Genomic DNA, 57671 nt, shown 5'->3' on the forward strand with positions numbered 1-57671 from the left:
CTCGTGTTCTTTCTTGTGTTGGTGGGTTGTCCTGTGTTGTTGGGGGGGGGGGGGGGGTGGGTGGGGGGGGGGGGGGGGGGGGGCCCGGGCCCCCCCCCCCCCCCACCCCCAGCCACGGTCAGCCGATGTCCGCGCCCAGGACCGACAGCGCCTCCGTCACCGGCTGGAAGAACGTCTCGCCGCCCGACGAGCAGTCCCCGCTGCCGCCCGACGTCAGGCCGATCGCCGTGTCGCCGGAGAAGAGGGAGCCGCCGCTGTCGCCCGGCTCGGCGCAGACGTTGGTCTGGATGAGGCCCTCGACGATGTCGCCGTTGCCGTAGTTGACCGTCGCGTCGAGTCCGGTCACCTCACCGTCGTGGACCTGGGTGGTGGAGCCGCTGCGCGTCACCTGCATGCCGACGGTCGCGTCGCCCGCCTGGGTGATCGCCTGCGTGCTGCCGTCGTAGAGGTTGACCTCGCTCGGGTGCTCCGCGGCGCCGTCGTACTTCACCAGCGCGAAGTCGTTGCCCGGGAACTGCGAGTCGACCATCGTGCCGATCGCCGCGCCGCCCGCCGAGTCGGACCACTCGCTGCCGGACTGACCGCAGTGCCCGGCGGTGATGAAGTGCGGCTCGCCGTCCTTGACCACGTTGAAGCCGAGCGAGCAGCGCCCGCCGCCGGAGTGGATGGCGTCGCCGCCGGCGGCGAAGGGCTTGAACTCGCCCGCGGTCTTCTTGAGCTCCGCCTTGGCGCCGAGGCTCTTGACGACCTCCCGCAGCGTGGCCAGCTCGGCGCCCTGGACCGTGCGGTCGGCGGTGACGACCACCTTGTTGGTGACCGGGTCGGTCGCCCAGGCGGTGCCCGGGATGGTCGCCCGGTCGGTGAGGGTCTGGCGGGCGCTCTTGAGCTCGACGAGGGTGTTCTCGACGATTCTGGCCTTGCCGCCCGCCTCGCGCACCGTCTGTGCGGCGTCCTCGCTGAGGACGTTCACGATCAGCGCCTTGGCCTTGGCGTCGTAGTAGGCGCCGGCCTCCGCCGCGCCCAGGTCCGCCCGGAGCGTGACGGCGAGGTCGCCGGCCGCCGGGGCGGTGAGGGCCTTCACGTCGAACTGCGCCGTGTTGTCACTGGCGTTCGCACTCTGGAACGTGAGGCCCGCCGCGATGACGGCGGCGACGGCGCCGCCGGCCACGGCCGCTTTCCTCTTGGGTATGCGTCGGTGCTTCAACTTCGACCTCCTGTGGGGGCCGCGCCCGGACAAGTGGGGTGTCCACGGCGCGGAGGATGAACCGCCCACTATTCCGAGGCGTCGCACTCGCACACAAGGTCGACTCTGGGACGGGCACACGACAACACGGGTGCGTTCACAGCCCCTTCACAGCGTCAGGGCGGACCGGGGCGGCAATCACGCAGCCGGTCCGTCTCCTGATGGGTAATCACCCGGGGGGCGGGGAAGCTCCTGATGTCTGCACGGGACATGTACGCCAAGCGGTACGCCACGACTACGTCAGGTACGTCAGCGGTCTCAGGCAGTACGTCAGGCAACACCACGCGGGTAGACGGGCGCCCATGGGCGGGTCCGGCGAAGGGGGGCGTTCGGGTGCGACGTCGGGTGCGCGTTTCGGACGGGCGGCATCTGATGGTGGAGCGACTGGGCGACCCACGCGGCAAACCGGTCTTCCTGCTGCACGGCACACCCGGCAGCAGACTCGGCCCCGCGCCGCGCGGCATGGTGCTGTACCAGCGCGGCACCCAGCTGATCGCCTACGACCGGCCGGGGTACGGCGGTTCCGACCGGCTCGCGGGCCGCAGCGTCGCCGATGTCACCCAGGACGTACGGGCGATCGCCGACGAGCTGGGGCTGGAGCGCTTCGCCGTCGTGGGCCGTTCCGGCGGCGCTCCGCACGCGCTGGCGTGCGCGGCGCTGATGCCGGAGCGGGTCACCCGGGCGGCCGCGCTGGTGACGCTCGCGCCCAGGGACGCGGACGGTCTCGACTGGTTCGAGGGCATGGCCGCGTCGAACGTCACCGAGTACACCAGCGCCTCGGCCGACCCGGCCGGTCTCGTGGAGCGGTTCACCCTGCGCTCCGCCGAGATCAGGCAGGACCCGGTGCGGCTGCTGAACGATCTGCGCCGGGAGCTCACCGAGTCCGACCGCATGGTGGTCTCCGACCTCGGCCTGCGGTCCATGCTGCTGCGCAACTACCAGGAGGCGCTGCGCACTTCGGCGTACGGATGGATCGACGACGCGCTCGCGTTCTGCAGCCCGTGGGGCTTCGACCCGGCGGAGATCCAAGGGCCGGTGATGCTGTGGCACGGGGAGAAGGACGTCTTCTCCCCGGTGGGCCACTCCCGCTGGCTCGCCCAGCGCATCCCGGGCGCGACGGCCGTCCTGGAGCCGGCCGCCGCGCACTTCGACGCCTTCCACGCGCTGCCCCGCATCCTCACCTGGCTGCTCGACGACGCCTGAACGGCCGCGCCGGACGGCCCCCCGCGGCTCACACCGCCAGCGGCTCCAGGTCGCGGTAGACCCGGCGTTCGTCCTTCGCGATCCGGGTCAGCGCGTGCTCCTCGCCCAGCAGCCGCTGCAGCTCCTCCACCGCCTCCGCCCGGGTCTGCGCCGCCTCGTCCTTGCGCCCGAGCAGGCCGAGCGTGACGGACATGTTGGAGGCGATGGCGAGCACCTCGGGGTGGTGCGCGCCCAGGGCGTCGCGCAGCCGGGCCACGGTCCGCCGCTCGATCGCCAGCGCCTCGTCGCAGATTCCCAGGTCGGCGAGGGCGTTGGCCAGGTTTATCGTGCCGTACAGGGCGTGCGGGTGGTTCTCTCCCAGCACCTCACGCATCGTCTCGACGACGTCCCGCAGCAGCCGCTCCGCGGACTCGGGCGTCCCGCAGCCCCACTCGTAGATCCCGAGGTTGTTGATCGCGGCCAGCGAGTACGGGTGCCGCTCGCCCGGCACCTGCCGGTACTGGTCGACGACCTCCTGGGCCAGGTCTCGGGCGGCCACCGGCTCCCCCGCGGCGTACAGGTCGGCCGCCAGGTTCAGGTCGCAGGCCAGTGAATCGGGGTTGGCGGAGGTGTACTTGGCGCGGTAGCGGTTGCGGGTCGCGGTCGTCAGCCGCCGGGCGTCCTCCAGCCGGCCGGCTCTGCGCAGCGACACCGCGAGGCTCTTGGCCGCGGCCAGGGTGCCGGGGAACGTCCGGCCGAGCTGCTCCTTGTAGAGGTCGTAGGTGCGGCTGAGCACGGCCACGGAGTCCTCGTACCGTCCGACCTCCCTGAGGTCGCGGGCGAGGTTCATCGCGGAGGAGAGGGTGTACGGGTGCTCCGGGCCGAGGACCTCCGTGCGCCGGTCGAAGACCTCCTGGTCGATCTCGCGGGCCCGGGCGTACTGCCCGACCATGCGCAGGTTCAGCGCCAGGTTGTTGGCGGCGGCGAGCGTACGCGGGTGGGACTCGTGGAAGATCTGGCTGAATCCCTCGTGCGCCTCGGTCGCCAGCTCCATCGCCTGGCCGTAGTCGCCGAGCGTGCCGAGGTCCATCGCGAGACCGCTGGTGGTCATGTAGGTGTGCGGATGGGTGGGACCGAGGACCGCGCGCTGCCGCTCGAGGGTCACCTCGTCGAGTTCCTTGGCCTCCACGTAACGGCCCTGGGAGCGCAGGATGTTGGAGAGGTGGAAGCGCAGGTACAGATACTGCCGGTCGTCGTTGCCGAGCATGTCCTTCCATGCTTCGCGCAGGTCGTTGCCGAGGGTGGAGGCGGTGTTCCAGTCGCCGCGCTTCCACAGGTAGCGCACCCGGTCGATCAGCAGTCTGCGGGTCTCCGGCTCCTTGCAGTAGCGGGCCTCGGAGGGCCCGAGGTGCGGCCAGATGGTGTTGAAGCGCGGCCAGGTCTCCGGGTTGTCGATCGGTTCGTCGTCGTCGGGCCTGGCGCCGGCGAGGATGCGGTGGACGGCGTGCCGCGCGTCCATCTGCTCCTCCTCGCTGAGCTGCGCCCGGATGACGGCCTGGACCAGCCGGTGCACCTGGATGGAGTTGGAGACCTGGTCGACCTTGGCGAGGGCGAACCTGCCGATCTCCCGGATGACCCGGCCGAGGACCAGCTTCTCCTCCAGTGAGGCGTCGTACGGCTTGAGGGCGTCGATCATCTCCTTGCTGTAGAGGAGGTTCGCCGAGATCGGCTCGGGGGCGAAGAAGGCGCAGAGCTGGAGCAGCCGTACGGCCGCGGGCGAGCGCTCCTTGAGCCGCTGGATGGACACGTTCCAGGTCGCGGCGACCGGCTCCGGGTAGCCGACGGGCTGGTTGAGCGCGAGGACGCTCGCGGCCTGTTCGCGCAGCTGTTCCAGATACGCGCCGACCGGTGTGGCGGTCTCCGCGATCCAGGCCGCGGCCTGTTCGACGGCCAGCGGCAGGTCTCCCACGGCGGTGGCGACCTGGTCGGCGTCCTCCGCGCTCAGGCCGCGGGCGCGCCGCTGGATGTGCTCGATGGACTCCGCGCGCAGGAAGACGTCGACGGGCAGCGCGTCGCCGTACTGCGACCAGGTCTGGTTCCGGGAGGTGACCAGCACGTGCCCGGGTCCGCCGGCGGGGAAGAACCGCTTGAGCTGCTCGGGGTCGTCCGCGTTGTCGAAGACCAGCAGCCAGCGTTTGGACGGCACGCCGCGCCGCAGCAGGTCCATGGCCTCCTGGGAGGCGGCGGCCATGTCCTCGCCGCCCTGTGCGCCGAGCCGGACGGCGAGTTCGGCGAGTCCGGCGACGACGTCGTCGGGCTGTTCGGCCGAGATCCACCAGACCAGGTCGTAGTCGGCCATGAAGCGGTGGACGTATTCGAGGGCGACCTGGGTCTTGCCGACGCCGCCGAGGCCGTAGAGGGTCTGCGGCTGCGGCAGCACCGCGGCCACGGACATGCCGCCGCCGAGTTGGTCCCGCATCCGCTCCAGTACGACGGAGCGGCCGGTGAAGCCGGGGTTGCGGGGCGGCGCGTTCCAGATCTTCGGCACCGTGCCGGGGAACCGCGGGCCGGGCGAGGACGGCTCCGGGAGCTGCACCGGGCGGTCGAGGGCGCGCAGCAGCGATCCGGTGGCGTGCATCTCGTCGAGCCGGAACAGGTCGACGGGGTTGCGGTCGATGTACGGGGTGGTCAGCCGGACGTCGCCGACCCGGATCGGCAGCAGATGCCGCCGGCCGCCGCTCGGGTCCTCGGCGGCGGCGCGCTGGAAGACCTCGACGGCCCGCGGGGACTTGAGGTACGCGCTGGACAGCAGCACCACGGTGCGGGCGGCGCTCGTAGCGGCGGCCGTGTCGAACTCGAGGGGGTCGTGCTCTGCGGACACGTCGCGCGGCACGACCCGGAAGCCGGCCCGGCTGAGCACGTACTCGACCCAGTCGGCCCACATCCGGTTCTCGGCGACGTAGCTGAGGAAGAGGTCGGCGGGCAGGGCGGGGCGGCGGCGGGTGAAGGCGTCCCTGATGCGCAGCCGGACGTCCTCGTTGACCTGCGGCATCGAGGTGATCTGCCCGTCGGTGACGACGGCGGCGAGCCGTTCGAAGGCGGAGAGCAGCGAGCTGGTGAGCCCGGCCTCGTCGCCGAAGGTCGCGAGCGTCTCCTCGTAGGCGTAGTACGGCCGGTACGGGATCTCCACCGCGCCCCAGTAGGCGGTGGCCTCCTCCGCGGTAAGGCCGCTGGGGAACCGGTCGAACTTGAGGCGTGCGAGGGCCCGTCCGGCGTCGGCCTTCTCCTTCTCGCCCTCGTCGATGCGCATCGGTACGGGGAGGATCTTGATGCCCCTCCCGCCGTACCGTTCGTCGATCTGCCGGGCGACCGAGGCGGCGCCGTCGATGGACTGGTCGCTGAGCGTGAAGCAGTCGACGAGGACGTCGGGCAGATGGACGGTGCAGATGTCGGCGATGTCGCTGAGTCCGGTGCGGCTGTCGATGAGGACGTAGTCGTAGTTGGCCTTCATGTCGTCGCGCAGCGCGTCGAAGAAGTGCCCGCCGCCGAGGCGGTCGTAGAAGTTGTCCCAGTCGAAGGTGGAGACGGTGGCCGAGTATTCGCGGTTCTGCCGGCCCGCGGAGACGAAGTCGAGCGTGCCGCGCTGGGGGAACTCCCAGCCGAGGCTCTCCGGGGTGAGGGAGACGGCGTGCGGCTGGATGCGGGCGTAGTCCCGGTGCCAGTCGGGGCGGCGCGGCTCGGGGTTGGTCGCGGCCCAGGCGAACTCGGTGATCAGGTCGATGACGCCGGTGGTCGCGCCGAGGGTGGAGGGGTCGAGAAAGGGGTGGAAGAAGCGGTGCAGTCCGGGCGCTTCCAGGTCCCAGTCGACCGCCAGGACCCGCTTGCCGTTCGCGGCGAGTATCCAGGCCACATTGGCCATGGCCATGGTGCGCCCGGTGCCTCCCTTGTACGAGTAGAAGGTGACGATGCGCCCGTCACGACTGGCTGTCATCCGTGTCCTCCGCATCAGGGGCGATGTCACGCGCGTTCGGGACGTACTGGGTGGTGCCGTACTCGGCCATCGGGCCGCGCAGCCGGGGCCGTTCGCTGTGGCTGCCGCCGCCGGGCGGGGCGGGCGGGAAGACCTCCGCGTGGCGCAGGTACTCCTGGGCGGCGGCCTCCGCCACCTGGGGCAGCAGCTGCCCGAAGGCCTCCATGGTGTAGACGCCCCTGGCGGCCGCCTGGCAGGCCGTACGGCCGTGGCCCATGTGGTGCGGCATGGTGTGTTCCAGTTTCTCGATCAGCGCGGCCTCCGCCGCCCGGCTGCTGTCGGGATCGTCGCGGTTCCAGGGGACGACGACGCTCACCCAGGGGCGCGGCTGTGCGTCGAAGGCGGCGAGCTTGCGCCGCCGTTCCTCGTTCTCCAGGGCCCAGCGGTCGACGAGCAGGATCTCGGGGCGGGTCGGCGGCCGGCCGGGGGCCGTCAGGGGTTCGTGGTCGAAGGAGGAGACGGTCGGCTGGTAGTTGAGGGAGCGCACCAGGTCCTGGGCGATGGATGCCAACGGCCGTGCGGAGTCCGGGTGGTACGGGTTCCAGTCCTGCGACTGCTTGCCGTAGAAGTCGGCCGACCGGCCGGGCGGCAGGTCGTGGCTGGTGGGCGCGGCGACGGTGATGTGCATGGGCCGCGGGCCGACGCTGGGCCGGCCGAAGGCGCTGGGCGCCTGGCGGAATTCGACGGGACTGCCGGGCGCGAGCCGGGTGGTGTCGGCGACGCTCACGATCCGTTTCGCGAGCTCGTAGACGGCGGCCTCGTACTCCTCGGCGAATATCCGGAGTTTGATCAGTCCGTAGAGGCCGTCGGTCACATAGCGGTCACCGAAGGCGCGGTGGTTGAACTGCAGCCGCTCCGCGGGGCCCGGTAACTGCTCGGGCGGCATGGGCACCCATAACGCCGGGACGATCGCCTCCGCGGGGCGGTTGCTCTTCGCGTGGTGGTAGATGGCCCGCTGGGCGAAGGCGTACCACTCCTTGCCGCACATCTCGCTGGCGAAGTAGCGGGGGGAGAAGAGCGGGACGAACACCCGGCAGCTGGCGAGCACTTCACCCAGCCGTTCCGACCAGCCCTCCCCCGAGCGTATCTCCCGGTCCATGAAGCCGGCCGGAGCGCCGGCCGGGAGATCGGTCATGGCCATCACATGGCCGACCAGGTCGCGGAACAGCCGCTCGACCCACATGTCCGGGTCCGGGCCTCCCGCCCCGTACCGCGGTGTGTGCGCGTAGCTCAAGAAGAAGTACGGCCGATGGTCCGCCGCCCGCTGCGCTGAATCCGACACACGACCCCCGTCCTGCGTGAACGCCCGGCCCGACACCCGGCATCAGTGAAAGACGCGAGCGAAGCAATCATTCCGGAGCGGGTCACGCTCCATCCCCCCGCCGTTCGGTCAATCATCACCGCTTTTCGGTCATCCAACCCTTCGCGTGGTCGACCGCTTTCCTGATCGAAAACAGTCTTGCGGTTCTTCCACCGAGTTGTCCGCTTCGTTCCACCCCCCAGGAAAAGGCGGCCCCGACCGCCTCGAAATCACTGTCGTCCAGCACCACGTCGGTGTACTCGACCCATTCGGATCCGCCGTCCGGCCCCTTCACCACACAACGGTAGGTCCGCAGCGCCGTCGTGACGCGGTATTCGGCAAGATGAAAGGCGGTGCATTTGGCGAATCCCACATTGATCATCAGCACCTGGGCGCCGGCCCGGTAGAGCGCACCGAGCGGTGAGCGTTCGCCGAGATGGCAGTCCAGCGGGTGGTCGGCGAGCAGTTCGGCCGCCCGCCGACCGAGCGCCGCGAACGACGTCTGCGGGTGCGCGCTGCGCCGGGCCCCCGCCGCGGTCCGTACGGACTCGGCCAGCCGGCCCATCCCCTGACTGGGTGTGGTGGCCGGGTCGAAGGCCGGCAAGTCCGCGCGGAAGGCGGCCGTCTGCTCGGGTGTCATGCCGCGCACCCGGGCCCGGTACGCGTGGGAGGTGTCGGAGTTCTCCTCGGTGAAGGCCGGCACCACCAGCGTGCCCTCGGGGCCGAGGACCTCCAGCAGCGCGTCGCGCACCGTCCGCGCGCCGAGGCCGGTGGCGTGCAGCGACGCGTGGACGAGCAGGGTCATGCCGCTGCGCACCCCCAGGGCCCGCAGCGCCAAGGCCGCTTCCCGGCCGGCCGGCCGGTCAGCCACCGGCCGCCTCCGCGTGCAGGGCGGCGATCAGACGCTTGCCGCTGACGGTCGGCTCGGGTGCGTCGCGCAACGTCTTGAGGGCGAGGAGGGCGTGGGCCGCGGCGGCCGGATCGAGGGGGGCGAGCGCGACGCGTTCGTACGCCCCGGCCAGCAGCCGGGAGGCGGGCAGCGGCTCGTCCTGCCACGGGGCGGGGTGCAGCCAGGCGCCGTCCTCCGCCAGCAGGTCCGTGACTTCACCGACGGCGCGGAGCTCGGCCCGGGCGAAGCCCCGCATCAGGGCGGCCGCCAGTCCGGCGGGCGGGCCGTGCAGTCCGAGGCCGAGCGCGCCGTACGCGTGCCGCCCGACAACGGGCCCGGCGCCTTCCAGCGGCGTCAGGGTGGTGAGGGAACCCGCCAGTTCGGCGGCCCGCCCCGGCGCGGTGTCGCGCAGCAGGTCCCAGGCGGCCGCGAGTGCCCCGGTGTCCCCAACGGGCCGCACCGGCTCGCCGAAGCAGTCCCGGTACGGGTCGAGGTCGTCGAGCACGAGCTGCGGCCAGCCGTCGAGTCCGGGCCGGTGCAGGGGCCGCCAGCCGTCCTCGGGCCTGTCCGGGCGCACGCGTGACGTCCCGCGCCCCGGGACACGGACGAGCAGTTCGTCCGGCGTGCCGCCGACCTCCGCCTCGCACGGCCCGCCGTCGGCGGACAGCCGCAGCTCGCCCAGGGTGGGCAGGAAGAGCGTGCCGGTGGGGCAGCCGACCCGTACGGGGACGCCGAGCCCGCTCCGTACGGCCGCGGCGGCCACATAGGACTCCAGGCGCAGGGCGAGTCCGACGGCGTCGGGGCGCCGTGCCCGCAGGGCTTCCAGGCAGGCGTGGAGCCAGGTGCGGGTGTACGGGTGCGCGTAGATCTCGTCCAGGCCGAGCGAGGTCTCGTCGATCGTGGACGCCAGCTCCCAGGCGGCGGACCACCGTTCGCCCCCGCGGCCGTCGAGCTCCTCGTTGAGGCCGGCGAGGGCGTAGCGGGTGAGGTCCTGCTGGAGGATGAGCAGCGCCTCCGGGTCGGTCACGGCCGGGGAGGCGGCGGTGTGCGCCGTGCGCCGTTCGATGCCGAGGATCAGCGCCTTGAGGTCGTCGCAGTACACCGAGGTATTGTCGAAGCCTGAGCCGCTCGCGTACCGGTGGGTGTAGAGCCCGCCGCCGCAGGACCGGACGACCGGGCACTGACGGCATGTCGCGCTCACGCCCTCAAGGCCGAGTTGCCGGGCCGTGACGCCGGGGTGGCGGGCCACCTCGTCGAAGGAGTGGCGTAAGACGTCGAAGCCGGTGGCGGCCGCGCCCTCGTAGGCGCTCTTCAGCGAGTCGACCTGCTCCAGGGTGCCGTCGGTCTCGACGACGACGAGGTCGGAGGGGGCGAGCCCGAGGGACTCGGTGAGGCTGGGGCCGCCGGCCAGGGTGGAGAACACGGAGTCGAAGAGCCGTACCGGCACGGGCCTGCCGCGGGCGTCCCAGCGGTCGAAGACGGCGAGGATCCAGTCGGCGTAGGCGGTGGGTGATCCGTCCGGCCGGGCCGGCGGGTCGTCCCAGGTGGCGTGCGGCAGCAGGAAGTCGATCCGCGGCGGTTCGAGCTCGGCGAGGGCGTCGTACACGGCGACCGGGTCGTTGGCCACGTCGATGGTGCACAGCAGGCCCAGATAGAGGTGGCGGTAGCGCTCCTGGCGCAGCAGGTCGACGGCCCGCAGGACGAGCGGATGGCTGGTGCGGCCGTCCGCGTAGCGGCGGTGGCGGTCGTTGGCGCTGCGGTCTCCGTCGAGGGAGATGCCGACCCGGACGTTGAATTCGTCGAACAGGTCGAGATAGCGGCGGCTCAGCTGAATTCCGTTGGTATGGATCCTCAGGTCCAGCGCGGCGACATTGTCGAGGGCCGCGGTGAGCTCCTCGCAGACGCGGCGCAGACGGGCGGGGCCCGCCAGCAGAGGCTCCCCTCCGTGCAGGATCACTGACACGGAGGGCAGGGCATGGCTCTTGGCATGCTCGGCCAGTCGCAGAGCTGTCCAGGAAATCGCTTCGTCAGAGATTGCCTTCGGGCGGGTTCGCCAGCTCTGATCAGCGTGTTCGTAGATGTAGCAGTGATCGCAGGCGAGATCGCACCTGCTGTGGACCTTCACAACGATCTGCTGGAAGGGGACCAGTCGGGGCCCTGTCATTCCACCAGTCTAGGCCCGTGGATACGGCCTCTGAAGCCCTGTCAGAGCGCCGAGTTGAACGTGGTCGCGCGCACGATGCGCTCTTCGGAGGCGGGCAGCACGCGGGCGAGCTTGCGTGCGGCGTCGTCACCGCGCACGTCGATCTGCGCCAGTGGAACGCGATTCTTCTTCGCAGCGGCGAATGAGGGGGAGGAGTGCAGAGTCATTGGGGGCCGTCCTTGATGTTGTGTCCAGCTCAATGCTGTACCAGCGGGGATACCACGCACCGTTGCGATGCCGGCGGCACGACTTTACCCTCATGGCCACTCGCAGCAACTCAGGCCGGGAACACGTTGTCAAAAGAGTTGCACCACATTCTCGCAGGGCAACGGGGAACAAGCGATTCCGCCTAATGAGCGATGACAAAACCGCAGACGGGGGTGTGCATGAGCGAGCTTTCCAGCCCTTTGCAGAGCATGGTTCTCCACAATGCCGATCTACCGGTTCTCTACCACCGCACGGACGCCGTCGCCGTGGCCCGCCAGCGCGAGGCCGTCGCCGGCACCCGGTACCGGCTCCTGCTGCTGGTCGCCGGAGCGGCCCTGGCGGCCCTGCCCACGTCACTGAGGCTCGGCGGCTCCTTCCAGATCGCCGCGTTCCTCAGTGTTCTGGCGTACGGGGGCGTACTGGTGCTGGGATACCGCGCCACCCGCCGCAGAGCAAAGTCGCATTGGCAACTGAACCGTTCCGCGGCCGAGTTCATCAAGTCGCTCTGCTGGCGCTACGCGGTCCACGGCGCGCCCTTCGACTCGCGCCTCACGGGGGCCGCGGCCGATGATTTGTTCACCGCCCGTCTGGAGGACGGTTTACGGGAGTTGGCCAAAGTCGGCTGGGAGGATCCCCGCACCACGGACGGGGACGCCGCGGCCGGTGACCCGATCACCGCCCCGATGCGCCGGCTGCGGGCCAAGCCCTTCAGCGTCCGCAAGGAGACCTATGTCAGGGACCGGCTGATCGAGCAGCGCAACTGGTACCACCGGCGTACGGAGGTGTCCCGGCGCGCGACCGCGCTCTGGTCCGCCTCGATCGCACTGCTCACGCTCCTCGCCCTGTTCTTCGCCACGCTGCGCACCTTCTCCGTGGCGGACTCAATCCAGGTGCAGGGCGTGCTGTCGGCCGCGGCCGCCGCATGTCTGGCGTGGAGCGAGATCCGCCGCCATCAGCCGCTGATAGCCGCCCACTCGCTGGTGGAGGAGGATCTGGCGGCCATGCACACCGCCATGGAGACGACGGTCACCGACGTCCAGTGGCCGTCCGCGGTCTACGAGACCGAGCGCATCGTCTCACCGCAGCACACGGACTGGCTGGTGCGGCACCGCAGTTGACGACCGGCCCGTCCGACCGCTCAGTCACGTTTCAGACCCTCCCGCCAGATGACCGTCACGGGCTTTCCGAGGCCGCGGGCGTAGCGCACGATGTCGCCGGTGCCGCCGTGGCCCCGGGCCGGGAGGCCGTCCCAGACGGCGAGCAGCCGGTCGCAGTGGTCGGCGATGTAGGCGCCGGCCGCGTAGTACGCCTCGTCGGTCGAGTACGGGAAGGACAGTCTCACCTCCCGGGTGGCCAGGCTCCGCAGCCGGCGGTAGTGGGCCAGCTCCTCGGGGGCCGTGAAGCCCAGCTCGTAGTCGCCGCTGGGGATGACGGCGGTCAGCTCCGCGCCGCAGTCCAGGGCGATGTCCGCGAACATCTGGTCGGCCCCCACGGCGAGGCTCGACAGCGCCTCCAGCGAGCCCCGATGCCCGCTGAGCACCGCACGCAGCCCGGCGCTGACATGGCCCAGGGCCTCCGGCGGGATGCCGCGGTGGCCGGTCACTCCGATGCGTTTCACGTCGCGCTGCAACCGTTCCTAGTCAGTGAGCAGGAGTGAGTCATGGACCCATTTCCTGCTCACTGCGGACATCCCGAACGGTTTTGGGTGGCCTGGTCGCCCGCGTTCGCGCCGTGTCCGGTGGCACGCATCGTGTGCGTGGTCCGGGGATGCGGGGGCGGGGTTCCTCACGCCCGAGGGTGCCCGAGTCGGCCTGGACGGTCCGATGCCCGCATCCATCGCTCTGGTGGGTGCGGGGCGGTGTCGTCCGTCGCCGGATCGGATGCCCCTGGGCGCGTCGTGCGATCGCGATGCTCGCCGCATCGTGACGGGTCGTCCTACGCGTCTTGCTGGTGAGAGGTTTCTGCCAGTGCTGCGCGCCCCACTTCGATGTGTAGGCGGGGTCGACGGCAATGATCGCGATGCCGGTGGCGTCGGCCATGGAGGCCAGCCGGGCACGCAGGCGCCCGGTGGGCATCCCGGAGATCAGCTGCCGGAAGCGGCGCTTACGCCCGTGCTTCTCCCTGGTTTTCTCGGCCTGGAAGGCGAGGTCCTCGACCGCGATGGCCTTCACCCCGCAGGATCGGGCCCAGTGCAGGAGTCGGGTGAGGGCGTGCCGTACTTGGGCGTCGCGGTGGGGGGCGGTGCCGGTCAGGGTGTAGAAGAAGCGGCGGGGTTCACCGCACGGGTTGCCGTGGACATCCAGGCGCCAGGCGGCGAGGTGGTCGGCGTTGGTGTCCACCCCGATCACACCCTGGGCGAGGGCGGCTTCGAGCGGCACGGCCGGGGCGGCCGGGATCTGCCAGGACGCGGTCACGTACCAGCGGTCGCGGTCCACGTCGTGGTGGATGCGGTAGGCCACGGCCCGGTGCGCTGCCACCCGGTCCGCCCACTCGGCGCCCCGGTGCGCGAAGGAGACCTGCGCGGCGAGGACGTACCGGCCGTGCGCAGCGTTCGCCAGATACGCCAACGGTACCGGGAGTTTGATCGACACTTCGCCGTCGGGCGTGATGCGAATCGTCTCGTTGCCGAACCTCTTGCCCGACTCACCATCCGCCGTCAGGAACCAGCGCCCGGCCTCCCACCGCTGCCGCCACTGGGCCTCGGTCAACCCTGCCTCGGCGAGGTGATGACGGGTGCGGGCCAGGTGTCTGCCGCCCCGCACCACACGCACGACAGCGGCTTCCCGGTCGGCCCGCACCCTCTCCAGCCGGTCCTCCAGCATGTGCAGGCGGCGGGTTTTGGCATGCCACTCCCGCCGGGAACGGTAACCACCAGGCGCCCGCTTCGAGCCCCTCGCCCCGACCGGCAGCGACAACCGGTGCCGCACCGTCCTCACACCGGCTTCGAGAGACTTCACGTACGCGGCCTGCCCGCGCCGGGCCAGCGCCCACTGATCGTGCGTGGCCTTCGTGACCGACCCCGCCCACCGCGACGACGACACACCGGTCAACTCCCGCTTACGGGCCGCCCACGACTCTGCAGAGTGCCCCAACCCGTCCACGCAGCGCACTTTGAGGTCCTTCGAGGCGAGCGAGCCCAGATGCGCACCCACCAGCCGCAGCACCTTCTCGTCCTCCGGAGTGAGGCCCTTCAGCCGGTCACGTACCGCCACACCCGAAGGGCCGGAAACGACGAACGGCGCCGCCACCTCCCGCAGACCACCCACAGCAAACACCCCCTCCACGCCGGACCACACACACCCGCCACCACCCCCAACGACCCACCACCCGCAAAGGTCACCCATTCGACAGACGAACCCCCGTCCACCACACCGAACCCCACACACAACAGCACACGACAACTCACCCGTACACGCCAGAACTCACACATACGAAGTCACACCACAGCAGTCCACAACCCCCGTCACTGCGGCCGCCCCCGGCCGTCCTGACATCCTCCGAAAAACGGGGCGGCACGTCGAGCCCCCGTCCTGGTGAAGGACGGGGGCCGCCGGGCGTCGGTTGCCGACTTACCAGGGCGTCAGTAGACGCTCACTCCGTACCGGTTGAGGGCTTCCACCACCGGCTGGAAGAACGTCGTTCCGCCGGTGCGGCAGTTTCCGCTGCCACCGGAGGTCAGGCCGATGGCCCGGCTGCCGGAGTAGAGCGGGCCGCCGCTGTCGCCGGGCTCCGCGCACACGTTGGTGCGGATCAGACCGCGCACGATGTCGCCGCCGCCGTAGTTGACGGTGGCGTCGAGGCCGGTGACGGTGCCGCTGTGGGTGCCAGTCGTGGAGCCGCTGCGGGTCACGGACATGCCGATGGTGGCGTTGGCCGCGCCGGTGATGTCCCGGTTGCCGACGGTGCCGGGGTGGGACAGCGAGGTGTTGGAGTAGCGGACGATGCCGTAGTCGTTGCCCGGGAAGCTGGACCCGGCGGTGGGTCCGATGGGTGTGGAGCGGGAGGAGTTGGTGTACCAGGTGCCCGCACCGTCGGTGCAGTGACCGGCGGTCAGGAAGTAGTAGGTGCTGCCGCTGCGGACGTTGAAGCCCAGGGAGCAGCGCCAGCCGGCGGACGCGTAGATCGCGTCGCCGCCGGAGATGAGCTTGGAGAAGGTGCCGGGGGTGCGTTCGATGCGCAGGGCGCCGGCGTTGGCTCCGGCCTCGCGCCTGATCTCGGCCAGCTCGGCCTTCGAGACGGTGCTGTCGGCCGTGACGACGAGCCGGCCGGTGTCCTGGTCGACGTGCCAGGCGGTGCCCGCCACGTCCGCTTCGAGGACGGCCTCGCCCGCCGCGGCGAGCTGCTGGGTGCTGAAGGTGCGTACCTCGTCGGCGTCGGCGGTGGGGACGGCCAGAGCTGCGGCTGCTGTGAGGCCGGTGGCGACCGCGAGCAGACGGGTACGTCTGGCGGTGCCGGAGTGGGTGCGGGGGTTGGTGCGCCTGATCCTCACTTGTCATTCCTCCCGAGGAGTGGACGGCCCGTCCGTGGGGGTCTGGGCCTGTGAGGCGCGGCCATGAGCACGTCCGGCATCCGGATCGCCCCGGATATCGGACAGGCCGTACTCCTGGCGAGCGCTGTTCGGGAGTATTCGCGGCGTCAACCAACCCCGCAAGGGTGCCTTTCGGCCGTGGTGCACCTGCACGCCGGACGGCCCCGGCGGCCGCTGCCCGCCGGGGCTGTGCCGGGCCCGTCCGGGGCCCGTTCGTCGCGTCTTGGACGTGTCAGGCCGTCAGGAGGTTCCGCTCGCCTGCCGGAACGGGGAACGGCAGGGTGTTGCCGGGCGGCGGGAAGGGGCAGATGAAGTGGTCGGCGAACGCGCACGGCGGCAGCTGGGCGCGGTTGAGGTCCACGCTCACCGCCCCGTCGGCGGCGGGCGCCTTCGGCCGCAGGAACCTGAAGGGGTAACTCCCGTCTCCGCTGGTCGCGTCGGCGAAGACGGCCCACAGCGAGCCGTCGGCCTGCACCGCGACGCGCAGGGTGTGCTCCTGTCCGTCGACGGCGAAGACGATCTCCCCGCCGAGGCCGAGCCCGCGCTCGCGCCCGTCCGCGTTCTCCACCCGGACGGCGTGGTCCGCCTCGTACGGCACGAAGCGGCCGGGGACCACCCACCGCGGGTCGTACGGCATGGTCTCGATGCCCCGGAACTCCCGGCGCGCCGGGGCGTCCGGGTCGAAGTCGCGCACCGCCCAGAGCCCCTCGCGGCGCAGCACGACGATCCGGCGTTCGCCGTGCGAGACCCGTGACTCGGGGATCGGGCCGTGGTCGGCGGTGAGGCGGACCTGGCCGGTGAAGGGCTTGTCGTCGAGGCTGAGCCGGTCCTCGTCGGTGGCGTCGAGGACGACTTCGTCGCCGTCCGCCGCCCACTGACCGGGGACGGCCGGAATTCGCCCCTCCGGGTAGTCGGAGAGCCAGTGCGTCCCGGTGAGGGACAGCGGCCCGTACGGCCCTGAGATGGTGGCGAGCCGCTGATCCTGCCAGCGCTGCCATTTCTGCTCCGCCGTCATCATGCCCGCAACCCTCGCACACCCCGCGCGCACGGCCCCCCACCGCGCCCGGTCGGGGCGTAACGCCGCCGGCGGCCGTGGCTGGGCGCGCGTGCGGCGGTGGCCGGCGCGCGCCGCCTCGTGACGGTGCCGGTGGGCGTGCGCGCGTCTGGGCGGCGCCCCTCGGGCACGCGGCCGGGCCCGGAGCCGGGCGAGGGGCCGGGCCGGCCGCCGCCGCGTGGACCCGCCCCAGGCGGGCGCACCCGCCGAGCCGCCGCGCACCGGGCGCTGACGACGCGTCAGCAGTCGCAGCAGCTGCAGCCGCAGTCCGGGCAGCCGCAGTCGCAGTCGCGGCAGCAGCCCTCGCGCTTCTTGCGGGACCACGGGCCCTCGTACTCCTTGGCGCAGCACAGCCGGCAGGTGCAGCACAGCCCCACGAAGACCGCGCAGCCCGCCCAGAATCCGCGGCGGGGCGGGCGCTGTGGGCCCGGGTGGCCTCCCAGGGGCGGGGGCGTTCCGCCGGGGCCGCCGCCGCTGTACGGGCCGTGTGCGTACGGGCCCTGGGGGCCGCCCTGGTACGGGTTGCCGGGCGGGGGCGGCTGCGCCGCGTCCCCGTATCCCCGGTGGGCGCACGTCGTCGTGCCGAAGGCGCGTTCCACCGAGGTGCGCAGTTCGTGTGCGAGGAGCACGTGCACCAGCCGGTCGTCGGTGAAGTGCGCGTCGCGCAGCGCCAGGCGGATGCCGTGGAGCGCGTCGTCGGCGAGGCGGCGGGCCTCGGCGAGCGGGGTGCCGGTGGCGGTGAGGGGGTTCCAGGCGCCCGACGCCGCGTCGGCCCACTGGTCCTCCACGGCGTCCAGCAGATGCGCCAGCCTGCCGAAAAGGCGGCCCGCCTCGGCGAGCGGCGCCGCGTTCTCCGGCCGGCCGGCGAGCACGGCGGTGTGGGCGAACGCGGCGGCCGTGGCGGTCTCGGTCGGTTCCGTGACGGTCAGGACGGAGCTGCCCGGTCCGGCCAGCGCCTCGATGCCGGCCTGCCGGTCGACCGCGTCGAGCAGCACCGCGGTGTCGAAGCCGAGCGCGGCTCCGGCGCGTGCGCCCGCCCGGTCCCAGCCGGCGGACACGCGGCGGGCCGCGGCGGCCACCGGCCTGCGGGCCAACAGACCGTCGCCGTCGGTGACGTGGTCCCGCACCTTGGCCGACGCCAGGACCAGGGAGACCGCGGCGGCCAGCCGCGCGCCCTCGCCGCGGGCGACGGGCGCGGTCCGCATGGCGCGCAGGGGGCACGGCCCGGCGGTGCGCCGCTGCGCGGGGGTGCGCTCGCCCTGAGCCTCCGTCAGAACCGAGACGATCAGGCCGTCGTAGTTGGTGACGACGCGGGCGAACTGCCCGTGGTCCGCTCGAAGTGCCAGACAGAGTCCGCAGAGATGGGCCATCCACTCGGTCTTCAGCCCGTCGGTGAGCCGGTGCGAACATGGTCTGACGATTCCGAACACGACGGGCCCCCGCGAGTCGCTGAGATGTGTGGCGGGCATCGTATCGATCAGGTCGTTCACCCGTACGTGCCGAAGGTCACCCGTCCGGCCCGACTTTTATATTTCCATCCCTTCACGCCCCCTACTGCGGCCGGACCTTGACGAATCGCCACATCTTCTGCACCAGTACCGTCACGAATCCCCTGCGCGGCGACTATCCACTTGGCGCCCGATCCGCATCATGGACGACGATAGGGGATATGCGGAACCACAAGTGACCGCGATGAAAGGAGGCGTCCATGGGATCGGTGCGTAAGGCGAGCGCCTGGCTCGGACTCGTCGAGGACGACGGGCGTTACTACGACGACGACTACGCCGAGGGTGCTGAGCCGGGTGACGCGTGGGTCACCGACCCCCGTGTGAAGGTCGCCTCCGAGTCCGCGCAGCAGGAGGGCCGCCGCATCGCGACGGTGTCCCCGGACGGTTTCCGGGACGCCCGCGGGATCGGCGAGCTGTTCCGTTCGGGCGTCCCGGTCATCGTGAACCTCACGTCGATGGAGCCGGGCGACGCCAAGCGGGTCGTGGACTTCGCCGCGGGTCTCGCCTTCGGACTGCGCGGTTCGATCGAGCGCGTCGCGACACGGGTGTTCCTGCTGACCCCCGCCGACACCGAGATCGTCAGCGGGGACCCGGCGGGCCGTTCCCAGGACGGTTTCTTCAACCAGAGCTGAGCACGGCGCCGCCGCCTCCCCACGGCTGCCGCAAGAGCCCGCCGGCCGCCACGGCGGGGCCTCGCCGGCCTACCGGAACGCGTCGAGGCCGGTGAGCGCCTTGCCCAGCACCAGCTGATGCATCTCGACGGTGCCCTCGTAGGTGAGGACCGACTCGAGGTTGGTCGCGTGCCGCATCACGGGGTACTCGAGCGAGATCCCGTTCGCGCCGAGAATGGTGCGTGACGTGCGGCAGATCTCGATCGCCTCGCGCACGTTGTTGAGCTTTCCGAAGCTGACCTGCTCCGGCCGCAGCTTCCCCGCGTCCATCCGCCTCCCGAGGTGGTGGGCGAGCAGGATCCCCTTGTGCAGTTCGACGGCCATGTCCGCGAGCTTGGCCTGGGTGAGCTGGAAGCCGCCGATCGGCCGGCCGAACTGCTCGCGCGTCTTCGCGTACGAGACGGCCGCCTCGAAGCTGGAGCGCGCGGCGCCCATCGAGCCCCAGACGATCCCGTACCGGGCGTGACTCAGGCAGCTGAGCGGGCCGCGCAGGCCGGTGACGTCCGGGAGGACCGCGTCGGCGGGCAGCCGCACCTCGTCCATGACGAGTTCGCTGGTGACCGACGCCCGCAGCGACCACTTGTGCTTGATCTCGGGGGCGGAGAAGCCGGGGGCGTCGGTGGGCACGACGAAACCGCGGATACCGTCGTCGGTCTGCGCCCAGACCACGGCGACGCCCGCCACGGAGCCGTTGGTGATCCACATCTTGCGGCCGGTGAGGACCCAGTCACCGCCGTCGCGCTTGGCGTAGGTCCGCATACCGGCCGGGTCGGAACCGTGGTCTGGCTCGGTCAGGCCGAAGCAGCCGATGATCTCGCCGGCGGCCATGCCGGGCAGCCACCGCTGCTTCTGCTCCTCGGAGCCGAAGCGGTGGATCGCGTACATGGCGAGGGAGCCCTGGACGGAGACCAGCGAGCGGATGCCGGAGTCGGCGGCCTCCAGTTCGAGGCAGGCCAGCCCGTACTGGACCGCGGTGGCGCCGGCGCAGCCGTAGCCGTCGAGCGACATGCCGAGCGCGCCGATGGAGCCGAGTTCGCGGGCCAGGCCGCGGATGCCGGGGAGCTCGCCGCTCTCGTACCAGTCGGCGATGTGCGGCAGGACGCGGTCGGCGGCCCAGGTGCGGACGGTGTCGCGGATCGCGAGGTCCTCGGGGCCGAGGAGGTCGTCGATCCCGAGCGGGTCGCCGGGATCGAAGGACGGAAGCTTCGAGGCTCTGGACATGACGTGACCTCCGGCGGCTCTCACACTGGGCACTCCCGCGGCCGTCGGGCCGCGAGGAGGGGTACGGACGGCTCGGCCCCAGAAACTAGCACTGCTAGTCAGCGGCCTCGCCAGACGTTACGGCTCAGTGTGCCGTGCGTCCAGACCCCGCCACCTCTGCGGCCGCGGGTGTGCGGCCGGCCGGCACGGCGGCCCGGTGACGCTGCTCCGCGCCGCCGGAGCGCCGGACGCCGGAGGCGTCGCTCTCCTGCTCCTCGCTCTCCCGGCTCGCCGGGATCGCCGCCGGATCGGCCGGTCCCTGCTTCTGGCAGATGTCCACCGTGCCGCACTCCATGGTCCGGGGCAGCCGCAGCGCCGCGGCCGCGCCGAGGAGCAGCAGCCCCGCGCTGACCAGCAGCGTGACGTGGAGACCGTGCACGAAGGCGTTGCGGGCGGTGGAGCGCAGCACCTCACCTGCCGGACCGCCGAGCCGCTCGGCGACCTGGTAGGCCTCCCCCAGCGAATGGGCGGCGGCCGCGCTCGCGGACTGCGGAACGCCGCTCACGGACGACAGCGCGGGGGCGTACGCGGCGTTCATCACGCTGCCGAGCAGGGCGATGCCCATGCCGGCGCCGAGCTGGTACGAGGTCTCGCCGATCGCGGCGGCCCCGCCCGCCTGCTCGGCGGGGGCCTCGCTGAGCATCGACTCGTACGCGCCGAACAGCGTCGTCTGCAGCCCGAAGCCGAGCAGGACGAACGCGGCGGTCAGCAGCCAGGGGCGGTCCTGCTGGCCCATCACGGTCAGCAGCAGCACGGCGGCGGCGGTGAGCACGAATCCCCAGCCGACCATCCGGCGCGGGCCGAGGCGGTTCAGGGTGTGCGAGCCGGTGGCCCCGGCGGCCATGGCGGCGAAGGTCAGGGGCAGCAGCCGCAGACCGGTCTCCAGCGGGGTGAGCCCGAGGACGAGCTGGAGGTACTGGACGGCGATCAGCTCGAGGCCGACCAGCGCCAGCATGGCGAGGACGATGCAGCCGACGGAGGTGGAGAAGGCGGCCCTGGCGAACATCCGCATGTCGATGAGCGGATACGGGCGGCGTTTCTGCCGCCCCACGAACAGCACCAGCAGCACCACGCCGAGGAGCAGCGGGCCGGCCACGCCCGGGTGGAGCGGGCCGGAGCCGACGCCCAGCCGCTTCACCCCGAGGACCACGCCCAGCACACCGCCCGCGGCCATCAGCGCGCCGAGGACGTCCCACGGGCCGTTCCCCGTGCCCCGGGACTCGGGCAGCAGCCAGCGGCCGGCGGGAACGATCAGTGCCATCAGCGGGATGTTGATCAGGAAGACGGAGCCCCACCAGAAGTTCTCGACGAGGAAGCCGCCGACCACGGGTCCGGTGGCGGCGCCCACGGCGGCCACGGCCGTCCATATGCCGATCGCCGTGGCCCGCTCACGCCGGTCGGGGAAGACGGCGCGCAGGATCGAGAGCGTCGCGGGCATGATCATCGCACCGCCGACCCCGAGCAGGGCGCGAGCGCCGATCAGGACGTCCGGAGTGGGCGCGAAGGCGGCCACCGCGGAGGCGGCGCCGAAGATGCCGTAGCCCAGCAGCAGCACCCGGCGTCTGCCGACCCGGTCGCCGAGGGTGCCGAAGAGGATCAGCAGCGCGGCGCAGACCAGCGGGTAGGAGTCCACGATCCACAGGAGCTCGACACCGCTTGGGCGCAGGTCCTCGGTGACGGCGGGGACCGCGACGTGCAGCACGGTCGCGTCGAGCGCGACGAGCAGCAGGCTCACGCACAGGACGAAGAGGACGACCCAGCGGTTGGCCCCGCCGCCGACGGAGCGCAGGCGTGCGCCGGCCGTGGGCGTCACGGACATGTACGTACCTCCCGGTGAGTCCCTCGCGCGCGGCGGACCGGCCTGGACGGTGGTGCGGGGTTGTCCCGACCGGGCGGCCCGGCATCGACGGGCGAGTGAGTCGACAGCGTACGCGAGTTCGCGCGCGGTGCACGTGGTCGATCTCTCACCCGATCGGACCCCCGGGTGTGGCGTACGCCACTCGGCGCCCCGGCCGTAGTCGATCTTGATGGGGCTGAACGCCCCGGAAATTCCACACGGGTTTCCGGTGAACCATTCACCGTCCGCAGAAGGATGCCTTCCGTGATGACCGTCCGACAAATGCGGGACGAAGGCCACCGGCTTTTCCTGACGGTCCGTGAATGAAACTGGACCTGAGACAAACTCCACATCACATAGGCATCACGAAGAGAGTGGATCGACCTGACCACACACTCACTCGCTGTAACGTCGATTAGGTGCGTACCGACTTCTTTGCCCGGCTGGACCGGGAGCCGGAACCGCCGAAGATAGAGATCCCGCGGATGAGCCGCACACGTCTCGCCCTCTTCGGCGGGACGTCGGCGTTCTATCTGGCCATCGTCGTCGCCGTGCTGGCGTCGACGTGGCTCGTGGCCCTCGACTGGAAGCTGATGCTCTTCCGGCCCTACGAGCAGTGGCCGGAGCAGCACGCCTCTCTCGACTACTTCGTGGTGCTCGGCCAGCGCGGACCGACGGCCGTCATGGTCGCGGCGTGGCTGGGCTGGCGCTCCTGGCGCCAGCACACCCTGCGCCCCCTGCTGGCGCTCGGCGCGGCTCTGCTGCTGCTGAACGTCACCGTGGGCGCGGTCAAGATCGGACTCGGCCGGCTCGGCCCCCACTACGCGACGCAGATCGGCTCCGCCGAGCTCTTCGCGGGCGGCGATATATTTCCGTCCGGGCACACCGCCAACGCGGTCGTGACCTGGGGAATCCTGGCCTATCTGGCCACCACCCCGAGGGCGAGGCGCTATCTGTCGGCGCTCTCCGCCGTGGTCTCGCTGGGGGTCGGCCTGACGACCGTGTACCTCGGTACGCACTGGCTGAGCGATGTGCTGCTCGGCTGGGCGGCGGGCCTGCTGATCCTCCTCGGGCTGCCCTGGTGCGAGCCGCTGATCGGCCGCGCGGAGGCCTGGATCCTCGGGATCCGCGAGCAGTGGCGGGCACGCCGCGCCCCGGCTCGCTCGCTGCCCGTCGCGGCGGGCGGACCGCGTCCCGCGACGGCGATGGTCCCGCAGCGCGGAACCGACGAGGCGGACGACCAGGCACGCGAGCCCGTGGCCGCCGCCGGCGTCACAACCGCCCGGCCGCCGGCGGGTTCCGCGAGCGGCCCTGCGGCGACCACCAGGACGACCACGCACGGGCCGCGGGCGCACGCACGCTCGGAGCGGAGCCCGGTGACCCCGTCGGGCAGCAGACGCCCTCCCCATTCGCGGCCGCTGACGGGCGGCTGAGCGGCGCGAGCGGTCTGCCCGCGCGGGGAGAGACGGACCGCATGAAGGCCCCGGTACTCGTCGAGTACCGGGGCCTTCATGCGGTCCAGGGCGTCTCCGGCGGACTCAGCCCTTCCAGCAGCGGATGACGGAGCCGTCCTTCACCTCGAAGTTCAGCCGGCCCGCGACGTACTCCATCGTGATGATCGAGCCGGGCGGCAGCGCCCTGACGGTCGACCAGCCCCGCTCACGGGCCTGCTGCTCGGCTTCGAGGGCGTCGAGACCGACGTACGACTCCGGGGAGTCGTCGGGCTGTGCGGGAGGGCTCGGTATGGGTGCCATGCATCCCACCGTAGGCGGCAGCGGACGGTGACGGAAGCGGAGCGGGCGCCGCTCCCAGCAGTCCCGCATACCCCACCGGTCACGCTTCTGTCACAGGACGTCGACACTTGTTCCGTTCGAACTCGTTCACCCGATCGGGCTCTCCTGCGGCGTTCGTACACCATTCGGAGCACCGCCGCCGATCATGGTGAATTGCATTTCGTATCCCTTTCGAATTAATGACCGGAGCCGGCTCGCGGAACAATTCACACAAGCCGAGGAGTTCACTGGTCTTTCACAGAATCCACCCGACTCACGGGCTTTCCGGAGTCAGGGCGCGGGACAGCCGGTCGCGCAGCACCCGGATGTGCTCGGCGAGCTCCGGCGGCTCGACGACGTCGAAGTCGACGCCCATCAGCACCACGTGGATCACCAGCACGTCCAGGTTCGCCGCCCCGGTCCGCAGCAGGCACCGGCCGTCGTCGACGGCCTCCAGCACCCCGTCGGACGGGCCGACGAACTCGGCCGCGCGCTCGGCGGAAGTGTGCAGCCTGACGACTGCGCGGGCCGGATACGCACCGGTCGAGACGCCCCGGGAGACATAGGCCGCCAGATCGTCGGCGGGTGGGGTGCGCGGCGCGAAACGGGGGCCGTGCGGGGGCTTGGGGACGATCCGGTCGGCACGGAAGGTGCGCCAGTCGTCGCGCTCGACGTCCCAGGCGACGAGGTACCAGCGGCGCTCCGTGCACACCAGCCGGTGCGGCTCGACGGTCCGGCGGGTGGCCGCGCCGCCGTGGTCGCGGTACTCGAACCGCAGCCGTTCGCTGTCCCGGCAGGCGTTCGCCAGCTCGGTCAGCACGGCGGCGTCCACCGTCGGACCCCGCTGTCCGCGCAGCATGGGAACGGTGAAGGCGTTGAGCGCGCCCACCCGCCGCCGCAGCCGGTCCGGCAGTACCTGCTCCAGCTTGGCCAGGGCGCGTACGGACGTCTCGCCGATGCCCTCGATGCCCTGGCCGGCCGCCGTGCGCAGACCGACGGCCACCGCCACGGCCTCCTCGTCGTCCAGGAGCAGCGGCGGCAGCTCGGCGCCCGCGCCGAGCTGGTATCCACCGCCGGTGCCGGGGCTGGCGTTGACCGGGTAGCCGAGCTCACGCAGCCGGTCCACGTCCCTGCGGACGGTGCGCGGGGTGACTCCGAGCCGGTCGGCCAGCTCGGCGCCGGACCAGTCGCGGTGCGCCTGCAGCAGGGAGAGCAGACGCAGCAGTCGTGCGGAGGTTTCCAACATGGGACGGAGTCTGCCAGCGGTCGAGGACAGCTGCTGTCCGCAACGGTACGCAGTCAGCCGGGCGGGACCGATCAGCCTCCGCCTGCGGGTCGGCCGGCCGGTGTCCGTCGACTCGGCGGCACGGGTCAGCCTGCCGGCCCGTCCGTCGCCCGCCAACCCGTGCCGGGCTGCCGCAGGTGCGCGGCGGGACCGGGCGCGGGCGGGCTACTTTCCGCCGGTCCTCCTCGCGCCCCGGACCGCGTCCGCGGCGGCGTCACGCAGCACGTACGCCGCGTCGTACAGCGCGCTGCGCCCGCGGTGCAGCGCCTCGCTCAGCGCACCGCGCGAGCGCCCGCCCCCGTCGCGCGCCAGGAGCTCGGTGAACAGCGCCTCGTGGCGCGCCGCGATCGGGGCCGGGTCGAACCGGGCCGACGCGGCCAGGGCCGCGCGGCCGGTGCGCCGGCGCAGTTCGTCGTCGCCGATCAGCTCCAGCAGCGCGTCGGCGATCGCGTCCACGTCCCCGACCGGGACCAGCCGGCCGTCGACGCCGTCCTCGATGATCTCGCGAGGACCGTGCGGGCAGTCCGTGGAGACGACCGGCAGTCCGCAGCGCATCGCCTCGACGATGGTCATGCCGAAGGACTCGGCGCTGGAGGTGACGGCCCCGATCGAGCCCTTGACCCACTCCGCCTCCAGCGGGTTGGCGGGCCCCATGAGGAAGACGTGGTCGCGGAGGCCGCGTTCGTCGATCAGCGCGCTCAGCGCCTGCTTCTCGTTGCCCGTCGCGTCCCCGCTGCCGTAGATCCGCAGCCGCCAGTCGGGGCGGGCCGCGACCACCTTGGAGAAGGCCTCGACGAGCAGGTCGTACCGCTTGACGCGGGTGAGGCGGCCGGCGGCGACGACCCACTTGGCCGTGGAGTCCGCGGGCGGAACGGCGGGCGCCGGCACGCTGTTGGGCACCGCCGCTATGCGTACGCCGGGCAGCTTCATCCGCTCGCGGTAGGCGCGGGCGTCCGCCTCTGTGACGGTGGTGATCGCGTCGAGCACGGTGTAGCGGTGGGCGATCTCGCGGCGCAGCCGGTACCCGTGGCTGTCGAGCGTCAGATGCTCCTGGCCGACGCGTACCACGCCCCGCCGGGTCTGGCGGGCGATGTGGACGTTGAGGCCGGGGCGGGTGCCGATGACCATGTCCGCGTCGAGGGACGCGAGATGGGCGCCGATCCGGGCGTCGGTGAGCCGGCTGTACTGCTTGTGCCGGCCGTCGCCGCGCGGGAAGACCTTCGCCGGCCGGCCGGCCAGCGGGTCGTCGCCGTCGTAGCCGGGGCTCTTCTTCCGCAGGTCCACCAGGTGCTTCAGGGTGACGCCGGCCGGGGCGCCCATGACCGGCTCGTCGCGGTGGCGGAAGACGGAGACGATCTCGACGTCGTGCCGCTCCGCGAGCGTGCGGGCGAGGGTGAACGTCGTTCTGATCGTTCCACCGATGCCATAGGCGTTGTGGAGCAGAAATGAAATGCGCATGCGGTACCGCGCCCCCGTGGTCCTGCGGATCCTCCTGGTCGGGAGGTCTACGCCACGACTCTACTTGCCTGTTGGGAGCGGTACGGATCAGCTGATGCCCCACCGGGTGTGGTTCATCTCACCGTCCGGGCGCCCCGTCCGCGGCCGGGGCGCCGGGCCCCGGGTCCGGTCGGCGGGGGGCGCGGGGCGGCGCCGTCCGCTCCGATTCGTTGCCGCCGCGGGCGTGACCCCCGCGACGGATCGCCCGTTGAACCTTCGAGCCGGGACCCGCCCGGCCCACCTGATCAAGTCCGAGGAGCCACCCGTGCCGCGCATGCTCGACGTCAGCGAGGACGTACGCGCCGAGATCGGCGACGAAGAAGCCGACCGGCTGCTCGCCGGCCTGAACGCCCCGGGCAGCTACGACTGCACCTCCTGCCGCACCCCGGGCGACTCCGAGCAGGAGCGGACCAGCACCGTGCTGTTCGTCGGCGACGAGACCGCCGTGCTCGCCTTCGCCCACGCCACCTGCATCCCCTCCCAGGTCGTGCAGGTCACGGAGGACCAGCTCCAGGGCGCCGTCCGCTCCATCACCGGCGAGGAGCCGCCGGTCCCGGGCGCCGCCCCCCAGCAGGCCGTGCTCGGGGTCACCAGCGGTCTCATCCTCATCGACGGCGACGTGTACCCGGCCCTCGTCGTGGAGCCGACCGCGCCGATCGCCCGCCCGGGCACGGACGGCAGCGGCGGCGACGACTTCCTGCCCCTCCTGATCGAGCAGGGTTTCCTGCCCGTCACCGATGTGAACCAGCGCCCCGCCCCGCTGCCCGGCTGGTCGGTGCTGCTCGCCATGGGCCGGCTGCACGCGGTCCTCCAGCCCGGCACGGGCGGCGGCAACGCGGTCGCCTGGTGGCAGGCGCACCAGCCGCTCCAGGTCACCGAGGGCTGGCGGACGGCCGTCAACAAGACGCAGACGGTCCTGGTGTACGCCGCCCCGGTGGGCTCGATCGGCCAGCAGGCGCGCGAGGACCTGCTGCGCGACGCGCTGGAGAAGGCGGCGGCCGGCGGCCTCCTCGTCGCCGCCGCGATGCCCCTCGCGGGCACCTGAGCCACCCCGGACCACGGGGGTGCCCGCCGACCGGCCCGGCGGGCACGGGGCGTACCCCGGGGCCGCTCTCCTGTCCCGGCGTACGTCCCCGCGCGCCTTGCCCCTGCGCGGTTCCCGCGCGCCCGCGGTGCGCTCGCGCGCTTCCCGTGCCGTCCCCCGGAAGAATGCAGCTCGCCGCAGCCCGCATCCGCGACGGGGCGGCGTCGTTGCAGGTACGTGCACTCATACGACCCCTCCCCCCAGCCGTTCCAGAGTCAGATCCCTTCCATGCGCCCCTCCCGCGACGGATCGCCCGGCCCCTCGGAGACGCCGATCTACGACGCGCTGTACTCCGAGTACCTCAGGGGGTTCCGCACGCTGCCGGGTGACCGCAGCGGGGAGGAGGACCTGGATTTCAAGGGGTTCGGGACGGGGATGCGCGGCGGCCGCGGCGGCTTCTTCAGCTACGGGGGCCACACGGGGCAGACCGGCGGTCAGGCGAACTCCGGCGGCCAGCAGCGCGATTGGCATCCGCACCAGACCGGCCGGCACGCCGCCCACCAGCCCGCGGCGCTGCCGCCGGCCCCCCGTAAGGGGCTCTGACCCGCACGGCGCGACACCGCTGCCCCCGGACCGTGTGCGCGGTCCGGGGGCAGCGGTGTCGACAGTCCCAGGCGCCTACTTCTTGCGGCCGCGCTTCTCCCGCACCCGGACCGAGATGTGGATCGGGGTGCCCTCGAAGCCGAACTCCTCGCGCAGCCGGCGCTCGACGAAGCGGCGGTAGCCGTGCTCGAGGAAGCCGGACGCGAACAGGACGAACCGCGGCGGCTTGGTACCGGCCTGCGTGCCGAACAGGATCCGCGGCTGCTTGCCGCCCCGGATCGGGTGCGGGTGCGCGGCGACGATCTCGCCGAGGAACGCGTTCAGCCGGCCGGTCGGGATGCGGGTCTCCCAGCCCTCGATGGCCGTCTCGATCGCCGGGACCAGCCGCTCCATGTGGCGGCCGGTGGTAGCGGAGACATTGACCCGGGGCGCCCAGGCGACCTGCTGCATCTCGGTCTCGATCTCGCGCTCGAGGTAGTAGCGGCGCTCCTCGTCGAGGGTGTCCCACTTGTTGTAGGCGACGACGATCGCGCGGCCGGCCTCGACGGCCATCGTGACGATGCGCTGGTCCTGGACGCTGATGCTCTCGCTCGCGTCGATCAGGATGACCGCGACCTCCGCCTTCTCGACGGCGGCGGCCGTGCGCAGCGAGGCGTAGTAGTCGGCGCCCTGCTGGAGGTGGACGCGCTTGCGGATACCGGCGGTGTCGACGAACTTCCAGGTCACGCCGCCCAGTTGGATCAGCTCGTCGACCGGGTCACGGGTGGTGCCCGCGAGCTCGTTGACGACGACGCGGTCCTCGCGGGCGACCTTGTTGAGCAGCGAGGACTTGCCGACGTTCGGGCGGCCGATCAGCGCGATGCGGCGAGGGCCGCCGACCGCGGTGCCGAAGGTCTGCGCGGGCGCCTCCGGCAGGGCCTCCAGGACGGCGTCGAGCATGTCGCCCGTGCCGCGGCCGTGCAGCGAGGAGACCGGGTGCGGCTGGCCGAGGCCGAGCGACCACAGGGCCGTCGCGTCGGCCTCGCCGCTCGGTCCGTCGACCTTGTTGGCGCAGAGCACGACGGGCTTGCCCGCCCGGCGCAGCAGCTTGACGACGGCCTCGTCGGTGTCGGTCGCGCCGACCGTGGAGTCGACGACGAAGACCACCGCGTCGGCGGCCTCGATGGCGTACTCGGCCTGGGCGGCGACGGACGCGTCGATGCCGAGGACGTCCTGCTCCCAGCCGCCGGTGTCGACGAGCTTGAAGCGGCGGCCGGCCCACTCCGCCTCGTAGGTGACACGGTCGCGGGTGACGCCCGGCTTGTCCTCCACGACCGCCTCGCGGCGGCCGATGATGCGGTTCACCAGGGTCGACTTGCCGACGTTCGGGCGGCCGACGACGGCGAGGACGGGCAGCGGTCCGTGCCCGGCCTCCTCGATCGCGCCTTCGACGTCCTCGACGTCGAAGCCCTCTTCCGCGGCGAGCTCCATGAACTCCGCGTACTCGGCGTCGCCGAGTGCTCCGTGGTCGTGCTGGTCGTTCATGAAGTCCGTTCCTCGTTCGTCACTGGGCCGCGTCGGCGGCCCATTACTCAAGTCTGGCTCAGCGCCCGGTCAGGCGCTTCGCGTTCTCCAGGTGGGCGGTCAGCCGCTCCTGGATGCGCACGGTCGCCTCGTCGAGCGCCTTGCGCGTACGGCGCCCGCTGCGGTCGCCGGCTTCGAAGGCTTCACCGAAGACCACGTCGACGCGGCTGCGCAGCGGCGGCAGTGCCTTGATCAGCCGGCCGCGCCGCTCGGTGCCGCCCAGCACCGCGACCGGGACGATCGGGGCGCCGCCGCGCACCGCGAAGTACGCCAGTCCGGCGCGCAGCGACGCGAAGTCGCCCTCGCCCCGGGTGCCCTCGGGGAAGATCCCGAGGACTCCGCCGTTCTCCAGCACACCGAGCGCGTCCGTGATGGCGGTGCGGTCGACGGTCGTACGGTCCACCTTGACCTGTCCGATCCCGGTCAGGAACGGGTCGAGGGGGCCGACGAACGCCTCCTTCTTGATCAGGAAGTGCACGGGCCGGGGCGCTGTACCCATCAGCATCGGCCCGTCGATGTTGTGCGCGTGGTTCACCGCGAGGATGACCGGACCCGCGGCCGGGACCCGCCACGCGCCGAGGACGCGCGGCCTCCACAGCCCGTACATCAGCCCGATCCCGATGCCCCGCCCGACGGCCGCGCCCTTTTTCGAGGGTACGGTCACCGGGCGCTCCGCTTCTCCTCCACCAGGGTCACGACGCATTCGATGACCTGCTGGAGCGTGAGGTCCGTGGTGTCGACCTCGACCGCGTCGGCCGCCTTGGCGAGCGGGGACGTCTTACGGCTGGAGTCGGCCGCGTCCCGCCTGATCAGTGCCTCGCGGGTGGCGGTGACGTCGGCGCCCTTGAGCTCGCCGCTGCGGCGGGCGGCCCTGGCCTCGGGCGACGCGGTGAGGAAGATCTTCAGGTCGGCGTCGGGCAGCACGGTCGTGCCGATGTCCCGGCCCTCGACGACGATGCCCTTCTCGGCCGCCCTGGCGATGGAGCGCTGCAGCTCGGTGATGCGGGTGCGGACCTCCGGGACGGCGCTGACCGCGCTGACCTTGGAGGTGACGTCCTGCTCACGGATCGGGCCGGAGGCGTCGAGGCCGTCGACCGTGATCGCCGGCGCCGACGGGTCGGTGCCGGACTCGATCACCGGCTTGCCGGCGGCGCTCGCGATCGCGTCCGGGTCCGACACGTCGATGCCGTTGGTGATCATCCACCAGGTGATCGCGCGGTACTGCGCGCCGGTGTCGAGATAGCTCAGCCCCAGCGCGGAGGCGACGGCCTTGGAGGTGCTCGACTTGCCCGTGCCGGAGGGGCCATCGATGGCGACGATCACGGAGTCCACGGTGTCGGACACCTTCCTGGTTCGCGGGATAAGGGCATGGCAGGGTGCCGGGTCGCCCACCACAAGGTTACCGAGTGCCGGGACCACTTCTGCACCCGTGCTCCCCGGCCCCCGCCCGCCTCGTCCGGCGGCGCCCTACTGCCGGATCGACCAGCCCCGTTCCCGCAGCGCCGCCGTGAGGAGCGGCGCCGCCGCGGGCTGGACCATCAGCTGCACCAGACCGGCCTGCTGGCCCGTGGCGTGCTCGATACGGACGTCCTCGATGTTGACGCCGGCGCGGCCGGTGTCGGCGAAGATCCGGGCCAGCTCGCCCGGCTCGTCGCTGATCAACACCGCGACGACCTCGTAGACGGTGGGCGCGGTGCCGTGCTTGCCCGGCACCCGTACCCGGCCGGCGTTGCCGCGGCGCAGGACGTCCTCGATGCCCTCGGCGCCGCCCTGGCGCTTGGACTCGTCGGAGGACTGCAGGGCGCGCAGCGCGCGGACCGTCTCGTCCAGGTCCGCCGCCACCCCGGCGAGCACGTCGGCCACCGGGCCGGGGTTCGCGGAGAGGATCTCCACCCACATCCGGGGGTCGGAGGCCGCGATACGGGTCACGTCGCGCACGCCCTGGCCGCAGAGCCGCACGGTGGTGTCGTCGGCGTCCTCCAGCCGCGCCGCGACCATGGAGGAGATCAGCTGCGGCGTGTGGGAGACGAGAGCGACGGCCTTGTCGTGGGCGTCCGCGTCCATCACGACGGGAACGGCCTTGCAGAGGGCGACCAGCTCCAGGGCGAGGTTGAGGACCTCGGTGTCGGTGTCCCGGGTGGGGGTCAGCACCCAGGGGCGGCCCTCGAAGAGGTCCGCGGTGCCCGCGAGGGGGCCGGAGCGCTCCTTGCCGGCCATCGGGTGCGTGCCGATGTAGGCGCTCATGTCGATACCGAGCGCTTCGATCTCGCGGCGCGGGCCGCCCTTGACACTGGCCACGTCGAGGTAGCCGCGGGCGACGCCGTCGCGCATGGCGCCGGCGAGCGTGGTGGCGACGTGCGCCGGGGGCACGGCGACGACGGCGAGGTCGACGCGGCCCTCCGGCCGCTCGTCGGTGCCCGCGCCGAGCGCGGCGGCGGTGCGGGCCCGTTCGGCGTCGTGGTCGGCCAGGTACACGGTCACCCCGCGTCCGGCGAGGGCCAGCGCGGCCGACGTGCCGATCAGCCCGGTTCCGATGACGAGCGCGGTTCTCACTGGGCGATGTCCTTGCGGAGGGCGGCCGCGGCGCCGAGGTAGACGTGGCAGATCTCCGCCTTGGAGAGATCTGACTCGACGTGCGCGAGTATCCGCACGACGCGCGGCATGGCGCCGGCGATGTCGAGTTCCTGCGCGCAGATGAGGGGGACGTCCACGATGCCGAGCTTGCGCACCGCGGCGGCCGGGAAGTCGCTGTGCAGGTCCGGGGTGGCCGTGAACCAGATACTGATCAGATCGTCGGCGACAAGGGCGTTGCGCTCCAGGACGGCGGTGAGCAGCGCGCTGACCTGCTCGTCCATGTGTGCGGCATCGTCCCGTTCCAGCTGGACGGCTCCGCGGACCGCTCGTACCGCCACGTCGTGCTCCTTCGTGTGTGCCTGCGCGAGTGCTTGTGTTTCAGCGTAGTCAGCGCAGGGCGCGACAGCGGTGGCGACCGCTCTGCGAGACGGCCGGGGCCGCTCGGTGCGCTACGACTGGGCACATGATCTTCCACGTCGTGCCCGCCGCCGAGTGGACGGCCGCCGCCGGGCGGGAGTACGCGCCGGCCTCCCTCGCCGCCGAGGGGTTCGTCCACTGCTCGGCCGACAAGCCGGCCGCCCTCGCCGTCGTCGACGCCCGCTTCCGGGAGGCGCCGGACGTGCTGGTGCTGGTGATCGACGAGGCGCGGCTCGGCGCCGAGGTCCGCTGGGAGGGCCCCGGCGGGGCGTTCCCGCATGTGTACGGGCCGGTCGAGCGTACGGCGGTGGAGGCCGTGCTGGCGGTCCACCGGGACGCCGACGGCCGTCCGCGGCAGCTCACCCCCTGGGGCTGACCGGCGGACATGCCGTGCCCGGTTCCTTCGTCTCCGCCCGTTCAGGGGCCACGATGCAGGGGCCCCGAGCGGGTCGGGGGTCACGAGCCTAGGAGAGTGCCATGGACACGGGTCGACGGACGGTCCTGGCCGCGGGTGCGGCCGGAGCGGCCGCTCTGGTGGCGGGCTGCGGGGACAGAGGCGGGGACGGTCCGGCGACGCCGCCGCCGACCGGGACCGGGACCGGGGAGGACGGTGCCAGCCCTTCCCCGGACGGCGAGGAGCTCGCGAGGACCGGGGACATCCCGGTCGGCGGCGGCAAGGTGTTCAAGGACCGGAAGATCGTGGTGACGCAGCCGGAGGCCGGGGACTTCAAGGCGTTCTCCGCGGTCTGCACGCATCAGGGCTGCACGGTCGCGAACGTCTCCGACGGGACGATCAACTGCCTCTGCCACGGCAGCAGGTTCCGGATCGCGGACGCCTCTGTGGAGAGCGGTCCGGCGACGAAGCCGCTGCCGGCGGAACCGATCACGGTCTCCGGGGACTCCATCCGCACCGGCTGACGCCGCAAGGCCCTCACGTAGCCTCTCGCGCATGATCCCCGAGAGACTCGTCCGCGACCACACGGTCTACTCCTGCGTCATGGGGTCGCGGGCCTTCGGGCTGGCAACCGACGGCAGCGACACCGACCGGCGCGGGGTGTTCCTCGCGCCGACGCCGCTGTTCTGGGGTTTCGAGAAGCCGCCCACGCATGTCGAGGGGCCCGCGCCGGAGCAGTTCTCCTGGGAGCTGGAACGCTTCCTGGAGCTGGCCCTGCGGGCCAACCCGAACGTCCTGGAGTGCCTGCACTCCCCCATCGTCGAGCACGTCGACGACACCGGCCGCGAACTCCTCGCCCTGCGCGACGCGTTCCTCTCCCGCCGGGCACACGAGACGTTCGTGCGGTACGCGACCGGCCAGCGCCGGAAGCTGGAGGCGGACGTGCGGCAGCACGGGGCGCCGCGCTGGAAGCACGCCATGCACCTGCTGAGGCTGCTGGGCAGCTGCCGTGACCTGCTGCGCACGGGCGAGCTGGTGATCGACGTGGGCGCGGACCGCGAACGGCTGCTGGCGGTCAAGCGGGGCGAGGTGCCGTGGGAGCGGGTGGAGTCCTGGATGACCCGCCTCGCCACCGAGTCCGACGCGGCGGCGTCCACCTCTCCCCTCCCACCCGCCCCCGACCACGCCCGCGTGGAGGACTTCTTGATCCGCACCCGCCGGTCATCGGCGGGCTGAGACCCGGCGCGCCGCTGGATCAAGCGTCCCAGAGCGCTCCCAGTGTCACGAGCTCCCCGCGGTACTCGATCCGGTCCGCCCAGGCGCGGGGCCAGGCCTTCGAGCCCAGGTGGGCGCCCGCGAAGGCGCCGGCCAGGCAGGCGATCGAGTCGGAGTCGCCCTTGGTGCATGCGGCCCGGCGCAGGGCGGTCAGGGGCTCCTCGGGGAACATCAGGAAGCACAGCAGGCCGGTGGCGAGGGCCTCCTCCGCGATCCAGCCCTCGCCGGTGGCCAGGCACGGGTCGAGCTCCGGCTCCGGCGAGCGCAGGGCCGCGGCGAGGCGTTCGAGGATCTGGAGGCACTCGTCCCAGCCGCGCGCGATGAACGCCTCGGGCGTCGCGTCGTGCGAGTAGGTCCAGAGGTCGCCGAGCCAGCGGTGCAGATAGCGGCCGCGGTTCTCGTACGCGTACGAACGCAGCTGGCCCACCAGCCCGGTCGGCTCCGCGCCCTGTGCGAGCAGGTACACGGCGCGGGCCGTGAGGTCGCTCGCCGCGAGGGCGGTCGGGTGGCCGTGTGTGAGGGCGGCCTGCAACTGGGCCGCGCCGGAGCGCTGTTCCTCGCTCAGGCCGGGCACGAGCCCGACGGGCGCGACGCGCATGTTGGCCCCGCAGCCCTTGGAGTCGATCTGGCTGGCCTGCTGCCAGGGCCGGTCGCTGTCGAGCTTCTCGCAGGCGACCAGGCAGGTGCGGCCGGGGGCCCTGTTGTTCTCCGGTGAGTGGTACCAGGCGACGAACTCCTCGCGCACCGGCCGGACCAGGCCGGCGGCGGCGAGCAGGCCGCGGGACATCGCGGTGCGGATGCCGCGCGCCAGCGCGAGCGTCATCTGGGTGTCGTCGGTGACGATCGCCGGCGTGGGCAGTTCCATCCGCCGCCACGGCCCGCACTTGGCGAGGATGGCCGGCACGTCGTTGAACTCGGTGGGGAGGCCGAGGGCGTCGCCCAGCGCGAGCCCGGTCAGCGCCCCGGTGGCGGCCTGCTTGGTGATGGTCCCGGTGCTCCTTGTGATGGTCATTTCTGCTGCCGTCCCTCCGGTCGCAGGAGTGGTGGGTGCAGGACGGAGGCGGCTCCGGCCCGGTAGAGCGCGGCCGGTTTGCCACGGCCGCCGGTACGGCGCGGTTCGCCCTCGACGGCCTCGACGAAGCCGGGGGTGGCGAGGACCTTGCGCCGGAAGTTGGGGCGGTCGAGTTCGACGCCCCAGACGGTCTCGTACACCTGCTGCAGCTCCCCGAGCGTGAACCGGGGCGGGCAGAAGGCGGTGGCGAGACAGGTGTACTCGAGTTTGGCGCCGATGCGCATCTGCGCGTCGGCGAGGATCAGCTCGTGGTCGAAGGCGAGCGGCGCGGCCGAGGTGAGCGGCGTCCAGCGGGCGTGCGCCGCGTCCCCGCCGCCGCGCGGCTCCGGCAGGTCCGGTACGAGCGCGGTGTACGCGACGGAGACGACGCGCATCCTCGGGTCGCGGTCCGGTGCGCTGTACGTCCGCAGCTGTTCCAGGTGGAGGTCGGCCGCGGTCCGCTCCGACAGTCCGGTCTCCTCCGCCAACTCGCGCCGGGCGGCCGTCTCCGCGGACTCCTTGGGCAGCAGGAATCCGCCGGGCAGCGCCCACGCGCCGCGGTAGGGCTCCTGCCCGCGTTCGACGAGCAGGACGTGCAGCCGGCTCTCCCTGATCGTGAAGACGGCCAGGTCGACGGTGACGGCGAACGGTTCGAAGGCGTACGGGTCGTAGCCCTCGGGGCGGGTGTCGCTCATCGTTTCTCCGGAAGTGGGGGCGCGAGGTCCCAGCCCTCGCCGATCAGTGCGTCCACGGCCGCCACGGCGGTGGCGAGCCGCTGTTCGTGCGGTCCGGTGAGCTCGACGGTGCGGCGGCCGGTGCGGGCCAGCTCCTGGCGGAAGCGTCCGGTCATCCAGGGCCGCAAATGCTCGCCGTCGCGCAGGCCGTCGTCCTCGAAGGCGACGCCCTCGTGGTCGGTCAGCAGCCACAGGTGCTGCCGGCGCGGCTCGGGGGCCGCCGGGTAGGGGCCGCCGAGGTAACGCTCGTGCCAGACGGTGGTGGCGAAGGCGTCGGTGTCGCAGAAGACGACCGGCGATCCCGCTCGCGCGGCCTGCTCCTCGAGCTCCGCCTGGCGGCGGGCGATCAGCGGGAACTCGTCGGACGTGAACGCGACCTCGTCCCAGCCGGCGCCGGGCCGCAGCCGCCGCAGTGCGGCCAGCTTGAGTTCGCTGAACTCCCGCCCGTACTCGGGCACGCAGCGGGTGCGCGCCCACACGCCGCCGCGCCGCCGGTAGTGCTCGGCGAGCGCCCACGCCATCGTGGTGGTGCCGGTGGACTCGGCGCCGAGGACGACCACCCGGCGGGCGAGCGCGGCCCGCACCGGCGGCTCCAGGAAGTCCCAGCAGCCGACGGGGTCCTTGCGCACGGCCGTCCCGGAGACCGGGAAGACCACCCGGTCGGGGTCGACGCAGACGGACTCGGCGCCGAAGCGGCGGCCGAGCTCCTCCCCGTACGCCTCCGAGGTGAAGACGGCGTCCACCCGCTCCGGGACGGCGGCGCGGAAGACGGCCATGTGCGCGTCCCACACACCGGGGTCGTTCACGTCCACCGCGATGTCGTCCATGGCGCCCACCACCCGTACGCCGGGGTGCACTTCGCGCATCCAGGCCACCCGGTCGGCGAGCGGGACCGACTCGACGGCCGCGGCGCACACGAGGACGGTGAGCCGCTCGCAGCGGTCGGCGGCGGTCCGTACGAGATGGTGGTGGCCGGCGTGCGGCGGATAGAACTTGCCGAGGACCAGGCCGTGTCCGTAGCGCCTCATACGGGCACCGCCTCGCGGCGGGCCGCCAGGTCGCGCGACCAGTTCAGCAGGCCGGCGACGCACAGCGCCATGAAGCCGATGTAGAGCAGGGACGTGAGATACAGCTCCTTGTGCGCGTACAGCGGTACGTAGACCACGTCGGCGGCGATCCACAGCCACCACGACTCCAGGCGCTTGCGGCACTGCCCGTATGTCGCCATCAGCGACAGGGCGGTCGTCAGCGCGTCCCAGAAGGGGACGGTGGAGTCGGTGGCGCGGTCGAGGAGGAGGGTGAGCGCGAGGGTCGCCACCACCCCCGCCGCGAGCAGCCAGGTCCATTCGGTGCGGGTGGTGCGTCGCACCGGCAGGACGGAAGAGCCTGGTCCACCCCCGTGGGTCCAGGTCCACCAGCCGTACGCGGCGAGGGTGATGAAGACGACCTGCAGGCCGGCGTCGGCGTACAGGCCCGCCTGGGTGAAGAGCAGGACGAAGAGGACGTTGTTGGCGATGCCGATCGGCCAGTTGGCGATGTGCTGGCGGGCGACGAGCCACACACAGAGCGCGCCGCTGCCGAAGCCGAGAAATTCGGTCCAGCTCACCGGGGTGTCGAGCACGGTGAACAACGGCTGCTGCAGCGGCCCGAGGATGTCGGTGAGACTCACGCCTGCTCCTTAATAGTCATAGTGACTATAAATCGTCAGCAGCGGTCACCACAAGGCGGTAGGACGACACAAGGGCCCGCGACCTGAGCAGGTCGCGGGCCCTCACTGTGCGTCTGTGCGGGTTTCTGCTGTTACGGGCTCTTACAGGCCGACTTCCTTCATCAGCATGCCGACCTCGGTGTTGGTCAGCCGGCGCAGCCAGCCGGACTTCTGGTCGCCGAGCGTGATCGGACCGAAGGCGGTCCGCACCAGCTTGTCGACCGGGAAGCCCGCCTCGGAGAGCATCCGGCGCACGATGTGCTTGCGGCCCTCGTGGAGGGTGACCTCGACGAGGTAGTTCTTGCCGGTGTTCTCCACGACACGGAAGTGGTCCGCGCGGGCGTAGCCGTCCTCGAGCTGGATGCCGTCCTTGAGGCGCTTGCCGAGTTCACGCGGCAGGGGGCCCTGGATGGCGGCCAGGTAGGTCTTCTTCACCCCGTACTTGGGGTGCGTGAGGCGGTGGGCCAGCTCACCGTGGTTGGTGAGCAGGATGATGCCCTCGGTCTCCGTGTCGAGCCGGCCGACGTGGAAGAGCCGGGTCTCACGGTTGTTGACGTAGTCACCGAGGCACTGGCGCCCGTCGGGGTCCTCCATGGTGGAGACGACGCCCGCGGGCTTGTTCAGCGCGAAGAAGAGGTGCGACTGGGTCGCGACGGTCAGACCGTCGACCTTGATCTCGTCCTTCTCCGGGTCGACGCGGAGGCCCTGCTCGATCACGACCTTGCCGTTGACCTCGACCCGGCCCGCGTCGATCAGCTCCTCGCAGGCCCGGCGCGAACCCATGCCGGCCCGGGCCAGCACCTTCTGGAGCCGCTCGCCCTCCTGGTCGCCGAAGGTCTTCGGGGTCTTGATCAGCGGCTTGTCCGCGTAACGCTCCCGGTTGCGCTCCTCGGAGCGCGCGTCGTACTCGCGCGAACGCGCGGGTGCGGTGCGACCGCCGCCGCGCTGCGGCGACTGCCTGGGGCCGCCCTTGGCGCCGCCGCGGGCCGCGCCGCCGCGTCCCTTCTTCGGCGCCTCCGGGGAGCCGGCCACATCGTAGCGGCGCTCCTCGGGACGCGGCTTGCCCGCGCGCTTCTGCTGGTCGTCGCGGCTGTTGCCGGCGCCGCGGTAGTTGCCGCGCCCGCCGCCACCGCTGCTGCCGCGGCCGCCGCTGTTGCCACCACGGCTCCCGCCGTTGTTTCCGCTGCTGTTCCTGCCGCTGCTGCTTCGCATCAAATTTCCGTCTTGTCGTCTGCGTCGTCACCATCCGGTGCATCCGGATCGAACGACGGAACCCCTTCCAGCGTCTCCGCCTCGATCGCGTCCGCCTCCGGTAGGAAGGGCGCGAGCTCCGGAAGCTCGTCCAGGCCACGCAGGCCCGTCCGCTCCAGGAAGTAGTTCGTCGTCCTGTACAGGATCGCACCTGTTTCAGGTTCCGTGCCCGCCTCCTCCACGAGACCCCGCTGGAGGAGCGTGCGCATCACGCCGTCGCAGTTCACTCCGCGCACCGCCGAGACCCGTGACCGGCTCACCGGCTGCCGGTACGCGACCACCGCGAGGGTCTCCAGCGCGGCCTGAGTGAGCCGCGCGTGCTGCCCGTCGAGCACGAAGCGCTCGACGACGGAGGCGTGCTCCGGGCGGCTGTAGAACCGCCAGCCGCCGGCCACGAGCCGCAGCTCGAAGCCGCGGCCCTGCACGGAGTACTCGTCCGCGAGCTCGCGCAGCGCGTCCGCGACGGCCCTGCGGGGCCGCTCCAGCACCTTGGCGAGATGCTCCTCGGTCGCGGGCTCGTCCACGATCATGAGCACTGCTTCGAGGGCGGGCTTGAGATCGCTCACGGCTTCTCCTCCACCACTTGATCGAACTCGTCCGTCACGGTCACCTCGGCCGCCTCCGCGGCCCAGACCACCGTCAGCTCCCCCAGGGCGTCCTCCTGGTCGAGCGCCACGGCCTTCTCCCGGTACAGCTCCAGCAGGGCGAGGAAACGGGCGACGACGGTCAGGGTGTCCGGGGCGCCCTCGGTCAGCTCCCGGAACGAGGCCCTGCCGCGCGCCTTGAGCATGGCGACGACCACCTCCGCCTGCTCGCGGACGCTCACCAGCGGCGCGTGGATGTGGTCCACGTACACCTGCGGCTTCGGGCGGGGCTGCATCGCCTTCACCGCGAGCTTGGCGAAGCCCTCCGCGCCGATGCCGATGACGACCTCCGGCAGCAGCTCGGCGAGGTGCGGCTCCAGCCCGACGGTACGGGGGAACCGCCGGGCCTCGTCGTCCAGCCTCCGGTCGAAGATCTCGGCGATCTGCTTGTACGCGCGGTACTGCAGCAGCCGCGCGAAGAGCAGGTCCCGCGCTTCGAGCAGCGCGAGATCCGCCTCGTCCTCCACCTCGGCTGCGGGCAGCAGCCGCGCGGCCTTGAGATCGAGCAGCGTCGCGGCGACGACGAGGAACTCGGTGGTCTGATCAAGATCCCAGTCGGGCCCCATGGCCCGGATATGGGCCATGAACTCGTCGGTGACCTTGGAGAGGGCGACCTCGGTGACGTCGAGCTTGTGCTTGGAGATGAGCTGCAGAAGCAGGTCGAACGGCCCCTCGAAGTTGACGAGCCTGACCCTGAAGCCGCCGTCGGCGGCACCCGCGTCCGCGCGGGGGGCGCGGGGGGCGCCGGGGGTGCCCGCGTTGTCGGGCGGCTCGGCGCCGGCCGGCGCGTGGGCCTCGGGCGCCGGGGCGCCGGGCGGCGCGGGGTCCGGAGCTCCGCCCTCGGCCGCGCCCGAGGCGTGCGTCTCCGGAACCGGGGCCGGGGCCCCACCGGGGCCGCTCCCGTCGTCGGACAGGGTGTCCGTCCCGGGGCCCCGGGGCTCGCCCCCGGCTTCGCGAAGGAGCGGGTTCGGGGAATCCGGGGCACCCGCCCCGACCGGCCCCCGGCCGCGCCCGTCGCCGTGCGAAGTCACCTCGGCCGACCCCGGCGCATTCGCGCCGCCACGCGGTGCGTGAGTCACCGACTCCGGGTCACCGGGCGGCGTGTGCCTCCCGAGCCCCGGGGCCTCGGCCCCACCGGGGCCGCGCCCGTCTTCGGGCAGCGCATGGGTGTCCCGCTCCGGGCCACCGGGCGGCGCGTGCGTCTCCGGAACCGGGGCCGGGGCCCCACCGGGGCCGCTCCCGTCGTCGGACAGGGTGTCCGTCCCGAGGCCCCGGGGCTCGCCCCCGGCTTCGCGAAGGGGCGGGATCGGGGAATCCCCCTCCGGCCCAGCCACCTCGACCGGCCCCAGCGCGCCCGCGTCGACGCCCGCCGCGGGCTCCGGGGCCTCACCCCCGGTTTCGGGAAGGGGCGGGACGGGGGGAACCGGCGGACGCGGGGTGCCCGGGCCCCGGCCCAAGGCGCGGCGGCGGGACCGGGGCGGCGGATCGGCGTTCGCGGGCATGTGGGTCCAGGAAGCGGGAGGAACGGGGCGCGCCCGCAGGCTACCCGGTCAGCGACCCCGCAGGCGTCTCACCAGGATGCTCGCGTCGCCGCGCTGTTCGAGGTCCGCGAGGACCACCGCCACCGCCTCGCGGACGATCCGGCCGCGGTCCACGGCCAGGCCGTGCTCGCCGCGCAGCACCAGCCGGGCATGTTCGAGGTCCATCAGCTCCTCGGCGGAGACGTAGACCGTGATCTTCTCGTCGTGGCGTTCCCGCCCGCTGGGCCGGCGGTTCGCGCCGCGCCCGCGACGCCGCGGCGGGGCGCCGGCGGACTCCGGCGCGGGGCGGGCCTTGGCCGACGGGCCGCCGGCGTCCGAGCCCCGGCTGCGCCCCTCCTCGGAGGTCTCCGCGTCCGCAGCGGAGTGCTCCTCGGAGGAGGCGGACGCCTCGCCCGGCTGCTCCCCCTGCGCCGGCACCCGCGGCTCACCGCCGCCGGCATTCGCGTTCGCGTTCGCCTGCTTGCGCGGGGACGACGCCTGCAGCGCCATGCCCCCGGTCGTACGGAACAGCTCGTCGGCCCCGGGCAGACTCACTCGGCGTGACACCGGGCGAGCACCTCCCTGGCGAGCTGGCGGTACGCGGCGGCGCCCACGGAGTTCGACGCGTACGTCGTGATGGGCTCACCGGCGACGGTGGTCTCCGGGAAGCGGACGGTGCGCCCGATGACCGTGTGGTAGACGTGGTCGTCGAACGCCTCCACGACCCGCGCCAGCACCTCGCGGCTGTGCACGGTCCGCGAGTCGTACATCGTCGCGAGGATGCCGTCGAGTTCCAGGTCGGGGTTGAGCCGCTCCTGGACCTTCTCGATCGTCTCGGTCAGCAGTGCGACGCCGCGGAGCGCGAAGAACTCGCACTCGAGCGGCACTATCACCTTGTGCGCCGCGGTCAGCGCGTTGACCGTGAGCAGGCCGAGCGAGGGCTGACAGTCGATCACGATGTAGTCGTAGTCCGACATCAGCGGCTTCAGCGCGCGCTGCAGCGTGGACTCGCGCGCGACCTCGCTCACCAACTGCACTTCCGCGGCCGACAGGTCGATGTTGCTCGGCAGCAGGTCCATGTTGGGCACGGCCGTCTTCAGGAGGACCTCGTCCGCCGACATGCCCCGCTCCATGAGCAGGTTGTAGACGGTGAGGTCGAGCTCCATCGGGTTGACGCCGAGGCCCACGGACAGCGCGCCCTGCGGGTCGAAGTCGACGAGCAGCACCCGCCGCCCGTACTCGGCGAGCGCGGCGCCCAGGTTGATGGTCGACGTCGTCTTGCCGACGCCGCCCTTCTGGTTGCACATCGCGATGATCTTCGCCGGGCCGTGGTCGGTCAGCGGGCCCGGGATCGGGAAGTACGGCAGCGGACGCCCGGTCGGGCCGATCCTCTCGCGCCGCTGGCGGGCAGCGTCGGGCGCGAGGGTGGCCGCGTACTCGGGGTCGGGCTCGTACTCGGCGTCGGGGTCGTAGAAGTGCCCCTCGGGGACTTCCTCGTAGGCGGCGAAGTGGGTGGACTCTCGGCCACTCTCGTTGCCGGCCATGGCGTTCACGTGTTGGCCGTCCATCGTCTTCATCGTGTGGGCTGTCGTCATGTGCGTCGGGTGCCGGCGCTGGTGCGTGGCGAAGGGGCGGACAGCGACGGAGCCGACAGCCTCGAGACCGGACGACGGGTCCTGACCCGCCGATGGGGGTGCCACCACGCCCTCAGGGCGTAGGGGGACCGTTCCTGGTTGACCACCCCCGGGAGTAAATGTCGACTCATTCACAAGTCGTCTTACCTCCTTGGACGGTGACCAGGATTTATCGATAGGTCAGCGTGGCACCATGCCGACGGTTTGCGACTCTATGGCGTGTCACCGGTCCGCAGCAACACAATCCGTCGGACCCGGCCCGATGTGTCGGCAATCGAACACCCCTCTGTCAAGGGCGCACGGGGCCTCGTCCGTGCCTCCGCCGACACGTTTCAGGGGTGTGCGAATCGGTTAAAGGGTTACGTTCGAGGCGAGTTGAGCGACCGCCGCAATGCGGGCGTACACGAGTCCGGCCGGACCTCGCTCGGCAAGGTCCGGCCGGACTCGTGATGTTGACGACGCGGCTTGACCGGTCAGCCGAGCAGCGCGCTCAGCTCGATGCTCTCGAGGCCGTGCGCCTCGGCAACCTCGCGGTAAACCACCTTGCCGTCATGGGTGTTGAGGCCCTTGGCGAGCGCGGCGTCACGGCGCAGCGCCTCGACCCAGCCGTTGTTGGCGAGCGACACGATGTAGGGCAGCGTGGCGTTGGTCAGCGCGTAGGTCGACGTGTTCGGCACCGCGCCCGGCATGTTGGCGACGCAGTAGAAGACCGAGTTGTGGATGTTGAACGTCGGCTCGGCGTGGGTGGTCGGACGCGAGTCCTCGAAGCAGCCGCCCTGATCGATCGCAATGTCGACAAGTACACTTCCGGGCTTCATTTTGGCGACGAGCTCGTTGGTGACCAGCTTCGGCGCCTTGGCGCCGGGGATGAGAACGGCGCCGATGACGAGGTCGGCCTCGACGACGGCCTTCTCCAGCTCGAAGGCGTTGGAGACGATCGTCTGCACCTTGGTGCCGAAGATCTTGTCCGCCTCGCGCAGCTTGTTGATGTCCTTGTCGAGCAGGGTCACGTGGAAGCCCATGCCGACGGCGATCTGCGTGGCGTTCCAGCCGGAGACGCCGCCGCCGATGACCACGGCGCGGCCGGCCTGGGTGCCGGGGACGCCGCCCGGGAGCACGCCGCGGCCGCCGGCCGAGCGCATCAGGTGGTACGCGCCGACCTGCGGGGCCAGCCGGCCCGCGACCTCGGACATCGGGGCGAGCAGCGGCAGCGCGCGGTTCACCTCGACCGTCTCGTAGGCGATCGCCGTGGTGCCGGACTCCAGCAGGGCGTCGGTGCACTCGCGGGAGGCGGCGAGGTGCAGGTACGTGAAGAGCGTCTGGTCCTTGCGGAGACGGTGGTACTCCTCCGCGATCGGCTCCTTGACCTTCAGCAGCAGGTCGGCGGTGGCCCAGACCTCGTCGGCGGTGGCCAGGATCTCCGCGCCCGCGGCGACGTACTCGTCATCCGTGATCGAGGAGCCGACACCGGCATTCTGCTCGACGAAGACCTGGTGTCCGTTGCGCACGAGCTCGTGCACCCCGGCCGGGGTGATGGCCACGCGGAACTCGTTGTTCTTGACCTCGCGGGGGATGCCGACCTTCACGTCGATCACGGTCCTTGACTTCAGGGGATATATCGGTCGATGACACGCGTACCCAGCTGCGTACAGGCATACCGGGACACACCACGGGAAGCCGCGGTGTTGCCAGTCTAATGAAGGATTTCCCGCTGTCTAGCCTTGCAAAGCTTTAATCTTTGAGCGCAGTGCCACGGATTTCGTAGGTTGAATCCTCTGTTCCAAGCATTCCTTCCGCGGCGGCGCGGTGCAGCCGGGCCGCCGCGGGGTCGCCGAGCCGGTCCAGGGTGTCGGCGAGCCGGAGCTGCAGCGCGGCATGGAGGCGTACGTCACCCGCCCGGCGCGCCAGCTCGATCGCCTCCTGGCAGGTGCGCAGGCACTCCTCCGGCCGCCCCGCGTACTCCTGGACCCGGGCCGCCTCGCTCAGCGCCCTTGCCTGGGACGGCAGATCACCGGCCCTGCGGTGCCCGGCGACCGCCGCCCGCCAGCTCCGCAGCGCCTCCCCGTACCGGCCCGCGTAGGTGTGCACCGCGCCCAGCCGCCCGTACAGCCGCGCCTCGTCGGCGTGCTCGCCGCGGGCCTGGCGCTGCGCGAGCGCCCTGCCGTACCAGTCGGCCGCCCGCTGCCAGTCGCCCAGCTCCTGGTACGCGCCGCCTACGGATTCCATCGCGCGGCCCGTCGCGTACGGGTCGTTCGCGGCGCGGCCGGCGTCGAGCGCGGCCCGGTAGCGGGCCAGGGCGTCCGCGGTGCGCCCGGTCTGCGCGTCGAGATCGGCGAGATTGAGCAGCGCGGCGGCCTGTTCGCGGTGGAGTCCGCGGCGCTCGGCGACGTCCAGCACCAGCTGGTGCAGCCCGTACAGCTCGGGGGCGGCGGCCTCGGTGCCCCAGTGCGCCGCCAGGGCCCTGACCAGGGCCGCGACCAGCCGGCGGGCCAGGGTGTCCAGCTCGCCGTCGTCGACGACGAGCCGCGCGGACGCCAGCAGCTCGGCCCGGCTCACCCGCAGCCACTCACCGGCCGCCGCCGCGGAGTCGAAGCGCAGGGCGCGCGGCAGGGCGGCCAGTTTCTTACGGGCCGGGGAGCCGAGGGGTTCGGTGGTCGCCCGGCAGGCCTGGAGCCGTCGTACGGTCCGCTCCAGCATCCTGGCGCGCGCGAGCTGCACCTCGGCCGGGCGGTCCGTCGATTCCATCAGCGTCCGCAGCAGCGGCGCGAGCGCGCCGGGCACCTCGAAGGACGCCCCCGCCCGGCGCACGAGCCCGAGCCCGGCGAAGCTCTCGAGGGTGTCCTGGGCGGCCGACACGGAGCAGCCGGCCAGCGCGGAGGCGGTGTGCGCGTCGGCGCGTCCGGCGGGGGCGAGCGCCAGCAGCCGCAGCGTCCGCGCGGCGGACTGCGGAAGCGACTCGTACGCCAGCCGGAAGGCCCTGGCCAGTGGCCTGTCGCCGGTGGAGTGCTCGTCGCCGGGCGGCAGCGCGCGCAGCCGCTTGGCGGCGTCGGCGACGGACGCCCCCGGGCGGGCGGTCAGCCAGCCGCCGACCAGCACCAGCGCGGCGGGCTGGCCGCCGCACTCCTCGGCGACCGCCTCCGCGGCCTGCGGATCCACGGTGATCCGCACCGATCCGGTGAAGGTGGTGAGCAGGTCGATCGCGGACTTCGCGTCCAGGCCGCCGAGGGTGCACGGCCGTACGCCGGGGATGCCGGTGAGCGGGCCACGGGAGACGGCCACCACCAGGCAGTCGGGGTTCTGCGGCAGCAGCAGGTCGACCTGTTCGGCCTCGGTGACGTCGTCGACGAGGAGCAGCATCCGGCGCACGGCCAGGGCCTCACGCACCATCTCGGTCAGCTCGTCGTCGCCCGCGCCGGGCGGTGAGGCGATACGCAGCTTGTCGAGCAGCCCGCGCGCCGCCTCCTCCATGGGGACCGGCCGACCGCCCGGCTCGGTCAGCCGGATCCGCAGGACGCCGTCCGGGAAGCGGTCGCCGATCGTGCGGACGAGCCGCTCCGCCAGCGCGGTGCGTCCCGCGCCGGGGCGCCCGGCGATCAGCAGCACCCGCGCGCGGGGGGCCTTGCGGCCGGCGAGGGTGTCGAGTCCGGCCCGCTCGATGTCGGCGACGAGGGCCTTGAGCTCCCGCTGCCGCCCGAAGAACACGCTCTCCTCAGGGCCCTGGCCGCGCACCGGCCCGCCGGCGCGGCGGGTGTCCCGCCCTCGCACGCCGACGGCCGGCGGCGCGGCGGGGGGTGCGACGGGCGGTCGGGGCCCGGCGTCGAGCAGGCTGGGGGCGGCCGTCTCCGGCCGGTCCGCCACACCCGTCCGCGCGGCGGCACCCCCGTCGCCGGTGTCCTCGTCCTCGTTGCCGCCGTCCGCGTCCGGCGCCGGGCCCAGGTCCTCGCCGTCCGCGCCGCGCGTGGCGTCGACACCGTTGTCCTCAGCGGTCTCGCCCGTACCGGCGGCGCCGACCTCGTCACCGTCCTCGCCCGGGGCCGGGGAGGCGGGCCCCGGCTCGGTGGCGTCTTCCAGTACAGGCCCCTTCGCGGTCCCCGATCCTGCCGGGGCGTCAGCCGCGTCCGCGCCCGCGGCCGGCGACGGCGTGACGCCGGGGGCGTCCGGTGCGCCGGAACGGGTCCGTCCGGTGGTGTCGGGCCGGTGGTCGGCGTGTGAACGGGCTCTGGCGACGGCCGGCCGGGACACCGCTTCGCCGGCGGTCGCCGTCTCCGCGTCGGCCGGCCGGTCGGGGCCGTCCAAGTCCAGCGCCTGATCCGTCACGGGCCACGCTCCAGTCCGCCGTGCGAGCCGAGCCCGGCGGGGCTCCGCACGGGCGGTTCGAGCGTAGTTCAGGGACCACGGCGATCCGTGCGGAGCAGGGCGGAGGCGTCGCTCGATCGGATCAACAGATCGTCACATCAGGCACGACTTCGGGGTATTCAGGCCTCGAACGGCCGCGCCGGCCACGGCGCCTCCGCGGGACGCAGCGCGTCGAACCCGTCGCCGCCGCGCGCCGCGACCGCGGACAGCACGCCGACGACCAGGCAGGTGTTGTGGAGGTCACCGGCGAGCACCCCGCTCACCAGCTCCTCCAGCGGCACCCGCGCCAGCTCCATGTCGGCCTCCTCCTCGGAGACCTCGAAGCGCTCGCCCTCCGCCTCCGACAGCTCGCGGGCGAGGAAGATCCGCACGGCCTCGTCGCAGCCGCCGGGCGTGGTGTAGACGTCGGTGAGCACCCGCCAGTCCTCGGCCTTGACGTGCGCCTCCTCGTACAGCTCGCGCTGCGCGGCGTGCAGCGGGTTCTCCCCCGGCACGTCGAGCAGTCCGGCCGGGATCTCCCACAGCCGCTGGCGCACCGGGTGGCGGTACTGGCGGAGCACCAGGACCCGGCCCGCGTCGTCGAGGGCGAGCACGGCGACGGAGCCCGGGTGAACCTGGTAGTCGCGCCCCACGACCCTGCCGTCGGGCATGACGACGTCATCGGTGCGGACGCTGGTCTTGTTGCCCCGGAACGGCGTCGAGGTCGCGGTGACCTGCCAGTGCTCGGGCGTGTCCTTGATGGCCATCGAAAAGCGTCCTTCCAACCGCAGAACGGAAACCGGGGTACGGAACCCTTCGCAGGTCCGTACCCCGGTCAACCGTATCGCCTGTGCGTCAGCGTCCCGACTTGCGCTCCACGGCGGCCTTCACCAGACCGGCGAACAGCGGGTGCGGACGGGTCGGACGCGAACGCAGCTCCGGGTGCGCCTGGGTGGCGACGAGGTACGGGTGCACCTCGCGCGGGTACTCGACGTACTCGACGAGCTTGTTGTCGGGGGACGTGCCCGAGAAGAGGATGCCCGCCTTCTTCTCCAGCTCCGCCCGGTAGGCGTTGTTCACCTCGTAGCGGTGGCGGTGGCGCTCCTCGACGTACTGCTCGTCGCCGTAGACCTCGCGCACGATCGAGCCCTCCGCGAGCTTCGCCGGGTACAGGCCGAGCCGCATCGTGCCGCCCAGGTCGCCCGCGCCCTCCACGTAGGCGAGCTGCTCCTCCATGGTGGAGATCACCGGGTGGGAGGTGGCCGCGTCGAACTCGGTGGAGTTGGCGTCGGGGATCTCGGCCAGGTTGCGCGCGGCCTCGATCACGATGCACTGCAGGCCCAGGCAGAGGCCGAGCAGCGGGATCTTGTTCTCGCGGGCGTACTTGATCGCGCCGACCTTGCCGTCCACGCCGCGCTCGCCGAAGCCGCCGGGGATGACGATCGCGTCGACGTCGCCGAGCTGCTTCTGCGCGCCCGCCGGGGTCCGGCACTCGTCGGAGGTGACCCACTTGACCTTGACGCGGGCCCGGTTGGCGAAACCGCCGGCGCGCATCGCCTCGGTGACCGACAGATACGCGTCGGGCAGGTCGATGTACTTGCCGACGAGCGCGACGCTGACCTCGTGGTCCGGCTTGTGGACCCGGTCCAGCAGGTCCTCCCACACCGTCCAGTCCACGTCGCGGAACGGCAGGTCGAGCTTGCGCACGACATAGGCGTCGAGGCCCTCGGTGTGCAGCACCTTCGGGATGTCGTAGATCGACTTGGCGTCGATGGCGGCGACGACCGCGGCCTCGTCGACGTCGCACATCAGCGAGATCTTGCGCTTGATCGCGGTCGGCACGTCCCGGTCGGCTCGCAGCACGATCGCGTCGGGCTGGATGCCGATGTTGCGCAGCGCGGCGACGGAGTGCTGCGTGGGCTTGGTCTTCAGCTCGCCGGACGGGCCGATGTAGGGCAGCAGCGAGATGTGCACGACGAAGACGTTGTCCCGGCCGACCTCGTGGCGGACCTGGCGGACGGTCTCCAGGAACGGCAGCGACTCGATGTCGCCGACCGTGCCGCCGACCTCGGTGATGACGACGTCGACGTCGTCGGTCGCCATCCGGCGGATCCGGGACTTGATCTCGTTGGTGATGTGCGGGATGACCTGCACGGTGTCGCCCAGGTACTCGCCGCGCCGCTCCTTGGCGATGACCTGCGAGTAGACCTGGCCGGTGGTGACGTTGGCCGAGCCGTCGAGGTCGACGTCGAGGAAGCGCTCGTAGTGGCCGATGTCCAGGTCGGTCTCCGCGCCGTCGTTGGTGACGAAGACTTCACCGTGCTGGAACGGGTTCATCGTGCCGGGGTCTACGTTGAGGTACGGGTCGAGCTTCTGCATCGTGACCCGCAGGCCGCGCGCCTTGAGCAGCTGGCCCAGGCTGGAGGCCGTGAGGCCCTTGCCGAGGGAGGAGGCGACACCCCCGGTGACGAAGATGTGCTTGGTCGTCATGGCTGTGCTGTTTCGAAAAGCAGCGGGCGGCATCGCCAAGAGGGGGCTCCCGTGGTCGCTAAGTGAGGTGCGTGTCGGCCGCCGACCCGGATCCGGGGGGTGCCGTCGCTGCGGTTTCGGTGCCTTACGGCCACCGGTCCACGGGGTACCAGGGTATCAGCGACATGGAGGGGTCGCCTCCGGCCACGCCTCCGCACGCGGCCGGAGGGTGCGCGGAGGTACCGTGACGACAGGTGTGGGAGCCGCTCACCGCAGAAGACCGTCCGCTCAGCCGTTCGGCGCACCCATGTTGCCGGGACACCCACACAGATCACCGGCGTGCGTCGTATCCTGCTCGGACACTCGCTGCCGAGCCGGACGTGTGAACGGCCTCCACCCCCTGACCGTCACGCGGACATCGGCGCCCCCACCAGGCAGTGGCATCGCCTCCCGTGGTGTTTTTGGGGTAGCCACGGCTCGTCGACGACTCTTGACCCCAAGGAAACCGCAGAAACCGCAGCAAGCGCCCCGCGGGGCGGACGTGGCCGTTCGACTGGAGATGCACGTGGCCGGGCGCATCGAGGATTACGCACTCATCGGAGACATGCAGACCGCAGCGCTGGTCTGCCGGGACGGCACGGTCGACTGGCTGTGCCTGCCCCGCTTCGACTCCCAGGCCATCTTCGCCGGGCTGCTGGGCACCGAGGAGCACGGCTTCTGGCGGCTGGGGCCGGCGTACGGCACCCATTCCCAGGCGCCGGCCGCGACCCGCCGCGGGTACCGCGGCGACTCCCTGATCCTGGAGTCCGAGTGGGACACCCCGCGCGGCACCGTCCGCGTGACGGATTTCATGCCGCCCCGTGACGGCGCCCCGCAGTTGATCCGGATCGTGGAGGGCGTCTCCGGCCGGGTGCCGATGCGTTCCGCCCTGCGGATGCGCTTCAGCTACGGACGGATCGTGCCGTGGGTCCACAAGGTGGACAACCGCACGGTCGGCGTCGCCGGCCCCGACTCGGTGTGGCTCGACGCCGACACGGACACGTACGGCAAGGACCTCACGACCTACTCGGACTTCACCGTCGGCCCCGGCGACCGGCTCACCTTCACGCTCAGCTGGCAGCCGTCCCACAAGGAGCCGCCGGCCCTCCCGGACCCGGCGGGCTCCCTGGAGGCGACCGTCGATTTCTGGCGCGACTGGATCGACCACTGCACGTACCACGGCCCCTACCGGGAGGCCGTGGTCCGCTCGCTGATCACGCTGAAGGCCCTGACGTACGCCCCGACCGGCGGCATCGTCGCCGCGCCGACCACCTCCCTCCCGGAGGAGATCGGCGGCGTCCGCAACTGGGACTACCGCTACACCTGGCTGCGGGACGCGGCGATCACCCTCTCCTCGCTGCTGCGCACCGGCTACCGCGAAGAGGCCCGCGCCTGGCGCGAGTGGCTGCTGCGCGCCGTCGCCGGCGACCCGGAGAACCTGCAGATCATGTACGGCATCGCGGGCGAGCGCGAGCTCGGCGAGGCGGAGCTCGATTGGCTGCCCGGCTACGAGAACTCGGGCCCGGTGCGCGTCGGCAACGGCGCGGCGCACCAGCTCCAGCTCGACGTGTACGGCGAGGTCACCGAGGCCCTGCACCTCGCGCACATGACGGGCCTGGCCCGCAACGACTACGCGTCCCTGCTCCAGCTGAAGCTGATCCGCTACCTGGAGAAGCACTGGGACCAGCCCGACGAGGGCATCTGGGAGGTCCGCGGGCCGCGCCGCCACTTCGTGCACTCGAAGGTGATGGCGTGGGTCGCCGTCGACCGCACGATCAAGCTGATCGAGTCCGGCGACGCGGATGGGCCGCTGGAGCGCTGGATCGACCTGCGCGACGAGATCCACCGGGACGTCTGCGAGAAGGGCTACGACCCCGAGCGCAACACCTTCACCCAGTCGTACGGCTCGAAGGAGCTGGACGCGTCCCTGCTGCTGATCCCGCAGATGGGCTTCCTGCCGCCCGACGACAAGCGCGTCATCGGCACCATCGAGGCGATCCAGCGCGAGCTGTCCACCGACGACGGCTTCATCCTGCGGTACCCGACGGAGGGCGCGGAGGAGGGCGTCGACGGTCTGCCCGGCGACGAGGGCGCGTTCCTGGCGTGCTCGTTCTGGATGGCGGACGACCTGGCGATGATCGGGCGGGTGGACGAGGCGCGGCGGCTGTTCGAGAAGCTGCTGTCGCTCCGCAACGACCTCGGTCTCCTCGCGGAGGAGTGGGACCCGCGACTCCAGCGCCAGGTGGGCAACTTCCCGCAGGCGTTCAGCCACGTGCCGCTGATCGACACCGCCCTGCGGCTGACCGCGTCCGGGGCGTACGGCGGCTAGGGCACTGTTGGCCTGGGAACTGTCGCGCCGGTAGCGTCCACAGCCATGGAAACGCAGGGCGGCATCACCGTACGGCGGGCGCTTGAACTGCCCGGCCTCCGCAGCGGACTCCCGGAGGTCCTCGCGGGGGCCGACCGGCTGGAGCGCGCCGTGCGCTGGGTGCACGCCGGCGAGGTGCCGAACATCGCCTCGCTGCTCAAGGGCGGCGAGCTGCTGCTGACCACCGGTCTCGGCCTGGGCACCCGCCCGGCCGAGCAGCGTGCCTTCGTGCACCGGCTGGCCGAACGAGGCATCGCGGCGCTCGTCGTCGAGCTCGGGCCCCGGTTCTCCCGGCTGCCGGCCTCGATCGTGGAGGCCGCACGGGCGGCCGGGCTGCCGCTGGTCCAACTGCACCGCGAGGTGCCGTTCGTGACGGTGACCGAAGAGATCCACACCGAGATCGTCAACGGCCACTACGCCCTGCTCCAGCAGGCGGAGGAGGTCCACCGACGCTGCACCGAGGCGCTCCTCGGCGGGGGCGGGGTGCCCGAAGTGCTCGGTATCCTGGCGTCTTTCACCGGCGACCCGGTGTTCCTCGAGACGCCCGACGGCCAACTGCTGTACGCCGCCGACCTGCCGGGCGCCGAGTCCGCGCCGGCCGACCCCCTCCAGGTGTGGGAGGGCCTGCGCGGCGGCCGCCAGGACGGACCGCCGGCGAACGCCGTCCTCGTCGACGTGCCCGGCGGCGGCCGCGGGGCCGGTGCGGTCCGGGCCCGGCTGGTGCTGCTGGCCGTCTCCTCCCCGCTGCTGCCCGTGCACCGGATGGCGGCGGAGCGGGCGGCGGGCATCCTCGCCGTCGTCCTCATGCAGGCCCGCCAGGAGGAGGAGCTCGCGGCCCGCGGCCGCGGCGACTTCCTCACCGATCTGGCGGAGGCCCGCATCGCCCCGGACGCCGCGCCCGCGCAGGCCCGCGTCCTCGGCTTCAAGCCGGGCGCCGGGCCGCTGCTGCCGGTCGTCATGCGGCTCGCGGCCGAGCTGACGCCGACGGGCAACTGGGCGGTGCTCGCCCGCGCCGTGTCCGAGGAGCTGTCGTCGCTCGGCGTGCCCGTACTCCTCGGCGTGCGGCCCGTGGAGGGCCGGGTGCCGCTCCTCGTCGGCCTGCGCGCCGAGACCGACCGGGCCGCCGTCGCCGACCGGGTCGCGGACGCGCTGCGCGCCGGTGTGGCCCGCGCGGGGCTCGACCGGGCGGGCGCGCACCCCCCGGTCGTCGTCGTCGGCGCGGCGGGCGGCTGGGCCGCGACGGGCGCGGCGCTCCGGCACGCCTCGGAGACGGCGACCGCGGCGCAGGGCCTGGACGACCGGCCCTGGTACGACGCCCGCCGTCTCGACATCGACCTGCTGCTGTGGCGGCTGCGCGAGCACCCGGACCTGGCGGCGTTCGTCGACCGCGCGATCGGGCCGCTGCGGGCCCATGACGCGAAGTCAAAACCGCCGCTGCTGCCGACGCTCGAGACGTATCTGGCCCACGCGGGGCGCAAGGCGGAGACCGCGCGGGAGCTGCATCTGAACCGTCAGACGCTGTACAACCGGCTGGCGCGGATCGGGGAGCTGCTGGGCACGGACCTGGAGGACCCGGAGACGGTCCTGGCGCTCAGCGTGGCGCTGCGGGCGCGCCGCCACGCCCGCTGACGCGGGGCTGTCCGCTCCGGCCCGTGGCGCCTGCGGCGGGCCTGTTCCCCACCCGGCCCCTTCCCGCTGAACCGATTTGCGGCTCCGCCGCGTAGGGGGCAGGCCCCGGAGCCCGTGCCGCCCTCGGCGCGGCGGGCCGGGCCCCGTACCGCGCTCCGCGCGGTGGCCTCAGACTCCCCCTACGGCCTGGCGGCCGTGGGAGGGACCCCCAGGCCGGGCTGGAAATGCCGCTGCGCGGCAACTCAGCCCAGCCGGGCACATCCAGCCTCGCCGGCGCTTGAGGCGCGGGGTTCGGGGCGGAGCCCCGACGGGACCGCCAAGCTCCCGGCCCCGCCGACTGGGGCAACTTCAGCCCCGCCGGCGATTGAGGCGCCGGGCTCGGGGCAGCGCCCCGACAACACCGGCCGGCCCAACAGGCAGCCGCGCCTCTCGGGCGTCACGTGCGGAACGTGAGTTCGTCGTAGACGCTCAGGATCTGCGCCACCGTCTCGTCCTCCGTCGGCCACGTGCCCGCCTGCGCCCGCCCCGCCGCCGACAGGCGGGCCCGGCGGGCCGGGTCGGCGAGGAGGCGGGTCACGGTCGACGACAGGGCGACGGAGTCCCCGTACGGCACCAGTTCCGCCGCGTCGCCGACGAGTTCCGGGACGCCGCCGACCGCCGTGGCGACCAGGGGTACACCGAGGCGCAGCGCCTCCTGGGCGAGCAGGGAGCGGGCCTCCCAGCGGGAGGGGAGGACGGCGACGTCCGCCGCGGCCAGCAGTTCGGGGATGTCGTCGCGGCGGCCCAGCAGCCGGACCTGGAGGTCCTCGTCGGTGATGCGCCGCCGGAGCGCCTCCCGGGCCGGGCCCTCGCCCGCGATCATCAGCAGGGGCGCCGGGTCCTGGCCACTCCAGGCGCGGGCGGCGTCGAGCAGGGTGCCGTAGCCCCGGTGGCGTTCGAGCGCGCCGACGGCGAGCAGCAACGGCCGCTCGACGACGCCCAGTTCGGCGCGGAGCTTGCCGCCTTCGCCGGCCGGGGCCGACGGCGCGGCCGGGGCCGTCACGGGCGCGAGCCTGGCGTCGCGCGCGCCGCTCGCCCTGGCCCGGTCGACCAGTTCGGAGCAGGTGCCGAGGACGACCGTGGCCGCCCGCGCGGCCCTGCGCTCCAGCAGCCCCAGGACCGCCGCCCGGGCGCCGCCCGCGTCGTGGGTCCTGGTGTGCCAGGTGACGACGAGCGGGACGCGGGCGCGCCGGGCGGCGCCGAGGGCCTGGGCGGCGCGCACGGCGGCGTGCAGCCCGTGCGCGTGCACCACGTCCGCCCCGGCGCACGCCGCGCGCAACGCGGCGATCGTCGCCGGCGCGAAGTCCGCCCCGGCGCCGGAGAAGTCGTAGACGTGATCGATCTCGGCGGGGGCGCACACCGTCACCCGCACGCCCCGTGCCGCAAGCCCCGAGGCCAGCGACCTGACGTGCGCGCCGCTGCCCGCACTGCCGCCGCCCAGCACCTGGACCGTACGCAGCTGTGTCACGCGCCAAGGATGCCAGCCCGTACGGACGTTCCGGGACCGTCCGGGTGTCGTGCCTGTGTACGGGACCGGGTCCGGCTGACCGGGATCACTCACATGGGTGAACCCGGTCCCCGGCGAGGGTGGCGGCCCTACCCGTCGGCGCGGGCCGTCGCGAGCAGTTCCTCCGCGTGGGCGCGGGCCGTCTCCGAGTTCTCCTGCCCGGCCAGCATCCGGGACAGCTCCCGCACCCGGTCCTCGCCCTCCAGGACGGTCACGCCGCTCCGGGTGACCGAGCCGTCGTCGGTCTTCTCGACCAGCAGCTGGCGGTCGGCGAACGCCGCGACCTGCGGCAGATGCGTCACCACGACGACCTGCGCCGACTTGGCCAGCTTGGCCAGCCTGCGCCCGATCTCGACGGCGGCCTTGCCGCCGACGCCCGCGTCGACCTCGTCGAAGAGGTACGTCGGCACGGGGTCGGTCCCGGCGAAGACGACCTCCACGGCGAGCATCACCCGGGACAGCTCACCGCCCGAGGCGCCCTTGGCGATCGGCCGTGCCGGGGCCCCGGGGTGCGGGGCGAGCAGCAGCTCGACCTCGTCGGCGCCGTGGGGCCCGTACGCCACCGGCCGCCCGCCGACCTCGACGCCCTCCGGATCCTCGGTCTGGCGGATCGCGAACGACACCCGGGCGTGCGGCATCGCCAGCGAGGCCAGCTCCCGGGTCACCGCCTCCGCGAAGCGTGCCGCGGCCTCGGTGCGGGCATCCGTCAACGCCTGCGCCAGTCCGGACAGTTCGTCGCGCAGCGCGTCCCGCTCGGCGGTGAGCCCGCCGATCCGGTCGTCGTCGCTCTCGAGCTCGGTGAGCCGGCCCGCCCCCTGCTCCGCCCAGGCGAGCACGGCGGCCGCGTCGCCGTCGTACCCGCCGTACTTGCGGATGAGCTGGGTCAGCGCGGCCCGGCGCTCCTCCACGGCGGCGAGCCGCAGCGGGTCGGCGTCGAGGTTGTCGGCGTATCCGGCGAGCTCGCCGGCCACGTCACCGAGCAGGATGGAGATCTCGCCGATCCGGTCGGCGAGAGCGGCGAGCGCCGGGTCGTGGGCGCGTACGGCGTCCAGCGCCCGTCCCGCGCCGGCGACGAGCGTCGTCGCGTCGACGACCTCGGGGTCCTCCGGATTGCCCGCGAGGGCGGCGTGCGCGACGGACGCGGCGGACGCGAGCGCCTCCGCGTGGCCGAGCCGCTCCGCCTCCGCGGCGAGCTCCACGTCCTCCCCGGCACGCGGCTCCACGGCGGCGACCTCGCCCAGCCCGAAGCGCAGCAGGTCCGCCTCCTGGGCCCGCTCGCGTGCCCGGGTGGTCAGCTCCTCCAGTTCGACGCTGACGGCGCGCAGCCGCCGGTACGCGGCCGCGTACTTGGCGTGCGGCCCGGACACGGCGGCGCCCGCGTACCGGTCGAGGGCCTCCCGCTGCCGGGCAGGTCTCAGCAGGCCCTGCTGGTCCGTCTGGCCGTGCACGGCGACGAGTTCGTCGGCGAGTTCGGACAGCATGCCCACCGGCACGGAGCGTCCGCCGAGATGGGCGCGCGAGCGCCCCTCCGCGGAGACGGTCCGGCTGATCAGCAGCGTGCCGTCGTCGAGCTCGGCCCCGGCCTCCTCCGCGCGGATCGCGGCCGCGGAGTCGGGGGACACCCTGATCCGCCCCTCGACCACGGCCGACTTCGCGCCGATCCGCACCAGCGCGGGGTCGGCGCGCCCGCCGAGCAGCAGCCCCAGGCTGGTGACGACCATCGTCTTGCCGGCGCCCGTCTCGCCGGTCACCGCCGTGAAACCGGGTGACAGCTCGACAACCGCATCGTCGATGACCCCGAGTGACCGTATCCGCATCTCCTCCAACACGGACACGACCATACGAGGTCCGGCGGCCGGTGTGCGACGGACCCCGGCGTCGGATTCACTCTCCAGGGCAATCGGCGGCCCGCGCACCGGCCCGTACGGCCCCGCGCCGAGCTAGTCCGGTGCGCCGCGCCAGCCGGAGACCGGGAGGGCGAACTTGGCCACGAGCCGGTCCGTGAACGACGCGTGGTGCAGCCGGGCCAGGCGTACCGGCACGGCGCCCCGCCGCACCTCCACCCGCGCCGCGTGGGGCAGTTCGACGGTCCGGCGGCCGTCGCACCACAGCACCCCGTGCGGGGTGTGCGGCTGCACCTCGACCGCCAGCACCGACTTCGGCGAGGTCACCAGCGGCTTGGCGAACAGCGCGTGCGCGCTGATCGGCACCATCAGCAGTGCCTCCACCTCGGGCCAGACCACCGGCCCGCCGGCCGAGAAGGCGTACGCCGTCGAACCGGTCGGGGTCGCGCACACGATGCCGTCGCAGCCGAAACCGGTGGCCGGCCGGCCGTCGATCTCGAGGACGACCTCGAGCATCCGCTCGGGCGAGACCTTCTGCACGGCGGCCTCGTTCAGCGCCCAGTCACGGTGCACGATGTCGCCG

47 protein-coding genes and 1 pseudogene (1 of these 48 running past the window's edge) are annotated in these 57671 nt (G+C 72.5%); 11 read left to right on the plus strand and 37 right to left on the minus strand.

Going from position 1 to position 57671, the window contains the following annotated elements; all coding sequences use genetic code 11:
• Positions 1-118: 118 nt before the first annotated feature.
• Positions 119-1204: a S1 family peptidase gene (locus ACWD01_RS30515; protein WP_451166282.1), complete on the minus strand. Its 1086-nt coding sequence runs from the start codon at positions 1202-1204 to the stop codon at positions 119-121.
• Between the two features lie 384 nt (positions 1205-1588).
• Here ACWD01_RS30515 and ACWD01_RS30520 point away from each other — a divergent pair, with 384 nt between their 5' ends.
• Positions 1589-2446, plus strand: a complete 858-nt coding sequence (locus ACWD01_RS30520; protein ID WP_451166284.1) for an alpha/beta fold hydrolase — start codon at positions 1589-1591, stop codon at positions 2444-2446.
• Between the two features lie 28 nt (positions 2447-2474).
• On the opposite strand, the gene fxsT is transcribed toward ACWD01_RS30520, so the two are convergent.
• The 5 genes from fxsT to fxsA all read right to left on the minus strand — a co-directional run bounded on the left by fxsT (position 2475) and on the right by fxsA (position 11014).
• On the minus strand, positions 2475-6416 hold the full coding sequence (fxsT, locus tag ACWD01_RS30525; protein ID WP_451166286.1) for an FxSxx-COOH system tetratricopeptide repeat protein: 3942 nt from the start codon (positions 6414-6416) through the stop codon (positions 2475-2477).
• Entirely contained in the window at positions 6400-7737 is a 1338-nt protein-coding gene (locus tag ACWD01_RS30530) for a TIR-like protein FxsC (RefSeq protein WP_451166288.1), read from the minus strand. The genes fxsT and ACWD01_RS30530 overlap by 17 nt, the downstream gene beginning before the upstream one ends.
• 115 nt (positions 7738-7852) lie before the next feature.
• Complete coding sequence (locus ACWD01_RS30535) at positions 7853-8560, minus strand: AAC(3) family N-acetyltransferase (protein WP_451166290.1); 708 nt, start codon at positions 8558-8560, stop codon at positions 7853-7855.
• A 58-nt stretch (positions 8561-8618) separates the two neighbouring features.
• A complete protein-coding gene (gene fxsBH / locus ACWD01_RS30540) occupies positions 8619-10808 on the minus strand; it encodes a radical SAM/SPASM protein FxsBH, inactivated beta-hydroxylase extension form (RefSeq protein WP_451166292.1) in 2190 nt (729 codons plus the stop codon).
• A 41-nt stretch (positions 10809-10849) separates the two neighbouring features.
• Positions 10850-11014, minus strand: coding sequence for an FxSxx-COOH cyclophane-containing RiPP peptide (gene fxsA / locus ACWD01_RS30545; RefSeq protein WP_451166294.1), 165 nt, complete (start codon positions 11012-11014; stop codon positions 10850-10852).
• A gap of 249 nt (positions 11015-11263) precedes the next feature.
• Between fxsA and ACWD01_RS30550 the strand changes: the two genes are divergently transcribed.
• Positions 11264-12172, plus strand: a complete 909-nt coding sequence (locus tag ACWD01_RS30550; protein ID WP_451166296.1) for a DUF4231 domain-containing protein — start codon at positions 11264-11266, stop codon at positions 12170-12172.
• A 20-nt stretch (positions 12173-12192) separates the two neighbouring features.
• Here ACWD01_RS30550 and ACWD01_RS30555 read toward each other — a convergent pair whose 3' ends face one another.
• The 5 genes and pseudogenes from ACWD01_RS30555 to ACWD01_RS30575 form a co-directional block, all read right to left on the minus strand.
• The gene (locus ACWD01_RS30555) at positions 12193-12672 is read right to left on the minus strand and encodes a hypothetical protein (protein WP_451166298.1); all 480 of its coding nucleotides are present in this window, start codon (positions 12670-12672) and stop codon (positions 12193-12195) included.
• Between the two features lie 18 nt (positions 12673-12690).
• Positions 12691-14320: pseudogene (locus ACWD01_RS30560) on the minus strand (IS200/IS605 family accessory protein TnpB-related protein).
• A 314-nt stretch (positions 14321-14634) separates the two neighbouring features.
• Positions 14635-15543, minus strand: a complete 909-nt coding sequence (locus ACWD01_RS30565; RefSeq protein WP_451166300.1) for a S1 family peptidase — start codon at positions 15541-15543, stop codon at positions 14635-14637.
• 271 nt (positions 15544-15814) lie between these two features.
• Positions 15815-16600 (minus strand): DUF1684 domain-containing protein, encoded by a 786-nt coding sequence (locus tag ACWD01_RS30570; RefSeq protein ID WP_451166302.1) that lies wholly within the window; start codon positions 16598-16600, stop codon positions 15815-15817.
• Positions 16601-16875: 275 nt separating this feature from the next.
• Positions 16876-18066: a DUF5685 family protein gene (locus ACWD01_RS30575; RefSeq protein WP_451166365.1), complete on the minus strand. Its 1191-nt coding sequence runs from the start codon at positions 18064-18066 to the stop codon at positions 16876-16878.
• A 278-nt stretch (positions 18067-18344) separates the two neighbouring features.
• Here ACWD01_RS30575 and ACWD01_RS30580 point away from each other — a divergent pair, with 278 nt between their 5' ends.
• Positions 18345-18776, plus strand: coding sequence for a cell division protein SepF (locus ACWD01_RS30580; protein WP_451166304.1), 432 nt, complete (start codon positions 18345-18347; stop codon positions 18774-18776).
• Between the two features lie 69 nt (positions 18777-18845).
• Here ACWD01_RS30580 and ACWD01_RS30585 read toward each other — a convergent pair whose 3' ends face one another.
• Together ACWD01_RS30585 and ACWD01_RS30590 are read right to left on the minus strand one after the other, a co-directional pair.
• Entirely contained in the window at positions 18846-20036 is a 1191-nt protein-coding gene (locus tag ACWD01_RS30585) for an acyl-CoA dehydrogenase family protein (RefSeq protein ID WP_451166306.1), read from the minus strand.
• Positions 20037-20160: 124 nt separating this feature from the next.
• Positions 20161-21894: an MFS transporter gene (locus ACWD01_RS30590; RefSeq protein ID WP_451166308.1), complete on the minus strand. Its 1734-nt coding sequence runs from the start codon at positions 21892-21894 to the stop codon at positions 20161-20163.
• A gap of 437 nt (positions 21895-22331) precedes the next feature.
• Here ACWD01_RS30590 and ACWD01_RS30595 point away from each other — a divergent pair, with 437 nt between their 5' ends.
• The gene (locus ACWD01_RS30595) at positions 22332-23345 is read left to right on the plus strand and encodes a phosphatase PAP2 family protein (protein WP_451166310.1); all 1014 of its coding nucleotides are present in this window, start codon (positions 22332-22334) and stop codon (positions 23343-23345) included.
• Between the two features lie 105 nt (positions 23346-23450).
• Here ACWD01_RS30595 and ACWD01_RS30600 read toward each other — a convergent pair whose 3' ends face one another.
• The 3 genes from ACWD01_RS30600 to ACWD01_RS30610 all read right to left on the minus strand — a co-directional run bounded on the left by ACWD01_RS30600 (position 23451) and on the right by ACWD01_RS30610 (position 26427).
• Positions 23451-23666 carry an I78 family peptidase inhibitor gene (locus ACWD01_RS30600; RefSeq protein WP_356898960.1) on the minus strand — a complete coding sequence of 72 codons (216 nt, stop codon included), beginning with the start codon at positions 23664-23666 and terminating at the stop codon, positions 23451-23453.
• A gap of 292 nt (positions 23667-23958) precedes the next feature.
• Positions 23959-24930: a helix-turn-helix transcriptional regulator gene (locus ACWD01_RS30605; RefSeq protein WP_451166312.1), complete on the minus strand. Its 972-nt coding sequence runs from the start codon at positions 24928-24930 to the stop codon at positions 23959-23961.
• A gap of 204 nt (positions 24931-25134) precedes the next feature.
• Entirely contained in the window at positions 25135-26427 is a 1293-nt protein-coding gene (locus ACWD01_RS30610) for a glycosyltransferase family 4 protein (RefSeq protein ID WP_451166314.1), read from the minus strand.
• Positions 26428-26731: 304 nt separating this feature from the next.
• Between ACWD01_RS30610 and ACWD01_RS30615 the strand changes: the two genes are divergently transcribed.
• Both ACWD01_RS30615 and ACWD01_RS30620 read left to right on the plus strand, forming a co-directional pair.
• Positions 26732-27511, plus strand: a complete 780-nt coding sequence (locus tag ACWD01_RS30615; protein ID WP_451166315.1) for a hypothetical protein — start codon at positions 26732-26734, stop codon at positions 27509-27511.
• A gap of 267 nt (positions 27512-27778) precedes the next feature.
• Positions 27779-28093, plus strand: coding sequence for a hypothetical protein (locus ACWD01_RS30620; protein ID WP_451166316.1), 315 nt, complete (start codon positions 27779-27781; stop codon positions 28091-28093).
• 75 nt (positions 28094-28168) lie between these two features.
• Here ACWD01_RS30620 and der read toward each other — a convergent pair whose 3' ends face one another.
• The 5 genes from der to aroH all read right to left on the minus strand — a co-directional run bounded on the left by der (position 28169) and on the right by aroH (position 32568).
• A complete protein-coding gene (gene der / locus ACWD01_RS30625) occupies positions 28169-29617 on the minus strand; it encodes a ribosome biogenesis GTPase Der (protein ID WP_451166318.1) in 1449 nt (482 codons plus the stop codon).
• A 58-nt stretch (positions 29618-29675) separates the two neighbouring features.
• Complete coding sequence (locus tag ACWD01_RS30630; protein WP_451166320.1) at positions 29676-30359, minus strand: lysophospholipid acyltransferase family protein; 684 nt, start codon at positions 30357-30359, stop codon at positions 29676-29678.
• Positions 30317-30988: a (d)CMP kinase gene (gene cmk / locus ACWD01_RS30635; protein ID WP_451166322.1), complete on the minus strand. Its 672-nt coding sequence runs from the start codon at positions 30986-30988 to the stop codon at positions 30317-30319. The genes ACWD01_RS30630 and cmk overlap by 43 nt, the downstream gene beginning before the upstream one ends.
• Before the next feature lie 135 nt (positions 30989-31123).
• Complete coding sequence (locus ACWD01_RS30640; protein WP_451166324.1) at positions 31124-32209, minus strand: prephenate dehydrogenase; 1086 nt, start codon at positions 32207-32209, stop codon at positions 31124-31126.
• Positions 32206-32568 carry a chorismate mutase gene (gene aroH / locus ACWD01_RS30645; RefSeq protein WP_451166326.1) on the minus strand — a complete coding sequence of 121 codons (363 nt, stop codon included), beginning with the start codon at positions 32566-32568 and terminating at the stop codon, positions 32206-32208. Before aroH ends, ACWD01_RS30640 begins: the two co-directional genes overlap by 4 nt.
• A gap of 125 nt (positions 32569-32693) precedes the next feature.
• On the opposite strand from aroH, the gene ACWD01_RS30650 reads away from it, so the two are divergent.
• The 3 genes from ACWD01_RS30650 to ACWD01_RS30660 all read left to right on the plus strand — a co-directional run bounded on the left by ACWD01_RS30650 (position 32694) and on the right by ACWD01_RS30660 (position 34277).
• Positions 32694-33023 carry a DUF952 domain-containing protein gene (locus tag ACWD01_RS30650; RefSeq protein WP_451166328.1) on the plus strand — a complete coding sequence of 110 codons (330 nt, stop codon included), beginning with the start codon at positions 32694-32696 and terminating at the stop codon, positions 33021-33023.
• A 101-nt stretch (positions 33024-33124) separates the two neighbouring features.
• Positions 33125-33565 carry a Rieske (2Fe-2S) protein gene (locus ACWD01_RS30655; RefSeq protein WP_451166329.1) on the plus strand — a complete coding sequence of 147 codons (441 nt, stop codon included), beginning with the start codon at positions 33125-33127 and terminating at the stop codon, positions 33563-33565.
• A 31-nt stretch (positions 33566-33596) separates the two neighbouring features.
• Positions 33597-34277 (plus strand): nucleotidyltransferase domain-containing protein, encoded by a 681-nt coding sequence (locus ACWD01_RS30660; protein WP_451166331.1) that lies wholly within the window; start codon positions 33597-33599, stop codon positions 34275-34277.
• Positions 34278-34296: 19 nt separating this feature from the next.
• Here ACWD01_RS30660 and ACWD01_RS30665 read toward each other — a convergent pair whose 3' ends face one another.
• The 13 genes from ACWD01_RS30665 to ACWD01_RS30725 form a co-directional block, all read right to left on the minus strand.
• Positions 34297-35328 carry an ADP-ribosylglycohydrolase family protein gene (locus ACWD01_RS30665; RefSeq protein ID WP_451166332.1) on the minus strand — a complete coding sequence of 344 codons (1032 nt, stop codon included), beginning with the start codon at positions 35326-35328 and terminating at the stop codon, positions 34297-34299.
• Entirely contained in the window at positions 35325-36062 is a 738-nt protein-coding gene (locus ACWD01_RS30670; protein ID WP_451166334.1) for an NUDIX hydrolase, read from the minus strand. The genes ACWD01_RS30665 and ACWD01_RS30670 overlap by 4 nt, the downstream gene beginning before the upstream one ends.
• Entirely contained in the window at positions 36059-37129 is a 1071-nt protein-coding gene (locus ACWD01_RS30675) for an AAA family ATPase (protein ID WP_451166336.1), read from the minus strand. The genes ACWD01_RS30670 and ACWD01_RS30675 overlap by 4 nt, the downstream gene beginning before the upstream one ends.
• The gene (gene pnuC, locus ACWD01_RS30680) at positions 37126-37770 is read right to left on the minus strand and encodes a nicotinamide riboside transporter PnuC (RefSeq protein WP_451166337.1); all 645 of its coding nucleotides are present in this window, start codon (positions 37768-37770) and stop codon (positions 37126-37128) included. The genes ACWD01_RS30675 and pnuC overlap by 4 nt, the downstream gene beginning before the upstream one ends.
• A gap of 141 nt (positions 37771-37911) precedes the next feature.
• Positions 37912-39021, minus strand: coding sequence for a pseudouridine synthase (locus ACWD01_RS30685; protein WP_451166339.1), 1110 nt, complete (start codon positions 39019-39021; stop codon positions 37912-37914).
• Complete coding sequence (scpB, locus tag ACWD01_RS30690; RefSeq protein ID WP_451166367.1) at positions 39021-39692, minus strand: SMC-Scp complex subunit ScpB; 672 nt, start codon at positions 39690-39692, stop codon at positions 39021-39023. The genes ACWD01_RS30685 and scpB overlap by 1 nt, the downstream gene beginning before the upstream one ends.
• Positions 39623-41206 (minus strand): segregation/condensation protein A, encoded by a 1584-nt coding sequence (locus tag ACWD01_RS30695; RefSeq protein ID WP_451166341.1) that lies wholly within the window; start codon positions 41204-41206, stop codon positions 39623-39625. Before ACWD01_RS30695 ends, scpB begins: the two co-directional genes overlap by 70 nt.
• A 48-nt stretch (positions 41207-41254) precedes the next feature.
• Positions 41255-41791 (minus strand): hypothetical protein, encoded by a 537-nt coding sequence (locus ACWD01_RS30700; RefSeq protein ID WP_451166342.1) that lies wholly within the window; start codon positions 41789-41791, stop codon positions 41255-41257.
• The gene (locus ACWD01_RS30705) at positions 41776-42993 is read right to left on the minus strand and encodes a ParA family protein (RefSeq protein WP_388453744.1); all 1218 of its coding nucleotides are present in this window, start codon (positions 42991-42993) and stop codon (positions 41776-41778) included. The genes ACWD01_RS30700 and ACWD01_RS30705 overlap by 16 nt, the downstream gene beginning before the upstream one ends.
• Before the next feature lie 338 nt (positions 42994-43331).
• Positions 43332-44444 (minus strand): alanine dehydrogenase, encoded by a 1113-nt coding sequence (gene ald / locus ACWD01_RS30710; protein WP_451166369.1) that lies wholly within the window; start codon positions 44442-44444, stop codon positions 43332-43334.
• Positions 44445-44589: 145 nt separating this feature from the next.
• Positions 44590-46587 (minus strand): tetratricopeptide repeat protein, encoded by a 1998-nt coding sequence (locus tag ACWD01_RS30715; RefSeq protein ID WP_451166371.1) that lies wholly within the window; start codon positions 46585-46587, stop codon positions 44590-44592.
• A gap of 746 nt (positions 46588-47333) precedes the next feature.
• Entirely contained in the window at positions 47334-47960 is a 627-nt protein-coding gene (locus ACWD01_RS30720; RefSeq protein ID WP_356898975.1) for an NUDIX hydrolase, read from the minus strand.
• A gap of 88 nt (positions 47961-48048) precedes the next feature.
• Positions 48049-49683, minus strand: a complete 1635-nt coding sequence (locus ACWD01_RS30725; protein ID WP_451166345.1) for a CTP synthase — start codon at positions 49681-49683, stop codon at positions 48049-48051.
• A gap of 544 nt (positions 49684-50227) precedes the next feature.
• Between ACWD01_RS30725 and ACWD01_RS30730 the strand changes: the two genes are divergently transcribed.
• Together ACWD01_RS30730 and ACWD01_RS30735 are read left to right on the plus strand one after the other, a co-directional pair.
• Entirely contained in the window at positions 50228-52030 is a 1803-nt protein-coding gene (locus ACWD01_RS30730) for a glycoside hydrolase family 15 protein (protein ID WP_451166373.1), read from the plus strand.
• A gap of 45 nt (positions 52031-52075) precedes the next feature.
• Complete coding sequence (locus tag ACWD01_RS30735) at positions 52076-53698, plus strand: PucR family transcriptional regulator (protein ID WP_451166347.1); 1623 nt, start codon at positions 52076-52078, stop codon at positions 53696-53698.
• Between the two features lie 436 nt (positions 53699-54134).
• On the opposite strand, the gene ACWD01_RS30740 is transcribed toward ACWD01_RS30735, so the two are convergent.
• The 3 genes from ACWD01_RS30740 to ACWD01_RS30750 form a co-directional block, all read right to left on the minus strand.
• Positions 54135-55205: a glycosyltransferase family 4 protein gene (locus ACWD01_RS30740; RefSeq protein ID WP_451166348.1), complete on the minus strand. Its 1071-nt coding sequence runs from the start codon at positions 55203-55205 to the stop codon at positions 54135-54137.
• A 128-nt stretch (positions 55206-55333) separates the two neighbouring features.
• Positions 55334-57061, minus strand: a complete 1728-nt coding sequence (gene recN / locus ACWD01_RS30745) for a DNA repair protein RecN (RefSeq protein ID WP_451166374.1) — start codon at positions 57059-57061, stop codon at positions 55334-55336.
• 123 nt (positions 57062-57184) lie between these two features.
• Positions 57185-57671, minus strand: the 3' portion of a protein-coding gene (locus ACWD01_RS30750) for an NAD kinase (protein ID WP_451166350.1). 452 nt of this gene lie beyond the right edge of the window; only the last 487 of its 939 coding nucleotides appear in the window; its start codon lies beyond the right edge, outside the window; it ends in the stop codon at positions 57185-57187.

The organism is Streptomyces sp. NPDC002835 (assembly GCF_053591995.1).

Excerpts from the sequence above, each read along its gene's own strand:
- fxsT (WP_451166286.1), bottom strand. The coding sequence starts at position 6,416 with ATGACAGCCAGTCGTGACGGGCGCATCGTCACCTTCTACTCGTACAAG.
- ACWD01_RS30535 (WP_451166290.1), bottom strand. The coding sequence starts at position 8,560 with ATGACCCTGCTCGTCCACGCGTCGCTGCACGCCACCGGCCTCGGCGCG.
- fxsBH (WP_451166292.1), bottom strand. The coding sequence starts at position 10,808 with ATGACAGGGCCCCGACTGGTCCCCTTCCAGCAGATCGTTGTGAAGGTC.
- fxsA (WP_451166294.1), bottom strand. The coding sequence starts at position 11,014 with ATGACTCTGCACTCCTCCCCCTCATTCGCCGCTGCGAAGAAGAATCGC.
- ACWD01_RS30550 (WP_451166296.1), top strand. The coding sequence starts at position 11,264 with ATGGTTCTCCACAATGCCGATCTACCGGTTCTCTACCACCGCACGGAC.
- ACWD01_RS30570 (WP_451166302.1), bottom strand. The coding sequence starts at position 16,600 with ATGATGACGGCGGAGCAGAAATGGCAGCGCTGGCAGGATCAGCGGCTC.
- ACWD01_RS30580 (WP_451166304.1), top strand. The coding sequence starts at position 18,345 with ATGGGATCGGTGCGTAAGGCGAGCGCCTGGCTCGGACTCGTCGAGGAC.
- ACWD01_RS30585 (WP_451166306.1), bottom strand. The coding sequence starts at position 20,036 with ATGTCCAGAGCCTCGAAGCTTCCGTCCTTCGATCCCGGCGACCCGCTC.
- ACWD01_RS30590 (WP_451166308.1), bottom strand. The coding sequence starts at position 21,894 with ATGTCCGTGACGCCCACGGCCGGCGCACGCCTGCGCTCCGTCGGCGGC.
- ACWD01_RS30600 (WP_356898960.1), bottom strand. The coding sequence starts at position 23,666 with ATGGCACCCATACCGAGCCCTCCCGCACAGCCCGACGACTCCCCGGAG.
- ACWD01_RS30605 (WP_451166312.1), bottom strand. The coding sequence starts at position 24,930 with ATGTTGGAAACCTCCGCACGACTGCTGCGTCTGCTCTCCCTGCTGCAG.
- ACWD01_RS30610 (WP_451166314.1), bottom strand. The coding sequence starts at position 26,427 with ATGCGCATTTCATTTCTGCTCCACAACGCCTATGGCATCGGTGGAACG.
- ACWD01_RS30620 (WP_451166316.1), top strand. The coding sequence starts at position 27,779 with ATGCGCCCCTCCCGCGACGGATCGCCCGGCCCCTCGGAGACGCCGATC.
- der (WP_451166318.1), bottom strand. The coding sequence starts at position 29,617 with ATGAACGACCAGCACGACCACGGAGCACTCGGCGACGCCGAGTACGCG.
- ACWD01_RS30630 (WP_451166320.1), bottom strand. The coding sequence starts at position 30,359 with ATGCGTCGTGACCCTGGTGGAGGAGAAGCGGAGCGCCCGGTGACCGTA.
- ACWD01_RS30650 (WP_451166328.1), top strand. The coding sequence starts at position 32,694 with ATGATCTTCCACGTCGTGCCCGCCGCCGAGTGGACGGCCGCCGCCGGG.
- ACWD01_RS30655 (WP_451166329.1), top strand. The coding sequence starts at position 33,125 with ATGGACACGGGTCGACGGACGGTCCTGGCCGCGGGTGCGGCCGGAGCG.
- ACWD01_RS30660 (WP_451166331.1), top strand. The coding sequence starts at position 33,597 with ATGATCCCCGAGAGACTCGTCCGCGACCACACGGTCTACTCCTGCGTC.
- ACWD01_RS30665 (WP_451166332.1), bottom strand. The coding sequence starts at position 35,328 with ATGACCATCACAAGGAGCACCGGGACCATCACCAAGCAGGCCGCCACC.
- ACWD01_RS30670 (WP_451166334.1), bottom strand. The coding sequence starts at position 36,062 with ATGAGCGACACCCGCCCCGAGGGCTACGACCCGTACGCCTTCGAACCG.
- ACWD01_RS30675 (WP_451166336.1), bottom strand. The coding sequence starts at position 37,129 with ATGAGGCGCTACGGACACGGCCTGGTCCTCGGCAAGTTCTATCCGCCG.
- ACWD01_RS30685 (WP_451166339.1), bottom strand. The coding sequence starts at position 39,021 with ATGCGAAGCAGCAGCGGCAGGAACAGCAGCGGAAACAACGGCGGGAGC.
- ACWD01_RS30695 (WP_451166341.1), bottom strand. The coding sequence starts at position 41,206 with ATGCCCGCGAACGCCGATCCGCCGCCCCGGTCCCGCCGCCGCGCCTTG.
- ACWD01_RS30720 (WP_356898975.1), bottom strand. The coding sequence starts at position 47,960 with ATGGCCATCAAGGACACGCCCGAGCACTGGCAGGTCACCGCGACCTCG.
- ACWD01_RS30725 (WP_451166345.1), bottom strand. The coding sequence starts at position 49,683 with ATGACGACCAAGCACATCTTCGTCACCGGGGGTGTCGCCTCCTCCCTC.
- ACWD01_RS30735 (WP_451166347.1), top strand. The coding sequence starts at position 52,076 with ATGGAAACGCAGGGCGGCATCACCGTACGGCGGGCGCTTGAACTGCCC.
- recN (WP_451166374.1), bottom strand. The coding sequence starts at position 57,061 with ATGCGGATACGGTCACTCGGGGTCATCGACGATGCGGTTGTCGAGCTG.